This is a genomic window from Metabacillus fastidiosus NBRC 101226 (genome assembly GCF_001591625.1).
In the GTDB taxonomy this organism is placed as follows: domain Bacteria; phylum Bacillota; class Bacilli; order Bacillales; family Bacillaceae; genus Metabacillus; species Metabacillus fastidiosus.
The window spans coordinates 57,672-115,342 of record NZ_BCVG01000001.1; the positions used below are offsets into that span (position 1 = coordinate 57,672).

Annotated in this window: 43 protein-coding genes and 2 pseudogenes (2 of these 45 cut by a window edge); 28 read left to right on the plus strand and 17 right to left on the minus strand. The window is 32.5% G+C overall.

The features are described 5' to 3' along the window. The 13 genes from ltrA (BFA01S_RS00285) to BFA01S_RS00345 form a co-directional block, all read right to left on the minus strand. A protein-coding gene (gene ltrA / locus BFA01S_RS00285) for a group II intron reverse transcriptase/maturase (protein WP_066224350.1) crosses the window boundary here: on the minus strand, nt 1-17 show its 5' portion. The gene continues 1,792 nt to the left of window position 1, outside the view; the window shows 17 of its 1,809 coding nt (coding positions 1-17); the start codon lies at nt 15-17; the stop codon falls past the left edge of the window. Nucleotides 18-955: 938 nt separating this feature from the next. Further along, nucleotides 956-2,902, minus strand: coding sequence for a group II intron reverse transcriptase/maturase (ltrA, locus tag BFA01S_RS00290; protein ID WP_369690784.1), 1,947 nt, complete (start codon nt 2,900-2,902; stop codon nt 956-958). Between the two features lie 584 nt (nt 2,903-3,486). Then, nucleotides 3,487-4,551 carry a CHC2 zinc finger domain-containing protein gene (locus tag BFA01S_RS00300; RefSeq protein WP_066224355.1) on the minus strand — a complete coding sequence of 355 codons (1,065 nt, stop codon included), beginning with the start codon at nt 4,549-4,551 and terminating at the stop codon, nt 3,487-3,489. Nucleotides 4,552-5,262: 711 nt separating this feature from the next. After that, on the minus strand, nt 5,263-6,468 hold the full coding sequence (locus BFA01S_RS00305) for a hypothetical protein (protein WP_066224359.1): 1,206 nt from the start codon (nt 6,466-6,468) through the stop codon (nt 5,263-5,265). A 1,052-nt stretch (nt 6,469-7,520) separates the two neighbouring features. Next, entirely contained in the window at nt 7,521-8,159 is a 639-nt protein-coding gene (locus BFA01S_RS00310) for a hypothetical protein (RefSeq protein WP_169800408.1), read from the minus strand. Next, complete coding sequence (locus BFA01S_RS00315; RefSeq protein ID WP_066224364.1) at nt 8,134-8,619, minus strand: hypothetical protein; 486 nt, start codon at nt 8,617-8,619, stop codon at nt 8,134-8,136. The genes BFA01S_RS00310 and BFA01S_RS00315 overlap by 26 nt, the downstream gene beginning before the upstream one ends. A 488-nt stretch (nt 8,620-9,107) precedes the next feature. Further along, nucleotides 9,108-9,260 (minus strand): hypothetical protein, encoded by a 153-nt coding sequence (locus BFA01S_RS22185; RefSeq protein WP_156483485.1) that lies wholly within the window; start codon nt 9,258-9,260, stop codon nt 9,108-9,110. Between the two features lie 228 nt (nt 9,261-9,488). Further along, on the minus strand, nt 9,489-9,734 hold the full coding sequence (locus BFA01S_RS00320; protein WP_066224369.1) for a hypothetical protein: 246 nt from the start codon (nt 9,732-9,734) through the stop codon (nt 9,489-9,491). A gap of 1 nt (nt 9,735) precedes the next feature. After that, nucleotides 9,736-10,203 (minus strand): hypothetical protein, encoded by a 468-nt coding sequence (locus BFA01S_RS00325; RefSeq protein WP_156483486.1) that lies wholly within the window; start codon nt 10,201-10,203, stop codon nt 9,736-9,738. A gap of 4 nt (nt 10,204-10,207) precedes the next feature. Further along, the gene (locus BFA01S_RS00330) at nt 10,208-11,338 is read right to left on the minus strand and encodes a replication-relaxation family protein (RefSeq protein ID WP_066224374.1); all 1,131 of its coding nucleotides are present in this window, start codon (nt 11,336-11,338) and stop codon (nt 10,208-10,210) included. Continuing rightward, nucleotides 11,328-12,239 (minus strand): hypothetical protein, encoded by a 912-nt coding sequence (locus BFA01S_RS00335; protein WP_066224377.1) that lies wholly within the window; start codon nt 12,237-12,239, stop codon nt 11,328-11,330. Before BFA01S_RS00335 ends, BFA01S_RS00330 begins: the two co-directional genes overlap by 11 nt. Nucleotides 12,240-12,400: 161 nt before the next feature. Next, nucleotides 12,401-15,229: a type IV secretory system conjugative DNA transfer family protein gene (locus BFA01S_RS00340; protein ID WP_066224380.1), complete on the minus strand. Its 2,829-nt coding sequence runs from the start codon at nt 15,227-15,229 to the stop codon at nt 12,401-12,403. A gap of 301 nt (nt 15,230-15,530) precedes the next feature. Further along, entirely contained in the window at nt 15,531-16,925 is a 1,395-nt protein-coding gene (locus BFA01S_RS00345) for a replication-relaxation family protein (RefSeq protein ID WP_066224383.1), read from the minus strand. A 700-nt stretch (nt 16,926-17,625) separates the two neighbouring features. On the opposite strand from BFA01S_RS00345, the gene BFA01S_RS00350 reads away from it, so the two are divergent. Then, entirely contained in the window at nt 17,626-18,816 is a 1,191-nt protein-coding gene (locus BFA01S_RS00350) for a ParM/StbA family protein (RefSeq protein ID WP_066224387.1), read from the plus strand. Between the two features lie 80 nt (nt 18,817-18,896). Further along, nucleotides 18,897-19,442, plus strand: a complete 546-nt coding sequence (locus BFA01S_RS00355; protein ID WP_066224389.1) for a hypothetical protein — start codon at nt 18,897-18,899, stop codon at nt 19,440-19,442. A 518-nt stretch (nt 19,443-19,960) separates the two neighbouring features. Here the strand turns inward: BFA01S_RS00355 and BFA01S_RS00360 are convergent. The 3 genes from BFA01S_RS00360 to BFA01S_RS00370 all read right to left on the minus strand — a co-directional run bounded on the left by BFA01S_RS00360 (nt 19,961) and on the right by BFA01S_RS00370 (nt 22,672). Further along, nucleotides 19,961-20,410, minus strand: coding sequence for a S1 domain-containing RNA-binding protein (locus tag BFA01S_RS00360; protein WP_066224391.1), 450 nt, complete (start codon nt 20,408-20,410; stop codon nt 19,961-19,963). Nucleotides 20,411-21,007: 597 nt separating this feature from the next. Then, nucleotides 21,008-21,211 (minus strand): DUF8096 family protein, encoded by a 204-nt coding sequence (locus BFA01S_RS22690; RefSeq protein ID WP_066224392.1) that lies wholly within the window; start codon nt 21,209-21,211, stop codon nt 21,008-21,010. 573 nt (nt 21,212-21,784) lie between these two features. Continuing rightward, a complete protein-coding gene (locus tag BFA01S_RS00370; RefSeq protein WP_066224393.1) occupies nt 21,785-22,672 on the minus strand; it encodes a hypothetical protein in 888 nt (295 codons plus the stop codon). A gap of 783 nt (nt 22,673-23,455) precedes the next feature. Between BFA01S_RS00370 and BFA01S_RS00375 the strand changes: the two genes are divergently transcribed. From BFA01S_RS00375 to BFA01S_RS23610, 23 genes and pseudogenes are all read left to right on the plus strand, one after another. Beyond that, entirely contained in the window at nt 23,456-24,178 is a 723-nt protein-coding gene (locus BFA01S_RS00375; protein ID WP_066224397.1) for a hypothetical protein, read from the plus strand. 174 nt (nt 24,179-24,352) lie between these two features. Beyond that, nucleotides 24,353-25,438 (plus strand): hypothetical protein, encoded by a 1,086-nt coding sequence (locus BFA01S_RS00380; RefSeq protein WP_066224400.1) that lies wholly within the window; start codon nt 24,353-24,355, stop codon nt 25,436-25,438. 109 nt (nt 25,439-25,547) lie between these two features. Then, the gene (locus BFA01S_RS00385) at nt 25,548-26,951 is read left to right on the plus strand and encodes a hypothetical protein (RefSeq protein WP_156483487.1); all 1,404 of its coding nucleotides are present in this window, start codon (nt 25,548-25,550) and stop codon (nt 26,949-26,951) included. Nucleotides 26,952-26,963: 12 nt separating this feature from the next. Then, entirely contained in the window at nt 26,964-27,917 is a 954-nt protein-coding gene (locus tag BFA01S_RS00390) for a hypothetical protein (RefSeq protein ID WP_066224408.1), read from the plus strand. Between the two features lies 1 nt (nt 27,918). After that, nucleotides 27,919-28,608 (plus strand): hypothetical protein, encoded by a 690-nt coding sequence (locus BFA01S_RS00395; protein ID WP_066224410.1) that lies wholly within the window; start codon nt 27,919-27,921, stop codon nt 28,606-28,608. A 2-nt stretch (nt 28,609-28,610) separates the two neighbouring features. Next, nucleotides 28,611-29,489, plus strand: a complete 879-nt coding sequence (locus BFA01S_RS00400) for a CpaE/TadZ family protein (RefSeq protein ID WP_066224413.1) — start codon at nt 28,611-28,613, stop codon at nt 29,487-29,489. Between the two features lies 1 nt (nt 29,490). Next, nucleotides 29,491-31,383: an ATPase, T2SS/T4P/T4SS family gene (locus BFA01S_RS00405; protein WP_066224416.1), complete on the plus strand. Its 1,893-nt coding sequence runs from the start codon at nt 29,491-29,493 to the stop codon at nt 31,381-31,383. Next, the gene (locus BFA01S_RS00410; protein WP_066224419.1) at nt 31,373-33,415 is read left to right on the plus strand and encodes a hypothetical protein; all 2,043 of its coding nucleotides are present in this window, start codon (nt 31,373-31,375) and stop codon (nt 33,413-33,415) included. The genes BFA01S_RS00405 and BFA01S_RS00410 overlap by 11 nt, the downstream gene beginning before the upstream one ends. Nucleotides 33,416-33,445: 30 nt before the next feature. Next, the gene (locus BFA01S_RS00415) at nt 33,446-33,892 is read left to right on the plus strand and encodes a hypothetical protein (protein ID WP_066224423.1); all 447 of its coding nucleotides are present in this window, start codon (nt 33,446-33,448) and stop codon (nt 33,890-33,892) included. A gap of 54 nt (nt 33,893-33,946) precedes the next feature. Further along, nucleotides 33,947-34,282 carry a hypothetical protein gene (locus tag BFA01S_RS00420; protein WP_169800409.1) on the plus strand — a complete coding sequence of 112 codons (336 nt, stop codon included), beginning with the start codon at nt 33,947-33,949 and terminating at the stop codon, nt 34,280-34,282. 2 nt (nt 34,283-34,284) lie between these two features. Beyond that, nucleotides 34,285-34,836: a hypothetical protein gene (locus BFA01S_RS00425; RefSeq protein ID WP_066224429.1), complete on the plus strand. Its 552-nt coding sequence runs from the start codon at nt 34,285-34,287 to the stop codon at nt 34,834-34,836. Beyond that, nucleotides 34,823-35,791 (plus strand): hypothetical protein, encoded by a 969-nt coding sequence (locus BFA01S_RS00430; RefSeq protein WP_066224430.1) that lies wholly within the window; start codon nt 34,823-34,825, stop codon nt 35,789-35,791. The genes BFA01S_RS00425 and BFA01S_RS00430 overlap by 14 nt, the downstream gene beginning before the upstream one ends. Nucleotides 35,792-35,814: 23 nt before the next feature. Then, nucleotides 35,815-36,504, plus strand: a complete 690-nt coding sequence (locus BFA01S_RS00435) for a helicase HerA domain-containing protein (RefSeq protein ID WP_066224432.1) — start codon at nt 35,815-35,817, stop codon at nt 36,502-36,504. A 123-nt stretch (nt 36,505-36,627) separates the two neighbouring features. Next, nucleotides 36,628-37,617: a hypothetical protein gene (locus BFA01S_RS00440; protein ID WP_066224436.1), complete on the plus strand. Its 990-nt coding sequence runs from the start codon at nt 36,628-36,630 to the stop codon at nt 37,615-37,617. A gap of 15 nt (nt 37,618-37,632) precedes the next feature. Further along, nucleotides 37,633-41,070, plus strand: a complete 3,438-nt coding sequence (locus tag BFA01S_RS00445; RefSeq protein ID WP_066224438.1) for a DUF5704 domain-containing protein — start codon at nt 37,633-37,635, stop codon at nt 41,068-41,070. Nucleotides 41,071-41,209: 139 nt separating this feature from the next. Beyond that, complete coding sequence (locus tag BFA01S_RS00450) at nt 41,210-42,259, plus strand: GGDEF domain-containing protein (RefSeq protein WP_066224441.1); 1,050 nt, start codon at nt 41,210-41,212, stop codon at nt 42,257-42,259. A 468-nt stretch (nt 42,260-42,727) separates the two neighbouring features. Continuing rightward, nucleotides 42,728-42,909: pseudogene (locus tag BFA01S_RS21615) on the plus strand (IS200/IS605 family transposase); the annotation flags it as partial. Between the two features lie 348 nt (nt 42,910-43,257). Beyond that, nucleotides 43,258-44,178 (plus strand): AlbA family DNA-binding domain-containing protein, encoded by a 921-nt coding sequence (locus tag BFA01S_RS21620; RefSeq protein ID WP_235842928.1) that lies wholly within the window; start codon nt 43,258-43,260, stop codon nt 44,176-44,178. 189 nt (nt 44,179-44,367) lie between these two features. Continuing rightward, the gene (locus tag BFA01S_RS00460) at nt 44,368-46,389 is read left to right on the plus strand and encodes a hypothetical protein (protein ID WP_169800410.1); all 2,022 of its coding nucleotides are present in this window, start codon (nt 44,368-44,370) and stop codon (nt 46,387-46,389) included. Nucleotides 46,390-46,562: 173 nt separating this feature from the next. Beyond that, on the plus strand, nt 46,563-46,757 hold the full coding sequence (locus BFA01S_RS22695; RefSeq protein WP_066224447.1) for a hypothetical protein: 195 nt from the start codon (nt 46,563-46,565) through the stop codon (nt 46,755-46,757). Nucleotides 46,758-46,774: 17 nt separating this feature from the next. Beyond that, nucleotides 46,775-46,993: a GIN domain-containing protein gene (locus BFA01S_RS22700; protein ID WP_235842929.1), complete on the plus strand. Its 219-nt coding sequence runs from the start codon at nt 46,775-46,777 to the stop codon at nt 46,991-46,993. Nucleotides 46,994-47,100: 107 nt separating this feature from the next. Further along, on the plus strand, nt 47,101-47,241 hold the full coding sequence (locus BFA01S_RS23605) for a diguanylate cyclase domain-containing protein (protein WP_369690785.1): 141 nt from the start codon (nt 47,101-47,103) through the stop codon (nt 47,239-47,241). Continuing rightward, nucleotides 47,216-47,428, plus strand: a pseudogene (locus tag BFA01S_RS23610) (diguanylate cyclase domain-containing protein); the annotation flags it as partial. The gene BFA01S_RS23605 and the pseudogene BFA01S_RS23610, both read left to right, overlap by 26 nt. Before the next feature lie 439 nt (nt 47,429-47,867). On the opposite strand, the gene BFA01S_RS00470 reads toward BFA01S_RS23610, so the two are convergent. Beyond that, nucleotides 47,868-49,502 carry a hypothetical protein gene (locus BFA01S_RS00470; protein WP_066224450.1) on the minus strand — a complete coding sequence of 545 codons (1,635 nt, stop codon included), beginning with the start codon at nt 49,500-49,502 and terminating at the stop codon, nt 47,868-47,870. Between the two features lie 587 nt (nt 49,503-50,089). Between BFA01S_RS00470 and BFA01S_RS00475 the strand changes: the two genes are divergently transcribed. The 3 genes from BFA01S_RS00475 to BFA01S_RS00485 all read left to right on the plus strand — a co-directional run. Then, nucleotides 50,090-55,978 (plus strand): DNRLRE domain-containing protein, encoded by a 5,889-nt coding sequence (locus BFA01S_RS00475; RefSeq protein ID WP_066224453.1) that lies wholly within the window; start codon nt 50,090-50,092, stop codon nt 55,976-55,978. Nucleotides 55,979-56,125: 147 nt separating this feature from the next. Continuing rightward, on the plus strand, nt 56,126-56,623 hold the full coding sequence (locus tag BFA01S_RS00480; protein WP_066224458.1) for a hypothetical protein: 498 nt from the start codon (nt 56,126-56,128) through the stop codon (nt 56,621-56,623). A 255-nt stretch (nt 56,624-56,878) separates the two neighbouring features. After that, nucleotides 56,879-57,671, plus strand: the 5' portion of a protein-coding gene (locus BFA01S_RS00485; protein ID WP_066224461.1) for a hypothetical protein. 230 nt of this gene lie beyond the right edge of the window; 793 of the gene's 1,023 nt are visible here — the first part of the coding sequence; its start codon is at nt 56,879-56,881; its stop codon lies beyond the right edge, outside the window.

The following is a 57,671-nucleotide window of genomic DNA, read 5'->3' on the forward strand; positions in this document are numbered from 1 at the left end:
CGTAAGTTATGTTGCATATGGCTCACCTACCTTTAAAAAGGTGAGTTCCCATTATCTTACTCGACCATGCAAATTGATTGAAAAGTAACTTTTATAACAGTAACTAGACTTGGGGCTGTTCCTTGCACTCCATTACAGAGTGTTTCGTCAGTCGTGCCCCTACTATCACCAGCCTAAATGAATTTCGGTGCTTGAAAGAACCTTATATCAACCTACCCCGTAACAGCGGTTATATAGTAGTGGTTGGCTTCCCCTGTTCCCTTTACTCTAGCTGTACATGTAACTTTAGGTGTCCCCTTTGAGCCTGTAAGTTTATAGGAACGTGGACTCCTATCCCGAATTTCATAACACGCAATCTTACTTTTCGGTAACTTACCTACATAATGTAGCCCTTTACGTTTCTATAAAGGTCATGGTCTAGACCCGTACATTCAGGGATTCGTCAGTACCTTATGGCACATTCTCACCATGGTTATTTTATAGCCCCCCGAGCTATCTCTCAGCATATCTAAGTGTTCATTAGACTTAGCTTCGATTCGCCCGACTTCACCTAGCTCTCATACAAGTTATACCTGTTAATACTTACTTGCATGTAGGAGTTCTTAGGGGTTAGTTTCAGGGAGTCATGTTCCCTTCATTCCTAACATTGAGTAAAGAGTTTCACCTACCAATTAGGTAAGCTATCTCATTTCGTCAAATGCGACTTATAGAGAAACAGGTCGCACGAGTATCCATATCATAAGCTAAGATGAATTTTTTGGTTTCCCATTCTCTTATTAGGGGAATAACTTCTCTAAAATTTCCAACTCCGGGTACGCCAATAACCGTTGTTTTTAACTTATTAGCAGCAATTTGGCTTTGTGACGATAGGTAAGGCCTTGATTGGGATCTTAACCTTTTCCCCCGTCTCACACCGTACGTGCGAGTTTCCCCGCATACGGCGTTCCATCTTTGATTAGATGCTGATAGCCTCCAATTTACAACGCTTGCGATATCTGTTTAATTTATCAAGTTGTTTGTAATCCAACTTGAATTCCGCAAGGAGTTCTTTAATCGTTTCAGATTTTGTGGCATGAACCAGTTTATGAATCCCTTTATGAACAATACGGAGATTCTTAAATTCATCAGTTCCGCCAAGACTACGAGGTTTATAGTGATGGCAATGAACATCATTTGCAAATAAGAATATTCCACTTATTTCGCATTTTCCTAATTTCATAGAATAACGAGAGATTCTGTTATCAAGATATTCCATAGATCGCCCTGAATATTTATCCATTGATAATCTAAGGACTTCTCTGTAAACATCACCGTAAAGTTTCTTATGAAGTCGCTCTCTACCTTTCATAGTGAAAGGAGTTGTCTCCTGTGAAAAGTTCATAGGAGGAACGTGATTCTGAGCAACTAAGGGAAAAAGATGAATTGTTCCGATAACCCAAGTTTTCCTATTCAAATTACCAAAACGCTTTTGATAAGTGATAGTAGGATTTTTAGGTCGTTCGAAATTGCCGATTTTCTTGAAACGATTATGCATGAGTACTCGCAAGTCATAGGATAATCTGTTCAAATCTTTGTAAATATGTGTGGCGATTCTAAAGTAATCATGGATACCTAAGATAAAAGAGTTAAATCGTTGACAATTTGCCTTAGTCGGGTTTTTCGTAACAGTCTTGATGTGGACTACAGCTTGTTCTTTGGTTTGTTTCAATTTCTTAGGTCGTATGTTACTTTTCGTTACAAACTTTTTACCTTTCTTTATAAGGGAAAGAGTGAATCCGAGAAATTCCGTTTTTCGCTTACGAAGGTTGACTACACCCGATTTTTCAGGAGATATATCAAGCCCTAGTCTATTTTTGAGATATCCAACTACAGCGTGATACCATTTCCAAGCTGATTTATGGTCTTTAGCAAAGATTTTAAAATCATCTGCATATCGGACAATAAATCCTGCTTTTAATTTGATTTTTGTCGCCATAATTTTATATTTCATTTGTCTAGGCTGTTTATATTTACCTGCTTCTTTTATTTTAAATTTCTCAAATTGTCCAGCTACCCATTGATCAAGTTCGTTAAGAACGATATTGGATAGCAGCGGTGATAAAATCCCGCCTTGAGGAGTACCTTTTGTCGGAACACCCTCGCCTTTTATTGGAGTCTTGAGCATTTTCATAATAATCGCAAGCACTTTTCTATCTCTGATGCCGATATTCCATAATTGCTTCATTAATTTCGTATGATTGACGTTATCGAAGAATCCTTTAATGTCGATGTCCACGCAGTAATGATAGTGAGATATGTTCATTAAACTCATAGCTCGTGATACTGCATGGTGGGTAGTTCTAGCAGGTCTGAAACCGTAACTGTGATTATAAAATCTAGCTTCACAAATAGGTTCAAGAATTTGCTTAAACATTTGTTGGATAAGTCGATCAATCATATTTGGAATACCGAGAGATCGAAGTTCCCCGTTAGCTTTTGGAATAAATACTCGTTTAACTGATTTAGGTTTATAATTGGAAAGTTTATTACGAATTAATTCTATGAAATCTATGCGATTTATAGTTTTATAATGTCCAATCGTAAACGAATCTGTGCCAGGTGTATTTGAGCCACTATTACTCTTTATAGTTCTATAAGCAAGAAGAATATTTTCTTCACTTATAATAAGGTCATAAAGTTTGTTAAAGTTTTTGCCTTCCATACTTTCTTTATAGAGATTTGAGAACAGTTCAGTTGTTCCGTAATATTCCCAATGTCGCAAGGTTGTCTGTATCATGGATACCAACTCCTTTCGGATAGATATTTCCCATGCTCTTACCAGACCCATACAGTTCAATTGGTTGTTATCTAACTTTCTAAAACAAAGACTAGTGGCTATCCCTCCGCAAGCATTACCTTGCATCAACGGTACTATGCCACCACCTTCATCGAAGTAAAGAGATTTAATACTGCTTATGCAGATTTATTTTCACACCATGCCCTTTGATAGAGGTTGAATACATGTCCTCGATTTACAACGTTCCATTTTCTCTAGCCATCAGTGTAAACGGTAGGTGCTTGCTATGAGCCCGATAATCAACGATAGCGTCATTGCTCGCTATACCGACTTTCATAAACACAATTCTTACTCATCGGCGGATTATCTCTCTGCAATCAGCGGCAACAGCATTTCTACTGTTTAGGCGTCAGGACCCGTACATTCGCAAGTTCGTCAGATCCTTGATTGAATCATTCTCACCATGGTTTACTTTTCGGCACCCAGGTCTATAGGATTCACCAACTACCGCTAGTCAGCTTTCCTCGGCTTGAGCCGTTAGGGAATCTCTCAACCATTCTTCACCTAGCTTCGAACATTGACTACCTATCAAATATTCAATGCACGTAGGAGTATTAGGCAGGCGTTTCGGGTAAGCATGACTACCCTCATTCCACCAGTCAAGAAAATAGTTGTAATTATACAAATTGTATAATCCACTCATTTCGCGCTTAAGCACTTATAGAGTAACGTTTCGCACTGTGTTCTCCTTCAGTTGCTACAACGACATCAACTTTATATATTGCTGATAAGTCAGTACCGACTTCCCAAGTTTTAATTTGAGACACTGGAGGAACAACATTTATAGGAGCTCCGCTTGAAACCCCATTGCGTCGTAAGCGGTATTTTTCCTTTTCAATGGCTGTATTATCTTGTGAAGAAAACCAAATATATTTTGGATTTCCTTCATCCCGTCTTACTCGTAATCGGACGATGTAGCCATTATGGTCTCTTACAGGAATAAAATATCCTTTACTTGCAGATATGGTCCAAAGCCAATATCCTCTTCCTTCATTGTCCTTTTCGATTAATTCTGCTGGATATTGCGCAGCAATATTGTCTGGAATTAAACGTTGAGAAAAGCCAGGTACCCGATCTAAGGGATAACTTCTAGCGATAAGTTCTTTTAAAATGCTATATAACGTTTCTTCTGCAGGTACAGATCTTAATCCGATAGTCGTAATATCTTCTTTCGAATATTTACGTTCTTGTAGCCATTCCAAACCATGTTCTTTATAGACAGGACACAATGATAAAAAAGCGCGATAAACCGCATCACAAATTTTTATTGACTGAGGTTCTAATTCTTTAGGTTGTGGGTTTCTTGGTACATATGATGTGGTACCAGATGGTTGAACATAAGAACCGTCATCATACTGAATTTGAATTCCCATAAGATCTGCAATTTTGGTGACTACAAGAGGAAAGTTCTTTCGGTCCTCTTTGTTGGTCTTATCATATGCTCTTCCATATTCATGCCAATAATAATAAGAAAAGGCATTAGATCCTCCAGCTCCACAACCGCCGCCGCCAAAACATTTAAAAAGATTTTTATTGGGCTCAATATAGGAATCTGGTGTGTTTTCATGATGATCTGGATTAGGACAGTATATTTGATATTGCTTTCCTACCCTCTTTGGATGATCACCAAGTACATTTGCTAAGTCAAGAATTGGAATGGAGTTAATAATATCCAATGTTTCTTGACTAATTCTTTTACGTTGAGTTTTCTCCATAAAAAAATTCCTCCTAAAAAAGTTTTAAAGATTTGAGTAAAAAAAAACACTCCTTGAATAATCGAATAGTTTGTATCTAATAAAGATACTTCGATCACTCAAGGAGTGTTTTAAACAAAAATAATATTCTCCCTCATGGGTGAATACAAATAAATAAGTAAATTTAAAAAAAGTATAGCATATTTTACTAAGTTTGAACAATTTTTCTTTGAAGACTTTTAAAGAATTATATATGACTAATCTTTTTCTTCTTCATTCTTTTTATTTTGTAAAAAAACAAATAAAAATAAAAATAGCAATAATTAATAATAAAGAAAAACAATTTTAATAATAAAAAACTCAATAATTAATAATAAAGAAACTAATGAAAAGACGCTAGACTGTTGATATATAAGGATTTAAAGGCTCTTTAACAGACTAAAGAATCAAAATATCTACTTTTAAACATTATTACAAATCAGATATTCAGTTATTAAGAGTCCTTTTAATCAATTATTCATTATTTCCACAAAAATTAATAAAAATTATTAACTAATCCACAAAAGGTTTCACGTAATAAAGATCGAAAAAAAAGCCTCTTTCTTTAAAGAGGACAGTTTGTTGAGATTTGAATTATTAAAATAGGAACTCCAAGAGAATCTTTCATTTTAGAAAGGAAACAGCAGCGGCCCTGTTAAATGTTGAATTTTTAACAAGGCTGAGAACAATTATTTATTTTTTCTTTCTTCTAATCTTATCTTTCCTTATTTCTAGTTTAATGAATTTAGGCGGCTCCTTCTTTTCATTAGAATAGGCAACAATTGCCTCACTTATTGGTTCCAGATAAGGGTTAGCTGTTGTTGCAGTTTCAAATAAAGTCATTCGCAACATATGACGCATAAATGCACCTAAAGATTTAATTTGATTACTTGGATCATGTTTTTCATTTTCCCTGTATTGATAAATCATCTCGTTTAACGAATGATTAAATACATTAAGCATCATTTTGTTGCGTGTATATATATCTTTTGCTGTCGAATATACATCCGTATAGTATTTTAATGAATTAATAACTTCTTCTTTGAAAGCACGAGTGATGTCTTTTATATCATTTGCAGAGTGTTTTACTCTTTCTGTAGACAATTTAAAAGTAGTTTCTTTTCGAACAGCTGCTTCAATTTCATATGTATCATACTCATCTTCTAGCTCATAAATTATATCCGGATTAATTTTCACGTTAAACATTTCAATAACAATCTGAATAGGATTATTTTTCTTACGTGTAGCAACTCGGTCGATTTTTGGTTGTCTCTCTCTATAATCTAGTGCTTCAAATGAAAAGAATTCTTTTATTAATTCCATCCATTGGCGTACTTTTAAAGCACTTTTCTTCATTTTCTCTTTCATTTTCTTCATAGAACGAGATATACCATCGTATACTTGTTCACCGCGAGTATTGACTACCCTTGTAAATGTATTGAATAAATCAAGCAGCATAAGAAGACCGTTAGAGTCCCTTGCTGATACAAGCATTTTTAAAACATGGCTAGTTAGCAGTTTAAAAGGGATTTTAAAATAATTTAAGCTTGTCATGTTGTTTTTTTGTTTGTTTATTTCAGGAGAATTCCATTTTTCATATCCGATAATTTCATAAAAAGGAATATTGTCGATAATAACTTCACGCATGAAGCCGCGATTAAACAATACTTCCCTTCCAGTATGTATAGTGGAGTAAGGGATTCCTGTTTTAGTGGAAAATGTTGTTAAGGAGAAATCATTTGCACGGATTCTACCAAAATCATCACATTCTAAATGAAATAACATATACGCTGAGATAGCTGATGCTGGGAGAGGATAACAACTATGTTCAACTTTTAATTTAATAAGAGCATCTTGAAAAAACTTTTTACCGTTGACTCTAGAATTAGATTTACTCATATTTGTTCCTCTCCTTTCATGTGAATTTTATGTATGATTTTGTTGCTTGAAATATAAGGTTTTTTACACTTAAATCATTGCACCTACTATAAGAAATGGGTATAATGAGATTAACAACTTAAAAAAAGGCAATAAGAAAGACGCCTTCGAAATTTATTTTTTTTCGAAGAATTTAGTAGACCTTAAAAGACCTTAAAGGACTTCATTAGGAAAATTTATTAAATTGTGTAATTAAACTGCGTTATTAAACTGCGGTATTAAATTGTGTCATTAAATTTGCCTTTACCTCAATTTATCCTCGCTATCATCACTAATGTTGCTGCAAGCATGTTTCTCAAATGATCCCTCTAGTTACCCCAATGATCTTTAGTTACACTATTCAATTTGTTGGCGCAAATTGAATAAAATCAAACGGCTTATAACGTCTATCAAAATTGGCGTTTTGATGGACACTGACTTTTAAATTACTAGTCGATCGTTGGCGCGATCGGCTTTTTTATTGTGTAGATATGTATTTTAAAAAAACAAAAAACGCATCTATCATAATACCGAGATAAGGATGCGTCAAAAAAGACTTCTAGAAAAGTGTAGACTTATCCCTATATGGATAAAAGTCACCTATCCTAGTGTCTCGGAATTAACTACATTCTACCATAATCCATCAAAATAGTAAAAAAGAAAATAAGTTGAATATAGTAGTTGACGAATCCAATAAAACAGATTATAATTAAAATTAATTAAATATTAGTTTCTCGGAATTGGAACCCCTTTGCTTTTAGCAGAGGGGTTTTTCCATTTTCCGGATTTGTTTTTTGTACTCATTGATAATAGAATTTTCGTTATTTAAAATGAAATTTTTCATCTTTTACTCCCAAAATAAATATTTAAATATCGTAAAAACTCTTCAGGCAATAAAAAAGGACACACGGGTATCCCCATGCGTCCGGTGCTTCCAGATCTACATATGCACGTGCATTTAATTTCCTCTATTATCTTATAGAATATCTATCAGTGTCAAGAATCCATTTTTATTTTATAGGTATAATTATCTATTATTTCTCTCTAACCCTTGATAATATAGACCGCATGACCTTTAAATTATTTCCGTTCTCCTTGATTTTTTGGATGAAATCGAGATATAAGATGGTAAATAAATCTTCTATAGTAAAATCTTCTTCTTTCATATATGGTGATAAATCATGTAAAAACACTTCACCTCTTAGTATAACGGAAGATTTAATCCGGAGAGTTATGTAGGCGTATTTTTCACTATTATCTGAATCTCCTTCCTCTTCTTCCACTGATTCCAGGGTGAATAGATTTGGCTTTATTTCGGTCATTACTTGTGTTTCTATTACTGGTGAAGATAAATAAATATACTTTCGATTAAGTAAAAAGCTAGCAATGGCGCTATAGTTTACCCCTTTTTTAACCTGATTTAAAAAGTCAAAATAAAGAAGATCAAATAGATTATTAATGTCAAATAGTAATGGAACATCTTTATCAAAAACATCTCTAAGATCTTGAAGAAATATTTTACCGCGGAGAAAATCGTAATAAGGGAGAGAAATCTCCAAGTAACAATATTTTGATGAGAAAAAGTAATCGAGCCAGGATTTCTTTTCATCACTTCCTTTTAGTACTTTGGAAAGTAAATTATATCGACTATAAGAGTTCTTCAAATGATCCACCTCTTTCAAACCACCTTACACCCGCTTGAATCATGATATAAACGGTTTTACGCTCTGAATACCCCTTTTCTATAGCCAGTCCATTTGAACCTCCTATTAGGCTATACTCGCTTTCTAGCAAGTTAGTATGCATATACTGCTTGCTATTCTTATATTCTATATCCCAGTCAATGATCTGTTCATTATTCAGTACGTAACGAAGTAGCAATGTATTAAATTTTGTTTGAGTTAATGGCTTATTATAAATACGCTTGTATAAGGGAGCTACTTGTTTGCATAAAGATCTTAATTGTTGTTGAAGTACTTCTTCTACTGGAAATTTCGCGTTATGCTGCTTATCGGATCGAACCGCTCTTACCTTGTTTATACCTGGATTAGAAATAGGCTTTTTAGATTTGGAAGCTTTCACTTGAGGATGATTTTCTTTTATTTGTTGAAAGATAGGGTTAAGATTGTCCATCATCATATACCCCTTTCGTATGGTCATTTTTCCACTTTTCTATAAATATAGAACAATAGATTACATTTAGAACTAAATTTGTATAACAAATTCTTTTTTTGTCCATACTGATAACACTTAAAATGCGGACAGAAAGGATAGAAAATATGGCTAATAAAAGGAAGGAAGAACACTCAATAAAAAAGAAATTTGCTGAGGCAATGATTAAAGTGGGTAAAAAAACTGGCTCAAAGATTGTTAAAGTAAAGGTTAAATAATTTAAGGTATGTTAATAGAGATAGATAAAAAAGAAGATGCTCAGCAGCACCTTCTTTTTTATTATAAATTGCAAAATATAATTAAAAATATAATTCAATATATATTATTTACATCTTAAGCGAATGATCCTTTTAACTTGTTTCTACGGCTCTCTAGTAATATTTTAATTAGCAAAGATTGCACGACTAGGATACATTTGTTTTACTGACTTCATGACATGCTGATGTAAATTACCAACGAACAGATAATAATACATCTATCCCCTGCTTCTCTGCTTTCTGAATCATGTTCCGAATTGTCTCTGGTCCTTCCCCAACTTCAAAGTTTGATAGACCATCAGAAAGTATAATAACTAATTGAGTTTCTTCCTGTTTTCTTGGCATTTCATCAATTGACCAATTGTAAAGCTAATGTATCTCTATTAATATTATGGACCCAAGATAACCTTTGTCAGTATCACTATATTTTAGAAGGATTAGGCTTCTTAATTGAATAAATGAATGTTTTCTCTTCTCATACCTTTGTAAAAGCAGGGGTTGTTGATGGTACTGCCGCTTTTTCACAAGACTCTATTAGTAATTGCATAGACTATTTAATCTCATCAATTAAACTTAAATTCGAGCGTTATAAATAGATTGTACCTTTTTAAATTCATCATCATTTTTTATATCGTGAATGTGTGTAATACCGTCCTTATCAATAACCATTTGGGCAAATGTCATTTCTTCCGCTACAAAGAGAGCAGCATACCGTAAACCATCTACTTCTAATATTGAATCTAGTGCAACATCTTCTAACTCTTTACCATCACTATTTACTAAGATCATTTCAATGGGTATTTTAGCGGATTGGGGCATATTATGCTTCTTCCCCTCTCTTTAAAGAAACGTAATGAAGATATAACTTAAAGCAAGTTTCTTTATCGACATAATCATATTCTTGAAAGAAATTTAAGATGTTGGTAAATGCATTTTCTGATAGTAAGTAAAGATGATGAAAACGTTGAGGGGAAGCAACTTTATTGTGATATTTAAAATGAATGAGTTCATTAGCATATGCATGTAATTTCTCTTCTTCTCCGCTCATTTTAACATTCTTTAACTGCTCATATTCGTTATATGTATGGCGATTTAACAAGCTTTTTCTTATAGTAGACCGGATGTCTGAAGGAATGTTTTCAGGAAAGACTACCCAGTTTATGAAGGTTTTCATAGAAATACTTAATTTCTCTAATTGCAGAAAGGAAAATAACCCTTTTAGATTAGCCTCAAAGGATAAAATTCCCCAAAATTCCATACCTAACTCTTCAATTTGATCTTTACTCATTACATTAGTCCTCAAAATCATCTTCATCCTCAATATTTAAACTTTGTGATTCAAAATATTCTGTTGCAGTCATACCCTCATGTTCATCAGTTAAAAAGCTAATTGGTGATCTTTTTAACTGGTTTTGCTGACTTTCGAATAACAAGAAAGTTTCCCTGCTTAATCCCATTAATAAGCGTTCATCGGTGGTAAAGCGAGTTGGTACGGAAGGCATATACTCTTCCGCTAACTTTCCTATATAAGGAATCCGAGAGTCACTATCCACTATTACAATGACACGTTTCGGTTGAGAGTTAAGCGGCAATTTTTCAAAAGCAAGTTGAGTTTTCTTAAAGACTTTTATTGTATATTCATACCAATCATGTGATAAACGGATGGTATCAATCCAGAATGTAAGAAATTCTCCTCTATCTTTTATTAATTCAACGCTGGCTCCTGGTCGATGTGTAGTACCGTCATTTAAACGAAGAGATGGTTTCCTTTCCCATGAAATGACACGATCAATACGTTTAAGCTCAGAATAAAGCTCATTATTTACAAGATCATAAAAGAAGCCAGCCATTTGAGGTCCTCTTGTTCTTGTAAACTCTACTGGTTGAAACATATATTCTTTTGGTAGTTCACGATGAAGTAATAATTGAGCTGCTTCACAACCTACTCTTGTTAATCCATAAATTAGAGGTTTCTTTTTCCCATCAATACATGGAGTAATCCATGAAAATGCAGTAATAATTCCTCTTTTACGGCATTTTTGTATAAAATCTCGTACTTTATCGGTACGATCATCCTCTTTGAATACTACCCGATGAATTTGATTTCTAGTTGCCACTCGATGGATGGACAAGAAATCGATTAAAGCAATTTCATTTTCAGTAAAAGAGTGTTCCTCCAAACGATTATTTAACCAATACTTCCCTGTATGATTCCCTTGTTTCGGCTGATAATAGACCATTGTCGCATAAGGGTCAGAATATAAGCCAAACATTGATCCATCAGGAGGAAGCAATTCTAAAATATCATTAGGGCTTGTTGTCGGATCATAAGGATTTGATGTTGCCATAGGCAGATCCGCCATCTTTTTAAAAGATGACGGATCGTTGAAATTAGGATCAATTTGTAACAAGTTATCTGACATGATTCATACTCCGTGTTTGTCTATTCTTTTGAAATGCTTGTTTTGGTGTAATGACAATCCCTTTGACACGACGCTGCTGCATGTTGATTTCTTGAATTTTAAAGTTAACCGTTTGGCCTTCCTGTAATAAGGATTGATCTGTACCAGGTGGAAAACCAGTACGAACTTGGATTCCTCTTGGCTCTAAGCGGATAAATAATCCATGATCTAAATGAACTTTTGTAATTGTTCCTAAATATGTAGCTTTTTCTTGATACTCATGAATGTATGCCATAGGATCAGTTTCTAATACTTTGCGACTAACAGAGATAGAACCTTCTCTTGTTTTATCATCAGTTTCAATTTCTTCCTCGCTATCAGATTCAACACTGCTTAGTGGTTTATTCACTTCTAATAGCTCTACTTCTAATGATTCTCCTATAAAGACTTCTTCTCTTAAATCTTCATAGAATGTGTAAGAGTATTCATCACGATGCATCCTTGTTGGTACACCATCTACTAGTAAATAAACATGAAAGCGGTCTACCCCGCGAACAAAAGCAGTATATTTTTCTCCAGACTTTGCTCTTCTCCAAAAGCGTTTTGCTAATTGCTCTAATGCTTTAATACGATTAGCTGCAAAAATTTGTCCATCAAGATCTACCGTAGTAACGCAAAAATCAAACACTTTCCCAATGAAGTTTTGCAGACCCTTAAACTCATAATTATCAATGAAAGTAATTGGAAGAAAACCATATATGCCATTATAATTAAGTTTTAAGCATTCTTCTTTTTTTCCAGCTACCGGAATATATTCAAGCCCTATTGCTTGAGCATATAGTACTTCCCCAGTTCTCGCAGCATTTCTAATATCAGCCCAGGCAGTGGCTTTTTGCATTTCATAATCATGTGTATCTTGCATTATATACAGCTCCTTTTAGTTTTTTAAACGAAAAAAAGCACCATTAATCCCAACTTAATGAGATTAACGGTGCTTCCGTTGTTTTTTTATGCATTTAGGGTAAACTTTATTATTTCTTAAATATTACTATAAAGAATTGAGAATAGAAACTCAACCTTTTTTTATAAATCATCCTCAACTTCCTCCTGGATAACTAAAACACCATTTGGTAGTGAAACAGCTGGCTGCTCTGTCTTATCAGCTGTAGCGGATTGGTTATTTGTAAGATTGATTAATTCATTTATGGATTCAAGAGTGTCTGAATCAGGAATACTATGTTGGTTGTCCTTTTCGTTAGGATCAGCTATCTTGTCTGAACTATTTGAGCTCTCTGTATCAAAAATAAATGATTCTACATTCAGTTGTTCAAATGTTTCCTCCTCTGGCTGCTCTTTTTTCCTTTTTGGTGCAGAGATCGGTTGTTTAGTGGGATTAACATTTTCTACAGGAATATCATCAAACTTAATTTTGATTTGCTTTTCTTGACTATCATCAGAAGAAATATCAAGATCTTCCCACATTAAATGTTCATCCGCTTTAGGTAATGGTGATTTTAAAACATCTAGTATTGTTCCCTCAACTTTTCCCTCATGAGATTGCTGGTTAATATTTTGCTCACCTGCGTCTACTTCCATATCTGTTGATTCTTCTGATGATTCAACCTGATCTGTAATAGATGCCTTTTCGCTAGTAGGTTCTGTTACTGACGTTACCTCTTTATTTTTAAGTTCCATTGCAAATTTTGGATTTTCAATAGCTTTATCGATATCTAAAAGCTCTTCTTCATTCTCCGATGCGAGTTCTAATTCTCCTTCCACTCTTCTAAAATATTTTTTCAAAAACTTTGCCTCGGAGACAAAAGCACCGGTTGCCAGTACAGCATCATCTAACGATTCATTTTCATTTACCATTTGAACGATCATATGTTTGAATGGTAATTCTGCAATGTCGGTTGGACTAAAACGCGGCTTCAGCATTTTTTGTGTGTTATGTCGTAAACCCCAAGATGGGTTTTCCACTGTTACAGGTGTAGAACTTTCATTAAGTGATTCTTCAAATACTTCTTCTTCTAAGAAAGTCTCAGAGAAAACTTTATTGTCTTCCACTGTTCCACGTCCAAAAACGGTTTTTGTTGAAGCATTTGATAAGATCGTTTCTCTATAACCTTTAATAACTGAATCTAATTGTCCAAGAGATTGAATAGCAATTAAGACTCCTACTCTGTAAGAACGACCAAGTGTTAAAAAACGTTGAAAGGCTTCGTTAATATAAAGCGGGAACTCATCAATAGTGAAGTAAATAGGAATCCGCTTATAAACTTGTGTTTTCTCATTCACTATAATCTCTTCTCCGTCTTTTGGTCTGCGGAATACAGCACTTTGAAATTGTCGTATAAAGAATTGTCCAAATAGTAAACTCAATTCTTCAAGTTCCCCAAGTGCAGTATTAACTAATAAAACTCCTCCATCTCTTAGAAAAGCGTCTAGGTCCAAAACCGCTTCCCCATCTTTAGCAACCATTAAGTCGGCTAGTAGTGTATTCATAGCGATATCATTTAAGTATTTTTTTGCACCTGAAACATATTTATCCTTTTTACTTTCAACAACCTGTTGTCCAGCATAACGGTGACCGTCTGGATAAAGAACTGGCTTAATGTCTTCTTTCTCACGAAACGTTTTATAATCAAGAACTTCATCTTCAAAGTAACGAACAACTCGCTCGTATCTCTCTAATACCCGGATGTCGGATTCTGTATTGTCTGGATTTGATTTTCTTGAATCTAAGTTGCTTCTAACTGATTCCGTTACATTAGCAAGATAACGGGGATCTTGATACATTCTTTGTAAAGTTGTGATATTGGCCCTTTCAGGAAAAGCAAGCTTGGCTAACATCGTATAAAGAGAAGCGGTTTCTTCTTGTTGACCTTTGAAGAAGGCATCTTGGTCACCGGTTAAAGAATTCAGAGTTCCCCTAAAAGATTCTGCAGCTGCTTCAAACGGACCTGTAAAAGGATTAAATTTTGTACTTTGTTCTTTTGTTGGATCGATCACCAGAATCTTTTCATCCGGCACCCCTAGTTTTTTTGCTAATTTAAGAACATCATCCACTGCATCCCCTTTTGGTTCAAGTAACACTACTCCACCTGGTACTCCTTTAGCAATTTTTGATAAATCTTGTGCAATTCTTAACAGGATAGTTGTGGATGTTTTACCTGTTCCAGTAGCACCAGTTACTAATTCATGTAAAAATCGTGCACTTTCCTTTAAAACAATGGCTTTCTTAGTGACCTTCTCCCATCCTACTATTACATCAAACTTGTTATACAAAAGATTATGCGCGAAACGAGAGAAAAGATGAAACTCCCATTTGAAAAATTGTTTCTTAAGGACATTCTCATTTATTTTGTAATGACGATAACCCATTGCAAATAGAATCAAGGTTAATATAAGCGGGATTATATATAAGAGTGTAATAAATGAATGGAAATCATGGACAAGTAAATTTGGATAGCCTTCTTTAGATAATGAGATAGATTCTAAAGTTGGAACATAATGTTCGTTAATATAGCGTGCTGCTGCGATCCATAGTATTAAAATAAGAGGCCCAATATTTAAAATAAATGCAAGGACTCTCCCCTTCTCTGTTGCTCTCCAATCAACAACCACCTTATACCCTTTTTTTACTGGTTGGGTAATTGTTGAATAAAACCATGTGATTAATGGCATGTTCAGTAGAATATGAAACGATACCCATGATACCTCTTCTAAAGGAATTAATGAAAATGGAAAACCAAATCCGATTTTTAACCAGGTTAAGAGAGCGGATACCCCTATAACTAGATTCATAAAAGTGAGGGCTGAGACAAAGAAGGTATGGAATTTCATTCTTATCCATTCCTCTATCTGATCTCCATAATTAAACCAAAAATCTTTTAACTTACTTATTTGCACTAATGTCTTCCTCCTTTCACCAAAAATAAAAAGACCGATTCTGTATGATTACAGAATCGGTCCTTCCGCTTCTTGGATAAGTATATAAAGTTAATGTTTAAAATTGGTTCTTAATTACATAAAGACAAGAATGATATTGACTGAAAAGAGATAGAAAGATTTTAAGGCTTGTTTCCTCTTGCTATGTAAGTTCCCAATTTATATGTTTAAATTTAGCATATAAATTTTCAAGTTTCTACAAAATGAATAAATATATTCATTCATTCAGTGTTTTCGGTCTTTCTAATGTTAGTGAAATTCTTTACATCATATCCAGTGAATTATTGTACTTTCGGGCTGGAAAAGTATCTTGATAATAATTTAATGTCCTAATGTTAAAAAAGATTGACCTTTCAAACATCTTCCGATTTTTAGATAAGATCTCGGAACCAACCCATTGAGGTTTGTCATCTACATAAAAGAAAACTGGAACAATATTGTCTATTACTGAACCATGTTCTTTAATATTGTAATGATCAATATCTCTTTTGAATTGTAAAGCATTTATCCAATTAATAGTTTCGTAACCTTGTACTTTCCCAAAGTAATAGAAGTGGTATTGATCTCTTGAAGCGATATATGAGTCACCTGTCACTTCACCGATTAACCTTCTAATAGTATCCCCGAATATAAAATCGTTCTTAGCTGCTAAAGAATCAACAGCACCTTTAAGCTGCTTGAGCCCTTTCCCCGTTTCCCTTAATAAGAACTTCTTGGTTTCATTAATTGTGATCAATCTCAGATTCACTTTTGTTGAATATTCCCCTAAGATTTTGAAAAACATGTTTGTGAGTGTTTCCCATCTTATATTTAATCCATAATCTTTATCCCGGTCTTCTGTAATAAATACAATTTCTAAAGGGAGCGGGTTTCTGTTTTGTTTTAAATAATCAAAGTATCGTCTATATCCAATAAATTTATCTATAAGTCCCCTTCCTCTTTCTGTAGTTCGATCAATTTCTATTGCATATAATTTGTTGTTAATTAATAGTTCTGCATCTGGTCGATAGCGGAGCTTGATAGATTTATTCTTCTCTTGAGTGATAAATTCTTGTGAAGCATACAGATTGTCTCTAAATAGAATTTGATGAACATCTTTATTTTTGAGAGCTTTGGAATGTATGTTCTGACTTGGTTTGTATTTTGAAGGAATTCTCTTAATATTTTTCTCAGGCTTAATTGAACGTATGTTCGTCATTCTCCTTTTTTGAACGAGTGAACGTATGTTCGTAATTTTCTTCAAGCGGGGCAAGCGATTGAATTCCCTAACATGCAAACTTAACTCCACAATCAGACTAAAATGAGATGTCTGTTTTTGTGGATACTTGTATAGATCATATGGAAAGTACCCTAAATCATTGTTAAATCCCATTCCTATTTTCGTAGAAGGTATGTTTTTGTATCTAGTCATTAGTTCATGCCCTTCTTTTGTTAAATAATAGATATGTTTACTGGAATGCTTTATGTCATCTGAATCAACCAGCTTTACATCTTTTAGTTTAACTACTAAGTTATATAAATTTTTATAAGAACTATAGGTTTGTTTATATCCTAATCCTCTAGTTATTTGTTCAATTGTTACAGCTCGATGTGTATAAAGGAAATCGAGAGTTTTAATCATCTTAGGTGATAATTGATAACCTAAAACATTTACCATAAGATCCCTCCTTAATATGTATAACAGCTCTATTTTATTCGTTAAATAAACAAGATACTCCTAACTTGAAAAATCAGTAAATTCATATTTTTATAGTAACGTTTAGAAGTGCAAACGACAACAATAAAATCGCGCTTTCAAAATCGGAAAAAATCTCATGCGAAAAAAGGGATTAAAACCTTGTTATAACAACAAAAACTCTAGAATTTTTTGTACGCTTTGAGTGTACGCTTTTGATGTACGCCGCGGCGTACATCAAAAGCGTACATCAAAAGCGTACATTTTTTCAGACTGGAAAACATGCATCCTTGTTATATAACAATTATTTATTTTATTGTATAACAGATGTTTATTTCTTTGATAGAAATTGAGATTATTAGCCTCCCTCCTCCCCTCTAATAAAGTGGAAAAAGGGAATAGTGACCATGTTTTTATAAAGGAAAATACAGAAGAAGTGAGGAAGAGAAGAGCTGGATAGAAGTATGTTTTTTTTATATTTCTTGCTTGTCCAAACTGTCTTATTTCAGAACTAAATAACAAAATAGCATTGGTCAAATATAGTCAATTATATATTCAATTATATTTTTAATAATATAAATAAATATATAAATGATTATTTATTTATTGACTAATCTATATAGATATATATAATTGAAAATATATAGAAAAATATATTCGTAACATAGGAGGAATCAATTTAATGGGTAAAAATCCGACGTTAAAATTATTAGTTAGTAATGACAATGGGAACTCAGAACATTCTTTATACATAAATAATGAACTAGTAAGGCAACCGAATGTTCTGGCAAGACCAAATGAGGGTGGATTTATTGCAGATGTTCCCGCTGAATCACTAGTTCCTAACTTGCTAAATAATATCGATGTCACAACTCTATCTCCAAGTGTGAGATTTAATCGACGTTATTATATTGGACATCAAGCAATTAATAGCAAATATCGACCATCATCAATGAATGTATCTTTAGATAAAAAATTTAAACATGATTTGCCTATCATTAATACAATAGGTGTATTAGCTGCTAAAGCTGTTATGAATCATTTCAATAAGACTAAGATTATTCCTGCTGAATTAAATGTTTCAGTTGATATGTTGACAGCTTTACCAATTGAACAATGGAATCCGGAGAATGCTAAAATTTTCAAGGATCGCTTTAGTGAAAAGCCTCATACGGTAACAGTTCATATTAATGGAACTGATTCTACTGTGAAACTTAATTTTGACATGGTGAAAGTTGCGCCGGAAGGAACTCCAGCCTTGTTCTCTATCGTTTATGATATGAATGGTGAATATAATAAAGGTAAAATGTTCGAGCAGTTTAAAGAGGACTATGGTAAAGAGATTACAGGTGAATACTTATTAGGAAAGAGAATTTTACATGTAGACATTGGTGATGGCACGTGTGATACTCCAGTAACAGATGGATTTAATTTAGATAGACGTCATGTGTCAGGTTGTAATAACGGTGTAGGTCACGCGATTACAGAAGCAATGAGTGTATTCTTGAAGGATAATCCAACTTTAACTAAACTGAGCCGTCAAAAGTATAGCGAATACTTAAAAGATACAACTCACCAATATCATGAGGACGCAGTTGCATGCTTTAATGATGCTATGTTGACTCAAGCCGAATTCATTTTCGAGCATTTCCGTAATGTTATTTCCTATTTTGATAATGAAGTGGATGTTATTGCGGTTTATGGTGGAGGAAGTATTCTAATGAGAGAGATCCTCTATCCATTATTAAAAGAGGTTGCAGATGACCTTTCAAAAGAATTATTATGGTTACCAGAGGAAGTTGCTCCGTTGATGAACGTTAATGGACTACAAGTTATCTTAAACAAACAAACTAAAAAAGAAGTAAAAGCATAAAAATCAAGGTGTAGCTTAAAGGTTACACCTTCTCCTATTAGATAATAAATGACGATAGGAAAGGAAAAGGAGGTGTTGAAATGGCACGCCCTAAGAAAACGAAAAAGGCTGGCGATATGGTTCCTATAAAACTAAGAAACGATGAAGCTCAGCATATTATTGATTGGTTTAATCAGCAATCGACAATAGTGGAATCAATCAGGTATTTAATTGAAAAGGATATAAGTGAAAATGGATTAAGGGATGTTAAAGATGAAATAAGGAATAAATTTAGTTATTTCCAGCCTAATTCTGTTTACAATTCCAATGTAGTTGAGACTCGAAATTCAATCGTTTCTCCACCTCTTTCTATACACCAAGTAGAAAAAGCTTCAGAAACTGATATGGTAAAAGCTAATACACCTTCTCAAACTGTGCAAACTAAATTTGATCAAGAAGGCCCTTCTGAATCTATAAAGCAAACAGAACAAAGATTAGAAGAACAAGAAAATAGAGAAATTGAGAAAGAGATCCCCTCTAAATCCCCTATTATTGATGAAAAATTAGAGGGAAATGAAGAAAATGATAAAGCAAATGAAGAAGGTAAGAATAATGATATTGGCAATGATCTAAATTTCTTACTTTAATTATTAGAATGTAAAAGAGCCTATTGGAAGTCTTATGAACATCCAATAGGCTCTTTAAAGTTGTTTGATTTCTGTTCATTTAAATATGTTTGTACGCAAAAATCAATAATAAAGTTGTTTAAATCTTATTAAGCTAAAGCACCCGTTAGTGTAAGTACAATATTTCACAAACTTGTTTGTAAAGATTTATTAAAGTCCTCTCAATGTTGCTTTAGAATAAAGTTTGATCAAAAATCCCATATAAACCAGCATCATATGATAAATAAAAAGAATCTATTATAAAAAAATGTTTGATCAAAATAGATTCTTTTCCAGCAGGTTTAAGTTTCGGTTTTATAAAAAAGTTTGATTGTTTTCTACCTTTAATCTTCCACAATGGTGCCCTTTTCTTGAAGACTTGATATCAAGATAATATTAAAGACATAACATTACGATCTTCTGTTTTTGCTCCCGATTTGAGTGGTAAAATTATCGCTTGCCTTTAGTCTATATGATGAAGTATTTAAAGACGCAGCAGGTTATCCGCGTCTTCCGCCTCTACCGCCCTGTTTTGCTCCAATGTTACGTTTAAGGGTAGACAAATTCTCTTCACTATTCTTTAAAAAACGAGACATTTTATCTTCAAAACTTTCCTTTGATTTGAAATTGCCTTTTGAACGAATGTCTTTGGAACGGCTATCAACGCTTCTTTGGCGTGGTGGGCGTTGCGAATAAGAAGAGGTTTGTCCTTCGGGTCTATCTATAGCTTTTTTGATCGACAAGGCAGTTTTTCCGTCTTTCTCACTAATCACTTTTACTTCAATTTGGTCGCCTACTTTAAGATGGTCATTAACATCTTTTACATAGCTATCTGCTACCTCGCTAATATGCACAAGACCTGTTGAGCCTCCAGGTAATTCTACGAATGCTCCAAAATTAGTGATTCCTGTTACTTTACCTTGTACCTTGCTACCTACTTCAATTGACATAAAAATAATGTTCCTCCTCAATTAATGTTAAAAACACTTCATTATAACAAATTGAGTGAAATAATAATATCAATTGGAGTTTTTTTCCTCTTATTTGTTCGGATTTGTTCCTTCTAACCAAAAGCAACAGCACATTTCTTAATAAGCATTAGTAGTACCCTCATTACAGGAAAGCGCCCGATTGTTGAATAAGATTCGTATCGTCTTCCTACTAAGATAAAGCGAGTGTAGCTTTAAAATAAAGTTTGATTAAAAAATGCCTTTCAATCCATGTTTAATAACAAATGTAAAAAATCCATTTTGAAAAAAGATTGTTCAAAATGGATTTTCTCTTTTTAACTAAGTATTAGATTGTTATAAAAAAGTTTGATTATTTTAATACTCCTTATTTTACTAAAGCACCCGATAGTTTAAGTGTAATTCTTCACAATTTCTATGATCATGTTCAACTAACGCACCCATTAGTTGAAAAATGGTGCTTTTTTCTTTGATTTAAAACACTTTAAAAGCAAATGTAATGCAGTTACATTCAAGTTGTTTAAAGCATCAAATTTAAGGCGTTAGATAGGTTAGAAGCGAGTTAGTGAAAAAAAGAAGTTAAATAATCTTTTTCATACCACAATTTCTACATTGTCTTAGAAAAACACCTTTTTTAACTGAGTTTTCAAAATGAGCTTTATCGCAATTATCGCAACGGCCCGAGGATTTATCAGGAAGTTCTGTATAGAGATATACTTTATTGAGATCATATTGTAGACTGTCGGATTGTTCATTTGATTCTAATAGTTCTTCATTTTCCATAAGGATCATCTACTGTTTAGATTTGCTTTAAACATAATAGCATGAATCGTCTTGTCGATGGATGACTTTAAAAGAAGGAAAATCTCCCCTTTCTCCCCCGACCTTAACAACTTGTCCTAATTGCGGAATAAGAAAAAAACCTGCATTTTAATACAGGTTTTATGATCAAACTTTATTATAAAAGATCGAACTTTATTTCAAAGTCATATCACTCCCCATATAGCTCATTCTAAGCTTTGATTTATACTGGTGAAGAAAGACTATCAGTCTATAAATAAACCCTTAGAAGAGAAATACAGAGCTTAGAAGTGGATATAATGAGTTGATCTATTCTGAAATTCGTATTTACCAAGTGCTATAACTAACTCTGCAGCAATGATCATTCCAGGTAACAATTTCTACATGGAATAAGCCCCTTCCCTACTTCTAATAATCATGTTTTGTTTATAATATAGCTTTCTTTGAACGATTAATTAATTTATGTAGGAAAGGCTGCTATTCGTGTATTGCCCACTTGGAAGCGAAATACTCAGCTTATAATCGTTGAAACGGTGTATGAATAAGTAACTCTCATTAGCATATTCTGTTTATGTATTCGTCCTTATGTAAGACGTAAAATTCCAGTAATTTTAATGGTTCAATATCGCTTAATGAAAAGTCAGGATGATGAATCTGGGGTAAATAAGGTACTAAAAAATGAAAGGCCATTTCTGAACTAATCTCATTAATCATAGTGTTTGTTTCCAACTCCATTGACCAATCCTCTTCTGAATCAAATAATTCCTCATTAAAACGCGAGGTAAACCAATTTTCTGTAAGATGATGAAGAGATAGTAGCGTCTCACTATGAATTTGTTTCTCTATATATTCTGCATACCATTCTAAAAAGTGCTGTTGATCAATATACCATATATTCTGCGGTAAGCCTTCCCTTGATCTTTTAGTAGGTTGTTTAGAATCTAAACAGATTAGAATACTTACTTTCCGGAAACTCCAATTATGATGATGTTGATGGCTTTTATAGTCTGTATAAGCCCTTTCCACTTCGATTTCTACTTCTTCCCCATTCCAAACAGCTTTGAAGTCAGGCCCTTGAGGAAATGGTCCTTGAAGGTTCTCTAAACCGAATTTCTCCGGATTATCATTCACATATTGCTGAATATAAGCTTCAGGAACCTTTTTGTTTTTGATTTTGTATATAAGACTAGATATTTTCTCAAGGTCATTTTTTTGAATGATAGTTACTAATTCCGTTGAAGCCTTATCATACTCGGTTTTCAAGGAGGAGTTTTGGAAAAACTCTCTTTCTTCCACATGATTAATATTGAGATGATTACAAAGTGGACAATATGAACCCCAAACCGCTTGCCAAGGTAATCCAATGTTTTTCACATTGTACTTGCTAACAAAATATTCATATGAACATTCAGAACAATCTACTCCAGCTGTTGCTCTACTCATTTTTATCTCCCCTATTTTCTTCAGTTACATTGGCTTTTCTATTGTTAATAACTAAATTATAGTACATTCTGCTTCAAATTTAAGCTGGAATCGTAATTCTGATGAGTCCCCTCCCCTCCCCTCCCCCTCTCCCTTTTACTTATATAATTCATTGTTAAATATATATAAATATATATTTAAATAGATAATAAGTTATATAATAAAGGAATTATAATCAAATATATATTTAATTATAAAAAACATTATATACTATAATATATAATGTTTTGTTATTGATGCATTATTGATTATCGAAGCTCAATTAATTAATTATCAATAAGTTAAGAAATACTAAGGTAGCCAATTATCGATATATTATTGATGTGCTGATAACACCCTGTGAATATTGATCGAAAAGCATTTTATATTAGGAATAATATTACTTGTAATAAATCGGTCATGGTTTGTAAATGGATTAATTAATGATAATATATCGAAGGAAGTTTGATTGGTAATAAATAATTTAATGAAGATATATTCAATAATGATGTATTATTGTAGATAGATTAATGATCGATTATTTATTATTGAAGGATTAGTGTGAATATATTGTTAACCTATTATTGATTGTTAATGGATTATTTTAATAGAGTAACGATAGGTTGTTAGTGGTTTAGTTGTTATTGATTGATTGTTGATGATAAATTAATGAGTGATTATTGATTATTAGTGGATTTTCGTTTTTTGTATATGGTAGATTAATAGGTAGGAGTATAGAACTTTGAGATAATAGGGGAGATGAAGATGATAGAGGATAAGAGCTATGAAATGAACTCAAAGTTTTGGCAAATTGGAGAGTTTCATAAATTAGTAGATAAAAGAGGATTAACAACAGTCGATAATTGGTTCAAGGATTTAGAGAAGAATAAAATTCATTACATTGCTAGAGAAAAAGATAGTGATCAAAAAATCTATGATGAAACAGATGCTCAGATTTTAAAGTATATAGATATGCGAAGAAGGGAACAAATTCCTTTAAAAATTATTATGGATGAATTGCCAAATTATTTTGAGCTAAGACCGTTTCCGATTGAAGAAGATACTACTGATAATGCACAAGTGCTAGATCTAGCAGCTATACAGAAAAAATTTAGTGATTCTATTGAAAAATCTGTTGAAGAACATATCAACAAAGGTATAACTCAACTAAAAAGCGAATTAGGTGAGTTCTTAGATGGAAAAATGAGTTCGTTTTTAAAGCAAGCAGCTGCTATTGAAGAAAATAATAGAGACAAAGGTGAAGGAAGGGAACAAAGGTTGATAGAGACTTTAACAGCAAGAAGAGTTGAAGCTAAACTGAGAAGAAAAGCTTTAACGCTTTGGACAGAAAAACCTTCCAGTGAAAGGTTAATTAAAACAGGTTTGTTTAGTAAAAGTGAAGATGTAAATAAAAGAGATTTATTTGTTGAAGAATATATTGATCAACATTACGAAGAAGAGTTCACAAAAGAAATGACTAAACGTTAATGAATTACAAAAGAAGGTTATGATTGAATAAAATTGGAAAGTCGATTAAAATGAAAAGAAATTTAATAGCTATATAAAGTACGTGGAAGAACCCGGCTTTTTGAATCTTATATTCAAGAAGTCGGGTTTTTCTGTTAATACCATTTATCTTATATAAGAGAGGGAAGGAATAGCATGACGACTCAATCATTACAACCGATATTAATCACTGGAAGTGGAGATCACCAAATACTTTGGAATTGGTTTGACTTATATGAATCTAGGTTAGCGATAATAGGGGACAATAATGAGAGTAATAAACAGCAGCATTTAAAGAAAATTGCAGAAGAATTAACAAAAAAAGATCCGAAAACAGTATTTTGGATCAAATCAGAGGAAGCATCAGTTAATGATGATTATGATAGTTTAGATTATTATAACTTAATGGAGTTTGAACAAGTCCCAACAGAAAATGTAAGAGGCAAAGAAGAATTTGATAGAAAAAGGATGGACTTTGTACAGTTATTTCTGGAAACAATTTCTCTAGTAAAAGGGGAAAGTAGACTATCCTTAATACCTCTAACTTCATATCGTGAAAATGTCGAAGGACCGCTAATGGGATATGTAAGGGCCTTGGAAAAGATCGATGATGAAGAAAAGAGAGAATGGTTATCCTATCAATTCGATAGTTTGGGAAAAATAGAGTGGAAATACTTTCAGGGGGAAGGCTATCAATATTTATACCAAAACGGTACTGTGGAGGAAACTCTTTTATCTTTCTTGAAAGGTATTTGGTCATATTGGGCCTTAACATCAAACTTAGCGGAACCTCAACAAATGTTATTGATTATTGAAGTGCCAAAGCAGTTAACTGATATGGCAGCACCGAAAGAAGTTAAAGCAATTATTCAAAAACTTTTAGCTAGTACAATAGCTTTAACTGAGGAGATAACGTTAGCGACTATTGTAAGTACGGAAACATTCTTTCCGATACCTGAACTAAATATGAGACATCATTTGTATTTTAAGTATAATTCTTCTGACTTTGATTGGAGAGAAGAAGAGAAAAGGTCGTATTTCCCTGATGAACTAATGAAAATGTGGGAAGCTGGATCAAATAATGCAGCATTTCTAGTTGATCTAGCGACAGGAAATGCATTAATCACAGATCATATGAATATAGAGCTTTATAATCCTGATAAAGAAGCTCTTAAGCAAGAAGCAATTGAGCAAGAAGAAGGGGAACAAGAAGAAGAAAAAGAAAATATTGACACTTTATAATTGTTGATGTTATTCTAATGAAGAATTAAATAACAAGTAAATAATTAACATAATCCAATGTGCGAAGCACGCACTCCTATATTAATAATAGGGGTGCGTGCTTTTTTTTGTGCGTAAAATTGGACAATTTTCAATTCTGGAGTTGATTTTATTGAAGGTCCTTATCGGGATGACCAATGTTGATCTTGCACAAGCATTTTCTAAACATATTAATGAAAAAGGTAATCAAGTTTTAGATGTTTGTGTGAGTATAGAAGATTTGCTTCAATTCCTGATGAATGATGAGAACGGAAATTTACCTGACATAATTTTAATGTCTACGGATGTAGCATCTAAGTTAAGTGATAAAAGATTAGAATTTTTAGCAGATTGTATAGTAACAATTCGTGATAGATTTCCTAAGATAAAATTCATTATCCTAGCTAACGAAAAAGCTGGTCATCCCTTTTTAGCTGAGTTAGTTAGTATTGGGATTTACAATATTTTCTTAACATCAAGTAAAAAGATAAGTTTAGATGAATTATTAGAAACGGCTGAAAATCCTCTAACGTTTTCAGAAATTAAATTTCTAAGAGTAGTAAATAAGGAAATTCCATGGCGACGAGGTAGTTTACAAAGTCAACCTAATGAAGTTCAAATCAATATTACTAAAAAGTATGAAAATGGGGATCAGTTAAGAGAAGAACCAAATAGAAAACCTATATTATCTCCAAAAGTAGGAGAATTCAGAGAAGCTTCTTTGTTAAATCACATAGATGAAGAAGATTTTTTACAAGAATACCTTCCAACTAAAGAGAAAGAAAAGGTTGTTATTCAAGATAAGATTATTGGTGCAGTTTTTGTTGGAATTGTTGGAGTTGAAAAGAATACGGGATCTACCCATTTGAGTCTATTATTAGCAAACTTTCTGAATAATAGGGGATTGAGAGTTGCAGTTATAGAAGCGAATAACTCTAATGACTTTTTTTCGGTTGAATATGTGTATGAGGGTGGAAGAGGATACACCAGTAAGAAAGAGATGTTCAATATTGATGGGATTGATCACTACAAAAGTATAGGGAAGTTGAACTTCTCAGAATTAGTACACCAATACGACTTTATCATTTTAGATATAGGTCAAAAAGAAAATACTCAATATTTTGAAGAGTTCTTTCGAGCTCACATAAAAATTGTGACTTCTCATGCTAGTGAGTGGAAGCGGGATAAACTGATGGACTTCCTTTTATCTTATCAAGAATATGATCAACAAAATTGGCATTTAGTTTTACCATTTGCTGACTCTCAGACATTAGAGGATATAGAAAAAGAAACGTTACTATTTCCTTACTCCATTCCTACGCACTCAGATCCATATCAACGTTCTGAAGAGTTAAATATGGTTTTTGAAGATATGCTTCAAGAGAACTTACCAACTCTACAAGGAGCAGCAAAGCAATCAGCTGTTTGGTTATATGGTGGACTCTCAATTCTAGTTTTAGTTTTTATTGTAATTGCAATTACTTTTTTTAAATAAGGAGAGAAATAAATGAAAATTAGACAACGTAATAAAAACCTTTTATATGCAGGGGGGATAGGCGCTTTAACTGTCGCAATTATCTCTTCAGTTGTTGTTTATTCTTTGTATGTGAATTGGAAAGAAGATGAACATAAAAAAATGACAGAATATGAGAACAAAATTTCTAGTTTAGAAGAATGGGCAACTAAGCAAAACAGAGGGTTTAGGCTTAAAGAAGAAGTAAAAGCAGGAACCAAAATTGATGCAAACATGGTGGAACAAGTTTTGTTAGCAGATAAAACTGCTTCAGAGGACATTCTAAGTTTGGGAGAAATCGAAGGTCGCTTTGCTAAGGTGGATATGAAGCCTAGCACTTTAATGACTGATAGTGTCCTTTTTAAAGAAGAAGCTACTCCAAAGGATTTAAGAGACGGAGAATATAGTTTCATCACGTTAGCTCAAAAACTTAAAAAAGATGATTTTATTGATGTACGAATTCAGTTTCCTAACGGTAACGACTACATTTTGTTAAGTAAAAAGAAAGTGAAGAACATTGAAGGTGAAACAATTTGGTTTGATATGAAAGAGAATGAAATTCTTACTATGTCTTCAGGTATTGTTGATGCTTACTTAGAAAATGCGATCATCTATACAATGCCGTATGTTGATCCATATATTCAAGACGAGGCAATTGTTACATATCCAGTGAAAGAAAACGTGAAACAGCTTATTATTGATAGCCCAAATATTCTTCAGGTTGCAAAAGATAGTTTAGCAAGCCGCGGTCGTGAAGCATTAGAATCAAATCTTAAAACAATGGAAGCACAAGATAAGAGCACTTATAAACAACAAAAAGAACAGCAGCAGCAACAGATAAAAGAGAAGCAAAAAGAGGCTTTACAAACACAACAGGAAGTATTTGAGGAATCAACAGAGCCAGTAAGTGATGGTCAAGGTAATCAAAACCAAGAGGGAGGTCAATAATTTGAAGAAAATTTTGTTTTTAGGCTCTAAGAATAAGAGTGATTTAGTCATGTATATAGCTCTTATTCTTAAAAAAAACGGTTATAAAACGGTTATAGCTGATGCTACACAAAAAAAGACATATTTACGTTCCTATACTAGATATGCTGACCAGGACACTCTTTACAATTTCTTTAATGTTGAAATCGCACCGGTAAACAGTTTGCAAAATTTAAAATCACTAATGAAGAGTTCTGGCGAAGATCTTAATAAATATGACTTTATGTTAGTGGATATTGACCATGTACACGATCAATATGACTGGGAAGATTTCGAAGCAAGTTACTATGTTGCTGATTATGAAAAAGTTACGTTGTTAGATGATACAAAGCTCATGAAAGATATTCTAGCCAATAATGATAAGGGAATAATATTTAACCAAGTAGTATATGAAGTTTCAAGTAATATTGATAGCGATTATTTGGATTATTTGTTTAATCACAAAATAAAATGGTCCAGCACTTATAAATTGCCTTTCGATGAAATGGATGTAGCCAATAAGGTGGATATGCAATATAACATGAAACCAACTTTTAAGAGATTATCAAAAGAGTTTAGAAATACATTATCATCCATTATTACTGTTCTTACAGGCCATCATGAAAAAGATACAAAGATTGCTATGAAGCAAATAGAGAAGGGAGATTATTAAAAATGAGTACAGTAGCATTTTGGGGACCAGTTCATGGTCAAGTCGCAAATACTTCAAATTTAGTGGCAGCTTCATCCGTATTAGCAATTGAGAAAGATGTTCGTGTCATGATAACTCAAACTCAGCTTGCTCATTCAACCTTAGAATCAGCATTTTTAAAAGAGCAAGATGAGGGAGATTTATTATCCTTTTCTGATACTGGTTTAGATGCATTAGAACGACTTGCCCGCAGCAAAAGACTAACAGCGGAGAAAGTAGCTGATTATACGATACCGATACTACATAATCGCTTAGAGTTACTACTCGGTAGTGCAAGACCAAAAAATATGTTACAAGATAACACTAATAGTGTTTTAGATACGATATTCACAGTAGCTAAAAAACATTATGATTACTGCTTTATCGATGTTCACTCAGGTACTAAAAACTCCATGACGAAGAGAGTATTAGAAGAAGCAGATATGATTGTTGTTAACCTTAATCAAAACATTCAATTATTAAATCGCTTTTTTAACAAAGAAGATTGGTTAGAGGCATTGGATAACAAACCTTACGTAATCGTACTGTCCCAGTATGATCCGAAATCCCAATATTCAGTTAAAAATATAAAGAGAAGGTACAATTGTAAACAACCTATATTGACAGTTCCATATAATACAGCATTTAGAGACTCCTGCAATGATCGAAATACAATTGAGTATTTCTTACGGGCTACAAATTTTTCTATGAAAAGGGAGAATGCATTTTTTGTGGGTGAGATAAGAAAACTGGTTTATGAAATCTGTAATATAACAAGTAAATTACAACAATCAGAAAACGGAGAAGCTTCTCATATTACTGATTCTCTTCTTATTGAGTCAGCAACTAAAGGAGCATCATAATATGTCTGCAATTGTGAATATTGTTTTGGTTGTTATCTTATTGTTAATTATGATTGGATTTCTTCTCTTCCAATTGTTAAGAAGAAAAGATATTAAAAATAAAATGAATCGATTTAAAAAAGGAGATGGGAAAGAATACGATATTCCTACTCTTGTAAATTTTGTGAAATCTTCATTCAATGAAATCGCAAACTCTAATTTATTTGACTTAGGATTACATCCAGATGAATTTTTAAGACGTGAAAGAAAAAGGGACGAGCTAATTACCGCTTTAAAGACATGTAACACAGGAAATATAAATGACAAGTTATATGTAAAAGTGTTTATAAACGATTTATTATTGAAAACTTATGGCATGGATGAAGATTCTGTCAATATTCCGATTCCTTTTGAAAATAGTCAAAAATTAAGCTATCAAGAAAAGTTTGATATTTTACTGCATCTCTATAAGAAGAAACATGGTGAAAATGCTTTATCATTTTTAATCGAAAAATATAATCTCGCTGAACTAAAAGGTGAAAAGGGACTTGAGTCATATCGAATCACAAAAGAGGAAATAGATGAGATCTTCTTAAAAGAATATAACCGAAAGTTATCTTTTGAAGATAAGTTAGAAATTATCACTCAACGAGTTTATTCCATTTATAAAGGACATGGTGTCATTGACGATATTCGCGATTTAAATATTGATGGTGTATCTGGGGGTGTATCTGGACTACCTCATAAGATTCAATCAATGGATGATGAAATGGATGCTATCGGAACTTTAAAAAATACACCTACCAATGCTGATTCTGTTTGGATTATGTATCGAGGTAAAACAATTCATCTAGCTTTCTTATCTTTTGGAAATGCTGCTGAGTTACGCCGAGTGACTCAAACTGTTTATAAACATAACAACCCTGGACAATTATCAGAATCAAGACCTTACATTGTAAATGAAATGGCCGATGGATCACGTGTTGTTGCAATTAGACCAAATCTTTCAGAATCTTGGGCATTCTTTATAAGGAAATTTGATATACCAAAAGCAAATTTGCCATCGTTAATTCCAAGTGATGATGGTGGCGATATGGTAAGAGAGTTAATTATATATCTTATGAAGGGTTGTCGAGTAACTAGTATAACTGGAGCGCAGGGAACAGGTAAAACAACCTTACTTATGGCTTTAATCAACTATATTAACCCTGCTTATAATTTGCGTATTCAAGAGATGGCGTTCGAATTAAATGTACGAAAAATACATCCTGAACGTAATATTTTGACTTTTCAAGAAACCAGTAATGTATCAGGGCAAGCTGGCTTAGATTTGCAGAAAAAGACAGATGGTGCGGTTAATATTCTTGGAGAAGTTGCAACAGATGAAGTTGCTGCATGGATGATCCAAATGGGACAAGTTGCTTCTGAATTTACTGTATTTTCTCATCATGCGAAAACATTTGAATTTTTAATTCATTCGATTCGAAATTCATTGCTTAAAACGGGTACATTTAGCAACGAAAAAATTGCAGAACAACAAGTAGTAAGTGTTATTAATTTCGATATTCATTTGAAAAAAGATACAAATGGTCATCGATATGTTGAAAGAGTTACAGAATGTATCCCACTTCTTGATGATGAAGATTACCCAATGAATTGGGATAAAGCGGGTTCAAGTGATGATCAAATGAAAGCATTTATGGAGACAATGACAGAATATTTCCGTAGACAAACGGATCGTAAAGTATTCCGCTCTCAAAATATTATTGAGTATAAAGATGGACGCTATGTTGCTGTAAATCCTATCAGTAACCCACAAATGAAAGAAATGATAGAAAGACTTTCAGAAACAGATGCAAATGAATTTAAAGACTTTATGAACCGTTACTGGAGGGAAGAACAGTATGTCTCTTGAGTTGCTGTTTGCCTTATTCGTTTTTGTTCTTTTGTTAATGGGACTCCTTTACTTATACGCTGATAACAAAGAAAAAAATGGACAAGGCAAAAAGAAAGATATTACTTCACTACTTCCTAAAAAAAGAAATTGGAAGCAAGACTATAATATTTTAGCTTTAAAATCCTACACTAGATTTCAAAATATACCCTTTTTAAAGGGGTATGTACGAACAGTTAGAAAACGATTAGAAACAATTAATAAATATGACGAGTATAAGTTACGTAGAGAAACAATGACAATACTATTTACTGCTATTGGTGTTTCTTCATTGATTTTCTTAATATGCGCTCTTGCTTATCAAAACTTAGTGTTTCTTGGACTTATTTTGTTAGCCATTGTTTTCATAAATGGTACTTTAATTGATTTTTTTGTTCATCGATTAGAAGATCGATTATTGAAACAATTTAAAGAGTTTCTACAAGATATTAGACATCATTATCAACAAAATAAAATGGTGGATGAAGCTGTTTATGAAGCTTCACTTTTATCCCCATATGAAATGAAATTACAAGCTGATTCTATATATGAAATGGTTACATCGTCTGATCCAGTACAAAAATTGCGAGATTATGAGAATGTTGCACCAAACCGCTTTTTAAGAGCTTTTGCAAGTATATGTGTACTTGTTTTCGAAAAAGGTGATGTTCAAACCGAAAAAGGATCTGCTTTTCTAAATGGATTAACTATTTTAACTGAAGAAATCAACTATGAGATTATTCATCGTAGTAAATTGGCTTATATTTTAAAAGGTTTAAGTGTCATAACTGTTGTTCCGATATTTCTTTTATTTCCAATAAGAGCATGGGCAACTACTTACTTACCAGCAATGGTTAGCTTTTATACAAGTCAAATTGGACTACTAACTCAAATTTTTCTATATATGACGATTTTATTATCATATATGATCGTAAGAAAAATGCGTGAAATCAACGATTCTAAGTATTTATCAAAATCAAATCGAAAAGTTTGGGCAGAAAAAGTCTACAATATAAAACCAATTAAATACATCGTTGATCTGTTAACACCAAACTATTATGACAAAGAAGGTTATAAACTCACTCAATTGATTAAAGATGCTAACTCTCCAATCAAAATTGAGTGGTTATATACACAAAGGCTGATAACAGCTGTTGTATCATTTTTTCTTTTATTAGGCCTCTTTTTTTATAGTCATCACATCACGATTAAAAATGCATTATACAGCCCAACGTCAAGTGTTCTTATGGGGAAAATGACTGATGAAGAGAAAATAGAAGCTGAAGAAACAACAAATTTTGATCGCAAAGTAATATTGCATTTTAAGGAGGTGAAAGATAAAAAGTATGAAGATGTCGTTCATTACATAAATAACGAAGTAAAAGAAACAGAAGCCAAAAGTACATCCGATCGAATTATTAAGAAAATGAAAAAAATTGATAATTCTTATTTTAAATGGTGGGAGCTATTAATCTCATTCTTAGTAAGTGTGATAGGATACCAGATTCCTATTTTACTACTCATGTTCCAAGCGAAATTAAGGAAAATGGATATGGAGGAAGAAGTGAATCAATTTTATACCATTATCAATGTCATCTCACATTTTGAAAGTATATCTACTGAGAATGTACTTGAATGGATGGAACGATTCGCAGTCATTTTCAAAGAACCTTTGAAAGACTCCTTACTTAATTTTGATAACAATCCGGAATTAGCACTTAAAGAATTAAAAGAGAATGTCTCTTTTCCATCATTTAATCGAATTGTAGATCGCTTATACCTAGCTGCTACAAGGATTTCTGTTCAAGAAGCCTTTGACGATATTAATTTAGAAAAACAATTCTTTGTTGAACAACGTAATCGTCATAATGAACATGTGCTTAAAATGAAAGCAGATTGGGGTTTTCTCATAGGGCTAACACCACTATATACAATAATTTTCTTGTATCTAGTTATTCCTATGATCTATATCAGTGTGTTACAAACTGATAACCTATTTAGACAATTTTTATAAAAAATAAAATTAAATGGAGTGTGACTTTTAATGGAAGTATCAACGAAGGGTATTATCTTAGCAGTAACAATATTTATCACTATTGGATTAGCAACATTTGCGATTTTCTTTTATGGAAAAGCAGCAACTGGAGCAAAAGTAGCGACAAATGAATATTCAGCAATTGAAACTGAATTAACTGAACAGCCTTACCTAGTTTATGAAGATACTAATGTTAGCGGATCTCAAGTTGTTAATGCAATTAAAAAATTTGAAGGCCGTAATATTGGTATTAAAGTAACAACAGGTAAAGGTGCAAATGACTGGTATATTAATGACGCTTCTTCTATTGATAGCTTAACAACAGCTTCTGGTGTTAAAGCAAATATGTATAACGAAAGCAGCACATCTTATATTAACCCTAATGGAAACTTTACAGCAAAAATTCTACGCGATAAGAATAATTCAATCCGCGCAATAGAATTTACACAAAAGTAATAAACTATGGCTATTAAAGAGACAATTCTTCTTATGGTAACTGTGTTCATATTTTTGGGCGCAGTTACTCTTTCAATTGAAAACACTAGAACAGTCCATAAAGCTTATGAAGCGGCGAATAAATTACCAATAGAAAATGGTTTATCCAGAGATATAAAGATATCAAAGAAGCCATTAACAAGCGGGCATGAAATTGTTCAAAAACTCTACTTTTACTATAAGAAAGATGTAGAAATTACTGTTGACGGATATACATTTCAAAACACATATGATGTGACAAAAGAATCCTTTACTTCTCGAATTAACATTAACGCTAATTACAAAGAATCATTGATAAGAGACTCTAGCGGTAATGTAATAAAAGTTAGTTATCAGAAAGAGGTGCTTTAATAATGGACGCAATTTCTAAAGCTTTTGCTTTACTTTTAACTATATTTTTACTGTTCGTTGTACCTCTTTCTTTTAATTTTGAAAGGCAAGACGATTTAGTAAAAATGACAGCTCAAAATGCAGTCACAAAATTTGTTGATTCAGTTCGTAATAAAGGCTATATTACACCAACTATGTATAACGAATTAACTAATGAACTGGGTATAAGTGGGTACAAATATGACATTGAACTAACACATGAACAAAAACTCTATTATCCAGTCTATACAGATCCCGCTAATCCAAATACTTTCACTGGAGATTATAAGGTACATTATCAAAATAATTATTCAAAACAAATACTACCAATTCTTTTCCCGAACAATTCTTTACCAAAAGACAGTAAGAATAGAATGTATAAATTAAATGTGGGTGACTACTTTAAAGTTGAAATTAAGAATACAAATCGTACTAATGCAACAATCTTAAAAGACTTTTTAACCAATGGAAACACTGGTAATCCGACAGTAGTGTTTATTCCATACGGAGGTATGGTTCACAATGAAGATTACTAATTTTGGGATTATTTTTATATTGATCCTCTCAGGACTTTGGTTTTCTCAGTATATGAAAGAAAAACAAATAGAAAAAGCTAATGAATTGTCTAGACGGTATAATACCGCTCTAACCGTATCTGTGGATAATGCTGCTTTGTCTTTATTAACTAATATTCAACAAGAATATGAAGCAGGTTATGGATCTAATAAGTTTACAAGTGCCAATCGCAAGGAAGCTATTGAACAATTTAATAAGACATTTGCAATGAACTTTAACCAAGAAGAAAATTCGATTGCTTTAGGAGTATTGAAAACATATATCCCTCTAATGGCAATCATTGATTATAAAGGATTTTATATTTATGCAATGGATGATTACAAGAATTCTAAAAATGAGTTACTTACAAAACATGTTGAAATGCCGATCAAGCCATACTCATATAAAGATAAACAAGGAAATTTAATCTCCTTTACACTTGATGATTATGTTATTGCTTATGATAAAAGCCAAAACAAATGGAATGAAGGATTTAGAGAAGAAATTAAAGACGAGCTTAATATTCCTTTATTAAAGGATGCAAAGCTCTTTGAAAGTGTAAGAAGAAGTACAATCTTAAATGTTATCCAGAACGACTTAGAATACTATATTAATCGCCATAATACATACGCTAAACGGTTTGGAGTCAGTTATACATTTACTCTTCCTATTTTAAGTAAAGAAGATTGGGATAATACGATAGATGATATAGGCTTTATTTCCTTTATTCAAGGGGTTCCGTTGGGTGGCGGTCATGTTTATAACAACTATGCCTTAGGTGGCAGCCGAATTACGAAAAAACACTATTACTATGGAACAGTTATTAATGGTCGTAAGTATTATTACCGTGATGATTCGGGTCATTCCTACAAAGCAGATGAAGTTTTTCCTAATCAAAAAGAGGCTGTTAAGAAGGGGTATTTCCCTTTGAGATAGATAATTAAAGGAGGAAATCAGATATGCCAAGTTTAACTATTCCAGGTCTTCAGAAACAAGGGAAAATTAATAATTTATTTAATGAATCTTTATTATTAATTGGAGATGATGGAGTTGGAAAAACACATACATTAAAAATGCTTATATCTAGGTTACTCTACGAGAACAAGAGAGTTGCTATTCTTGATTTTAGAAAAGAATATGATGAGAGGGTTTTTAAACATAATGGTCTATCTATTACTCCTAAAGAAATTATCAAAGGAAACTTAACAGAAAACCCGCTGCTGCACGTTGATTTTGGAGATGATCTATTGTTTCCTCAAAGACAATATGATCTAACCTTCTTAACAATAATAATTGAAAAGGTTGATTATTTAATTATTGATGAAGCCTATGTATTGGATAGTGGATATTTTGATAAAAAAGATACTGGTTCATTATCTGTTTCAGCAGTATGTAAGTTTTTATCTTCCAATAACCCCAATCTTAAAATCTATCTTTCAACGCAAAGTTTAGATTCTTGTAAGACAAGGGAAGATTCTCTTTCATTAGATAAGTTATTCAATCGTCAATTAATATTTCACTATTCACAAATGGAAAGCGGGGTGGAAGAGCTTAATTGGTTGCCTCGATTATTAGGGCGTGGTGAAGCCTTGTTAGTAGAAGAGAATGAAATACAAGCAGTCTATGTATTTCCAGATAAGCCAACTTAGAGGATATTTGTTGATTTTTAAGCAATTTTGGCAAAACTTCTTAGTTGCTGTATGATATTTCTATAGATTCTAAATAGGATAAAATACTTATAGAAAAGTAGAAAACGAGGAGAGAAAAAGACTATGAAAATGAAAAAGATGGTATTAGCAACAGCCGTTGGAACTATGATGTTAGGGGGATTTACACCTATTCCTTTAAGTAATCCTACTGTGAGACAAGTAGAAGCGGCAACAATATCTTATGTTAAACCACAAGATGTGGAAGTTAGTTGGATTTCTGGGGATATAGTATATGATGATGGTTCTGTATCTAAAGATGCTACAAAAAGCTCTCAATTCACAACTAAGACATCTGAAAAGGGAACATTGATTATCGAGTTAAAGAAAAAAGAGTATCGATACATGGAAATGTATAGAGATCCCCAAGCATCAGAATGGCTTCCTGCCTTTTTATATGTTCAACCCTATGGATTTGATGGAAGAGATCAGTATGCAAAGAAGGTTACTGGTATTCAAAAATCTGATTTTATTAATCGTGATTCTGTTGAAAATTTTACAATTAGACAAGTTTATTATATTGAGCAACCTAAAGCAGATAAAAAGTATTATTTAGGCGGAGTTGGAACTAGTAGTCCTAATTCGTATTACATTGATGCTAAATTTTACCCTAATGTTGACTTAACAAAAATTTCGAAAGCGGAACGTTCAGCCTATATTAAAACAGCACAGAAGGGTGATGAAATTCCCGCTTCTAATGTTTCACATATTGGTAGGGTGCTAATACAGGCAAATGACATGGTTCTATACAATAAAGACGGGAAAGTTCATAGAAAGCTAAAACAATATGAAGGTTTACGAGTTTACCAAGTACAAGGTGACCGTTATCAAGTTGGTGGCGGTTTCTATGTGAAGAAAACGAAAAATACTTTATTTTACGTTGGTCATATTTATGGAAAAGATCAACACCTTTCAGTCTATAAACCAAATGGTGAATTCTTTAAAAAGTTTAAGCCAATGGAAAACGTACGAGTCTATTCGACAGAAAATGGTCGCTATAATGTAGGAGCTGGATATTATGCACTTCCTGATTTCCATGTTAACTTTGACCGATAAACTCGGGGGGAAAGAATGAAAAAGTTTCTTAATATTTTTCTTGTTATGCTGATAACAGTAGGGGTGATTGTTCCACCTTCTACTGCTTCAGCTTACAGTTTTTCAAGTGCTCCTAAACCGAAGGAAACTTCATATAAAGGAGCACCAGTTTATTACTTAGATATTCAGACACCTGATAATAAAAATGGTATGGTTCCAGCAAGCCAAAAACATTTAAGTGATGATCCCGATAAATGGGAAAGACTTGCGAATCGGGAATTTGCCCTCAGAGATAGAGTTTGGAAATATGTATGGGAGTGGAGGAATCAACCAAGAGATAAAAATAAGACAACTCTAACACCTATGACACCACTAACTTGGACAGGGAATTTACAAGGGAGTATAGCCGCTTCTGCTAGTAAAATTGAAGCAGCTAATCCCAAATATAAGATAAAAGAGATCATGGTTTATCCTGTTCATAAAGAACGATCTTACGCTATTTCGATTGCCGATGCTATTTTAAAACAATCATGGGATAACTATAGGAAAAATATAAGTGAAGTTTCTACTATAGATGCACAGTGGTCGGGAATACCTGATAGAAATAAACCTTATGTTTGGACTGGAGGAGCGCCTTCTCCTTATCCCTGGAAAACATATTTTCCTTCACCAATAGTTTATAATCATGCAGACTATCCTGGTGGAACAAGGTTTGGGAATTACGATTTAGTATATAAGGTAGATTCCACTGGGAGATCAAGATGGTTAAATACACCGGACTTCTGGAGAAATTGGGCAAAAGACACTAATAATGATACTAAAGTATCTTTTACACAAGATATTCAAAAAGGAAACTATTATGGAAGAGCACATCCAATGTATTACACGCCGGGTAATCATCCATATATGAGAAATATGAAATATAGTGACTGGACTTTTACTCGATTGACAGATAGCTTTCCTAATGCAACTTGTCCAGGTGATGAAAGTTGTGGCTTCCCTTATACAAACTGGAATGCAATGGTTCATATGGAGGAAAGTGACTATAAAATTGAAGCAATTTTAGAAAAGAAGGAAGAAGAGAAACCAAATCCACCATTAGCATGTGATTATAAAATTTTACCGCCTGCTGCTGGTACAAAACAGACAGCTGATAAAATGGATGCTAATCCTTCAGGTGAAAATAAAGCGGATGATCGAGATAATCATAAGTTTAATGTACTAGATGGAATACCAACTAGTGAATCTCTTTACACAAATGCCTTTGCTAAAGAATATGTTCATAAAAATATATTCACTGAAATGAGTGGAAGAGTACAATATAATGTTCCAGTTAAGAAAACATATCATTTAGTATGGGAAGATGTTTATTATGATGAGGATGGGGACGCTTATTATGTTCCTAGAAGTGATACCGTTGAAGTAGTTAAAAATTATGACATATTTAGACCTTATCTTTATTGGCTGATTGATAATTTAGAGGTTTATGGCTTAGAAAAAGCTGATATGGCTAACTATGCATTACCTGGTGGAGAAGTGACTATGTACCCGAAAGGATACACACCACCTAATGTAAATGCAGAAAATGATGATGATGTAGAGAAACATGTTTTTCCTGCTAAATGTAAATCAGTGGATAAAGGAACTCAAACTATAAATGGTGGAACTTCACGTCCATCGGTTCCTGATGAGAACTTTAAGCAGGATGCTGAAAGTGCAACAGGAAAAACAGAAGTTGAGAATGACCTAGTAGAATTTAATGGATCAAAAATTATGGATAATAAGCGGGTGGTGGAGAAAGGTCCAACACCGACAACTATCCCTGAAGCTAAGATGATTAACCGTGATGTTCTATATGAGCATGGGATGGTTATTAGTAAATCCTTAGTTAATAAGAAAGATACTCCGACTACAGGAAACATATACTATAATCTTTTGGCTGGAATAAAAGGTGGAGATCCACAAAAAATATACCCAATACTCGGTATAAATACGGTCACCGTACATACACCAGTTGTTATTTTTGCAGATGTTTCAGATGATAAGGAGCATAATCAGCGAACGAAGCCCGATCAATCGAAGCGGGGAGTCATTCTTGATAGACCATTTACGATTTACATGCCAACAGGTGGACCACATCGTAATATTCTTGGATATGGAGATCGTGATTATGCTAAATATGTTCGAACGAAGCAAGTAAGGTTCCCATTTGATGTTTGGCATTATAAAAACAACACGAAAGGTCAATTTGTTCCTGCTAATACATGGATTGACATACCGGTTGCAGAAGTAGCTTCAAACTTTTACTTACCAGTATGGATTGATGAAGGGAATTACGAGGTATTATTTAGAACAATTGCGGAAAATGCACCAGCTGATTTCACAACACAACCAAATGCTAACTTAGACTTACAACATCATGTGGCAACAGATGTCATTCCAGTTAATATTATTGGTCGTGTATACGACTTTAAAGTGTCTGATATAGCGGATTATAATTGGGGAGAAGTGTTCCGTACTAATAAAGGTAGTTATAAGCACACTGGCAACTATTATTGGGTACAAGATCGAGGTATTGACGGAGAATTAAGAGGAAATAAGTTCCCTTACGTTCTGCCAATCATGCCGGGCAGTCACCCAAATTATAAGAATGTAAGTGTAAAAACTGGCTACCATTTTAAATTCGACTTAAAGACAAAGGGAAATATGTTTGGTCCTGGTGATGGAATTAGAATCACTCCATCTTTCTATTTTGTTACTAAAGATGGAAAACAGAGACAAGAAGTTGACCTTTACTATAAAAATGACGCGAAGAATTTCGTTAGAATTGGAAGTCCAGAGGACAAAGAAAAGCGTTACGTTATTATGAATGATCGCTTACGTAATGTACCTCAAGGAGATCTTGTGAATGCAGCAGAATACGCATTTGATCATTATCCTAATAGGACAACTGATATTAGAAATCGCTTCATAGAAGAGTATTTTGAGAAGGCAAAAGAAAAAACATGGGTAGGTGACTTCTCATGGATGATCTTAAACTATCGCTTAAAAACACATATTGGACCAACAACTGTTCCAGCCGGAGCTATGGTTGATGAACAAAGAGCTATTGCATCTATACATCAGTGGTATGGAGAGTATAGTCTTCCAGCTAATGTTTATACGGTTGCTAAAGGGACAAATTTAGCTGAACATGGAAGAATGAATGCTATTAATGATAAATCACTGATTTTCTTAAAGAATGGATACATCATTGTTAATTTCAATATTGAAACAATTAGAAATGAGGATTTAAGTAATCCATACCTACAGTATATTTACGCACCTTTAGCAAACCAGTGGCAAATAGAAGGCTATAAGAACAGTAGAATTGATCCATATGGAAATAACTTTGCATTAAAAGACGGGGATGTTGTCTTCTATCATGGTGATCTTTCGTCATATGATGACTTCCAATCGAACGTCACACATTAATTTTATATTATGTAGAAAACTGTAACTTAAAGCATAAGTTTATCAGAATGATAGACTTATGCTTTTTTATGTATCGGGATAGTGAAAAACAGTCCCAGTTACTTAGCTGGGGCTATAAGTTGAAAAGATAGGTGATATTATGTTTGCAAATCAGTTGTATTTACTTCCTTTATCATTCAGCATGATTGTTGTTTTGTTAATGGCAGTAATGGTAATCAATCTTTACTTAAAAACTAGAAAAAGACCTTATTTGATAGGAGCAGCAGCCTTTGTTCTTGCATTGATTCCAGTTGTTAGTGTTTCATTTAGCAGTATAAAAGGGGATGTGGTTCTTACCTCACCACTTATTAGCCTGTTGTTAGTCTCTCTAACATTAGTACAAGGTGGAGTGTATCATCTTTATAGTTCTAAGAAAAAAAAGGAATTACTTGTTTTTCTGTCAACAATCATTCTCATCTTTATTTTTGGAATGACATCTAATAAATTCATATCTGTTATTCCATACATATTGATCATCGCTTTTTCTATAATGTCTTACTACCGCTTAATGAAAGACATTAATAATCGAATGCATTACTTATTAACGCTAAGCTTTACTTTTCTTTCCGGAATATTTGGAGCATTGGCCGTTGTGTTCAATAGTTCTATATGTGCCTTTATGTTTTCTTCTTTTCTTACAATGGCATTCATTATTCAATTTCTTATGTTTTTTGAAAGGATAGTAGACTTAATGCAGGCAGCTTCTTATACATCGATCACTGACCCTTTAACAGGTCTCTTTAACCGTAGATTTTATACTAAACTAGTCGAACAAAAAGGCGAAAAGGGCTATATTGGAGTCATTTTTTGTGACATTGATAATTTTAAAAAACTTAATGATACTCATGGTCATAAAAAAGGAGATGAAGTATTAAAGCAAGTAGCGTGGATTGTTCAAGAGACGGTTAGTGGCAAAGGAATAGGGGGCCGGTATGGTGGTGAAGAGATAGTTCTATTAATTGATCAGGAACATGTCGATATTGCTGCAGTAGCCGAAAAAATCCGCTCAAGAGTAGAAAAAGAATCGATTGTAACCCTTTCTATTGGTTATGCAACGAACGACGGAATTACTCCAAGTGAGACTATTAATAAAGCTGATAAATTTATGTACCAGGCAAAGAATAGTGGAAAAAACAAAGTGTGTGGATGAGTCAGTTTCCTTTTTTAAAAGAAAAAACGTGAGAGGTAGTGATAATCTCACGTTTTTTGATTGCCTATCATTAAAAGTCTTAGCTTAGTCAGGAACTATAGCCAAATTGTAAAACAGTGTATTCTTGCTAAACTATTTTATAATTCTATTCTTTCCGTAACTTTAGATTGTTCACTAATATATTAAAATTCATCATGAATAGCTTTTTCATTTAACATCATTCATTGTAATAAACTGCTTAGTTAGAGAAGAAAGTATGCCTATACGAAAATTACCTCAGAGAAGAAGCAATAGCAATATTTTTATATAGAAAGAGACTTTATTTTAAAGTAACATCTGACTCTTACTACTCTCTCTAAAGAAATTAGATAAAAGTATTTTTAAACCATGAGAATGATATACATCTAGGAATGTAATAAGATGTTGTTGGTCCTCAGTTAGAAGTATTGTAGGAATTTAAAGTATTGATACGTAGACCGGAAATTTTTGTGTACCGGATATTATATGGATACAGTGGGAGAAACAAGAAAATGATAGAAGAATATATACGCAACCAGATTCAAGATGACATAGTGGCAGAGCAATTAAGTATGATAGAATATCTAGATCCATTTAAAGAAGAAGAAGTGAGGGAAAAGAAATGGAAGTAGGTAGAAGGCCCTTGAGGTATAGCCGGTAAAAGTAGTACATCTAGAAAATTACTCAGAGGCCCTTTAAGGTCTAGTCAGTAACAAAGGCTTCAGCCACAGAGAAAACCACGCGTGAGAACGAGTGGTTTTTATTTTAAATTATTTATGAAATATTCAAAATAATTGGCAACTAGAAAATTTTGATTATTTTCCATAATAATCAATAGTTGTTAAATTTTTTGAATGAATGATAAAATTAGCTTACTATATCTATGGTTCTAGAATAATTAAATAATATTTTATAAGCATTATATTAGCTATTTTAATTTAATTATATTTTTGTATAGATCGTCATTGGGAGGATAATTTGTGGATATTCGAAGAAGGATTTTAGAGTTAGTAGAAAAGGGAGTTGAATGTGAGTATTTAGATTTTAAGGCGAAAATGTACCCGAGAAAAGGAACTCTTGATTTATTAAAGGATATTCTAGCAATGGCTAATTCAAGCTATGAAAACTCAAAATATATTATTTTAGGAGTGAAAGATGATACTTTAAAAGGTCGTTATATTGTCGGTGTTGATCATGAGGAAAAAGTTGATGTTTCGTCATATCAACAATATATATTAAATAATATTGAGCCTGATATTAATTTTGATCTTCACTATATCGAGATCGAGGAAAAAATAATAGCAGTTATTGAGATCAGAAATACTAATAATAAACCTTATATGACGAAAAAGAAGGTAAATAATCTTGAAGAAGGTTATTGCATTGTAAGAAAGGGCAGTATTAATACTCTTGCTAGAAGATCGGATTTTGATATGTTCTACCAAAGTAAAGAAAAATTTGAGATCATCATTTTAGATAGTTATCTGAGAGCAGTAGAAGATAAAATAGGTACTGCATTTTTAGATGTATCTCTCAGGAATTTAACTAAAATGCCAATAACAATTATGGGTGGAAAATTACTTGTAAAAGATAGAAATGTTCTCCTATCCCAACATAGTTTGGTTGGTCTAGGTAGGGAAGAGGGTGCAGACTTCCGTTTAGAAATCCCCCCATTTTCAGAAAAAACAGGTGATTTATATCTAAGTTTTAATTCAAGTGACTGTATTAGGATAGGATTAGACGAATATGGGCTTACGAATAAATCTTTTATTTTTGAATTGGTCCTTTACGATACATTACAAAATCAATATTATGCTCAAATAGAGAATGGTTCAGTTTATGCAAAAGGAGAACTTTTATGGAAGGTCAAGCTAAAAAAAGAAAGGGACAGTCATAAATAGTACTCTGCAAATAGGATTTTTCTAGAAAAGTGAGTAAAGAGCTTGGATTATGAAAAAATCGAATAGTTTGTTAAGACTCTCCCCATTTAAGCGGAGTAGTTTTTCTTTTATTTAATAGAAGTAGTTATGGATTTTAAAGAATGAAATGAAAGGGAAATACATATGTCGAAAAATCATATAACTAGAAATATGGAAAAATTATTAAAGAAATTAAAAAAAAGTCTTAAAAATTTTAATCGAAATGAGATAAATCAATATCTACAACAAGGCTTTGAAATTAGCGGATCAACTTTTTTTGTGATATTAAAAAGTAATATATATGATATGTTTGGAGAAAATTATAAAAAAGTTAAGGAATTTCTAGAATTTCTAGAAAATAATGATTATGTGTGCTCTCACTTCTTTAATGACTGTTTGAATTTTCGTAAAAATATAGAAGATATTTATAGTGAATTTCTCCCGATTTATCAAAATTTGAGAGAAAATAAAAATCAAATGATAGATTATTTACTTAATAAGGATAAGGAATATATAACAGATGTATTGTATTATTTTGAGCAGTTAATTTTCCAAGAATATAAAAGAAATTTAAATGAAAAGTGGTTAGAAATATATAGTCAGTTTTTATGTGATACTAATTTGTTAGTTGCTAGTATAGAATTATCACAAACACAGGAAATAAGATCAAAAAACAAGGAAATTCTAGATTTTGTAAAAGAATTAATAACAGAGTATAGTACAATAATTGAGTTCAAAAATAAGTTTTTTGATTTGTTGAGTGGAAGATATAACTTATCAGTTAATAATCATTGTTACGCGATTGAGCCTGCTCAGAATAATATTGATTTGGTGACGGCTTTATATGAAGCTAACAGGTTAGAGAGAAGGATGATATCTTTAGATAAGAAAGGAAAAATTTATAGCTCTTCATCATTTAGAAAAACAAGTTTAGAATTCATGTATAAGGATTTTGGATATAAAATAGATGATGAAATCGAGGTTGGAGTTACCTTTCAAGATGTTTACAATGTTTGGAATAATATTTGTGAGTTTGTTGATGGTCAAAATAACCTTAAACCAATGTGGTTAAAAATCGATTATGATAAAGTTATTAAAAAAGAGTTAAAAAAAATTTTATCAAAAGAACAATTTCACAAGATTATTGAGAGTTATTTTATGTCAGAAAAAACAGATCTATATCTATATCCTATTCAAAAATATGGGTCTCAGTATAGAATTTTAAATTGGGGTACAGATATAGAATTTACATATTTATTAAATAACATTGTCCGTAATGTTTCGAAGACAGTAGATAAAAAATTTTATGAATTTGAAATTATTAATGATTTAAAGATAGTAAAAGAAATACTATTTAAGAATAATAACAACTTTTTAGTGTTTCCGACCAATGTAGAATTTAAAAATTTAGCAATAGAAATTGATTTGATGTTTTTGTATAACGATACATTATTTATTGCTGATGTCAAACATACGATGAAAAAATTTGAGAGTATAAGTAATCTAAGAAAATTGAATTATACATATGATGGTATTGTACAAGTAGATTACATTTGTAAATTTATAAAAGAGAATAAAGAGTTGTTTATTGATAAGTTAAAAAAGGAGAAGGGAATTGATATACCGGATTTTAAAGAAGTAAAGGGGTTTTTGGTGACAAATGAAGGGAAGTTTTCGGGAGTAAAATTTAATAGAGATATTCCAATTATAACGAGAGAAGATTTATGGAGATTTTTTGCATATCCCGTTGTTTTAGTACAATTACCGAGTAGCGGGGTTGATTTTATAACAAAACATTGGTGGGATTTTTCTAAGGTGCCTAATTTAAAATCATTTTTAAATTATCTAGATGATCCTTTTAAGGATAATTTTCCTTTTAAAGAATATATATTTATTGAAGAAAACAACTTCTCTAAAGGAAATGAAATTTTCACTTTTAGATATTATAAATATTATAAAGAACCATATTCAAATAAGTATTCAAGAGGGATATATTATTCGTCATTAATTGAAGCAAAAAAATTTAACAAAATGAGAAATAAAGCTACAAGGTTTTTGAAAAACAATTTTTATGTAATAGATTTTACTGAAAAAAGTTTTGCAAATTCTACGAAGGATGTTAAGGATGTAAAATATTGGATAGAATTACAGGGAAAGTTTTCTGCATTTGATGATACTTCCAACAGAAGGTGAACGTCTTGGGTAAGGAACAAATAATTGGTTAAGATATTAGTAACATTACTAAATTAGTTTAAATCTACGTTGAGAAATTTATCAACTCTATTCATATCCATGAGCAATCTAACTCTTTATTTATAAGATGTGAAGGAGAAAGAGGGGATAATGTAATCATAGCTAACAGTGTTATGTTTATAAATGGGAGAAGACTTATAGAGAATGCTGGTCCTGTAGAAAGGAAAATATTCATTAAATTAAACCAGACTGTTGTCCCTTCAATGAGGTTTGTTTCAATTAATAAAGCAAATGGACAAATTAACCTGTCTATTGCTAACCTTGAGATTAAAGTATCCGATGCGCAAACTCTTGAATTGATTCAGTAAATAACATTAATGTTCAGATAAATGGCTCAAGTGATGTTCAATTAGCAAATGGTGAAGTTGATAATTTAGTAGTGAATTTAAGCGGTTCGGGAAATATTCATGCTAATGTAACAGCTAATAATGCTAAATCACTATTGAATAGTAGTGGTTTTATGTTTGTTTCACATATACTTGAAAAAACTAAAGAATCACATAGAGGTTCAGGTGAAGTTTTAGTTTTAAAAAGAGTACTCTGATCTTACTAGCTGAGGTTACACTTTAAAAAAACGAATATGTAATAAGTCTATATTTTAAATACAGTCTCGGTTTTCTAACTGGGACTAATTTTTTAATAATATTAATAATTAAAAAACTCAATGACACTCAAGGTCACAAAAAAGGGGATGAAGTATTAAAGCAAGTAGCGCGGATCGTTCAAGAGACTGTTAGTGGGAAAGGAATAGGGGGGGCGTTATGGTGGAGAGGAGATTGTACTGTTAATTGAACAGGAACATGTCGATATTGCAGCAGTAGCGGAGAAGATTCGTTCCAGAGTAGAAAAAGAATCGATTGTAACTCTTTCTATTGGCTATGCAACGAATGATGGAATTACTCCTAGTGAGACTATTAATAAGGCGGATAAGTGTATGTATCAGGAAAAAAATAGCGGTAAAAACAAAGTATGTGGGTAACAAAATATTATTATAAATAGCAAAAAGCATGAGACTGGTTGGTTTCATGCTTTTTTGTCTTTAATCTTAAAAACTCAAACAAGCATAACCTAATCTTAAATTTAGAACGGGGTTAAAAATATAGTTGTTTAATTTTTGATGTAAGATACTTCACTACACTAAAAAATATACCAATAAAGTCGTTTAAAAATCTAAGTTTTACTCAACAATAGCGCTCGATTGTTGAAGACGGATTTAAAAACATTTATTCATAAGTATTTAATACTTTATTTTTACTTTTGCGTTAATAAATGACTTAGGTAAATCTAATTTTAAAGGGAAAGAAACATGTCTCCTTGTCCCTGACTTAGTAACTAGAAACATTGAAAAAGAAAAGCCCCGTAGAGATTTCTCTTACAGGGCTTCACACTTTAACGTAATAGGTATCAGACATCCAATCCTATTTGTAAAAAGCACTTAAACGATATGTTCCAATTATATTATCACTGTTAAGAAGATAGTCACCAGCAGGTATGACTTGAATGAAATAAGTACCTTTCTCTTGAACATTATATACAATCTCTTCTTTACTTTGACCAGTATTAATAGAGAAATTTAGTAATGTTCCATACTTATCGTATACATATAAATTATAATCAGCAGGCATCTTATCGAGAACAACTTTTACTGTTCCTGCATTTGGTGTTATTTTAAACCAATCTTTATCAAGTTTATTTTCAATTTTGAATTCATAACTAATATTTTTTATTAATGGGAAAGCATTATTTTTGACGTTATTTGGTTCGGCCAAACCAGTAAAATAATTATCTTTTTTAGCAAAATCTGCTCTTAATCTATAATGATATCCTTTTGAATTGGCTCCTCCAGATACCAAAACATAATATGTAGAAGCATTTGCGTTTTCTACATAAATGGTTTCCGGCCTATTGCCAGCTGCTGGAGATCTTCTCCCAATTTGTTCCCCGACATTATTATATAGAAATACTTCAAAATCATGTGAGAGATTATCTAAAGTAACATATAAATCCCCTTTAGAATCTGGAACAATTGAATACCAATCATTATCTGGTGCGAGTTCTGTGGTTTGTTGATAATATCTTCCGTTTTCAATTGGAGTTGCATTTTCTTTTGTGTCATTTGAACCATTACTATTGTCAGCTTTAAATGTTGCTTTTAACTTATATTCATGCTGATCATCATAGTTTCCGCCCGCTCGATATACCTTCACAAAGTAATTTCCAGCATATTCTCCTCTTACGGTTATCGCTTCATTAGGATCACCATAAGTTACTGCACTACTAATACGTTTACCTGCACGATCATATAATTCTGTAACATAATCATTCATAAAATAATAATCATTTGGAAGATCAGTTAAGATAATGCGAATCTCTCCAGGTCCATTCGTAACAAATTTATAATAGTCGACATCTTGATAAATACTAGTTCTCCCTTTATAAATAACACCGGAATGAATCAAATTTGCTGAATCTTTTGTGTCGTTCGGCTCAATTTCTGATTCAATAACTTGATTTTCAGTCGAAAGTTTGTGATTTCTAATATCTGATTCCCACTGTGATAATGTCCTTTGTACAGAAAAAGGTAGAGAAGCATACCCGCCCGCTTTTTTAATTTCAATTGCTCTGCTTTTTAATCTATTAAGTTTTCCTAAGTCATCGTTCAATTTTGTCATATTTCCTTCTTCCAAATGACCTTCAAGAATGTTTAATAGTCGAAACTGTGACACTTCATAAATTACGCGTTCCCTTGCAATTTTTGCAGAATTTACATATTTTTCGTTTAAGCTTTTTCGAACTGAATGACCTGGAACTTTCCCAATTGCCTTCTCAGTTCTACTAATCAATGAAGATAAAGAATCATATTGAAAGTTTAAAGTAACCATTTCCCCTTCATTTATACGCTGATTATATTGCTCAGTTGTATTCTTTAATTGCTCTCCTAAATTAACTGCATTTACATACTCTGTGTTAGTTGCTGCACTTATATTTTTAGAAAAAAAGAGATTTGTCCATAGTAGAAGGATCAAAGTTAAAATAGAAACAAGTTTATTCATATAAAGCCTCCAAAAAAATGTTCATAAATTATAGAATATGTATTCCATACTATTTTATAATTCCCCTAAATATTATAACATCAGTTTTTTATAAACATATTTACTTTTTATTTTATTTAAATCTCTCATTTTAAAGAGATTACTATGTTATTTTTCTTAATCTCTAAACCATTTTATACCTTAATTCTCAGAATACTTGATTTTGTTTAATCATAACAACTAATCCAAAATTTAATACTATGATTGAAATATCTAAGGTTTTTCCTCAGCTTCTTTTACCATGATATCAGTTCCTACACGAATTCCTTGTTTAATGTTCATCAATCTGGACCGATTATTGAATAAAATGACTCGTATTTTTTAAACAATTTTATTATTCTTCAAACGACTTTTTTGTAAATTAAACTTTTTTTTGCCATTTAACATTTTAAAAAGATAGGTATAATCTCCTGTTATTATTCAGGTCTATAGTTAGGTTTAATAGGTTGAATATAGCTCTAATATACAAAGTAGGTAAGAGAGGAGGATATTTCCATAATTAGGTGTTTATTTCAAAAATTATTTAATTAAAACAAGGAGATGAGTTAGTGGAAACAAGTAAAAAAAGAAGTTTTTATTCTATTATTTGTCGTATCTTAGTATCTACGATGATTATTACCTCTATTCCAATACACGGAGTAACAAAGGCAAGAGCTATTGATAATAGCGAAGAATCAAAACAAGATGAAGTAGAAACTGCAACAAATAATGAGTCAATTGATTCTTCTTCAGTGGAAGTGGAAAGCCTTCGAAACGAGACAACCAAAGTATTTGTAAACAAGGATGGTTCCTATACCGCAGAAGCCTATACAAAACCCGTCCATTATAAAAAGGACAATAAATGGCATGATATTGATAATACTTTAGTAGAAAATAATACCCAAGAACTCGAAAATAAATCAAATTCTTTTAAAGTGAAATTCCCGAAAAAGCCGAAAAAAGAGGATAAATCAAAACTGTATACATTTAGCACTAAGGGTCATGAGGTGGTAGTGGAATTTATTGATAACACTAATACAAAGCCTAAAGTGCATAATGGTCTTAAAGATACAGTGAGTAAATCTAATAAGAATAAAGTAAAATATGAAAATCTTTATGATGGGGTAACATTTGATTATGCAGTGGATAGTTCTAAAATAAAAGAAAATATTATTTTGGACTCCTATAGAGGGAAAAATACCTTTCAATTCAATCTTCTTACAAAAGGATTAAAAGCAGCAAAAAAAGAAGATGGAACTATCGAATTTACAGATAGTAAAACAGGAGAGTTTTTGTTCTATATTCAGCGTCCTTATATGTATGATTCATCGGAAAGTAAAAGTATCTCAGAAAAAGTAACTCAAGAAATAATACCTACTGAATCTGGATTTACTTTAACGATTACCGCTGATGAAGCATATTTAAAAGATCCTAATCGGGTTTATCCGGTTGTCATTGATCCATGGATTGATAACTTTAAAACTTCCGATGCTTTTGTAGCTAGTAAGCAAGATTACGGTTTTGGCCTATTAGACTATCTAAGTGTTGGATCTAGTGCTAATTTTGGAAAAACGAGAACGTATTTACGCTGGAATCCACTTCCGGATATTCCTGATGCTGAAATAGTTGGGGGAAGTGTTGGGATTTATCAATATGAAACCAATGCGGATGTACCAATCTCTCTTCATAGACTAACCCAAAGTTATTCTACCTCTACAATAAATTGGACAAATCAGCCTTCTTATAATCCAGTACCAGAAGCCACAATTAGTAGAAAAGATATTGGTTATATATACTTTCCAGTCAATGAGTTGTTAAAAGATTGGTACAACAAAAAGGCTTCACCATTCGGAGTTGTATTAAAGTATGCAGATAATCAAGAGGAAACAGCTGCTAATAAACTATTCCATGCTACAGAATGGGTAAACCCAAACGGAACGTTAGTGGGTGAGCCGAAATTAGTAATTTCCTATCGACCTAAAGAGTTACTAGGAATCACAGATTATTGGGCATACACACCAGATTTACTTCAAGGAGAAGGAACAGCAGTAGTCAATTTGATTAATGGAAATATGGTGTATGATGTCCCGTTAACTTCTCTTCCAAGCCGGACAGATGCCTTTAATTTAAAGCTTGTTTATAATAGTCGTTCCTCCCTATCAGATACAAATGGGATTGGATGGACGTTAAGCTCACAAAGAAAATTGATTCCTAGTAGTGATAATAGCATTATTGAATATATTGATGAAAATGGGACACAGTATCACTTTTCTAGAAATCAATATGATTCAAAAACTGGTTATTCTTCGCCTGAAGGAACCGCATTCGAATTAACAAATACTGAGAGTGGATATACCTTAAAGCAGCCCGATGAAACGGTTTTAGAGTTTGATTCATATGGTCGTAATACAAAGATAACAGATGAAAAAGGAGATAATATTCTCTATTCCTTTGATGGAACTTCTTTCCGTGTAGTCAAAATTAGTGAACGATTTGGTTCAGATTCAACTGGAAGAGATCTTTCACTTATTTATAATCCAAATGGGCTATTAGAAAAAGTAACGGATTTTAGGGGAACTGATACGATATTTTCATATAGTCCTGGTAGCGGAGGGAATTTACTAACTGGAATTACTTATGCAGCAAATCGAAGTGAGAAGAAAAGTATTACTTTTTCTTATAACACGAATGGGAAATTAGAGAATGTAGTCAATGCAAATGGTCATAAAGGAACTATTGAATATGATTCTAATAATAGGGCAACTAAAATTATTGATCCGCGTTCTGAAACTTTCTTTTCTCAATTAGCCTATCCTTCACAAACAGAAACGATTTTTACTGATGCGAATGGAAACAAAACCTATTATAAAAATGACTCAGATCAACCAAAAGGTACTGTTAATGTCATTGAAATGACAGAAGATTATCAGGGAACTACTCCATCAACAACAAAATATGAATGGAAAAATAATGAGGTTACAAAGGTTATTGAACCAAATAAAGATTCAGGTGTGGCAAATGGAGCGACCACAACGGCTGATTACGATGAAAAAGGAAATTTAACGAATATAACAACGCCAAATCAAGAAACAGAAACAACGATGTATGACGAGAAATCAAACGTCACAAATGAAAAAACCAATACAGGATTATCAGCACAGTTTGAGTATGATAATAAAAGTAATTTATTATTTTCAAGTAATCAACTTGGTTTAACAAATTACTTTTCCTATGATCGCTTTGGGAATGTAGCAACGAACGTTTCAACAACTTCATTAGGGTTTAATCTTTTAACAAATAGTAACTTTGAGGCACTTGATAGTAATAGCTTACCAACAAATTGGTTGATGAAAACAGGTACAGGTTATGCAACAAGTAATGATCATAAGTATGGAAAGCGTTCTATAAAAATGACCCTTACCGGGACGGATGGAGGACGCTATCTTTATCAAGTAGTACCTATGCAAGCGACATCTGATAAGAATTACACGGTATCTGGGTGGTTAAAAACAGATAATGTAAGTGGAACAGGTGCACAATTACGTGTTTACTTTAAAGATGCGAGCAATCAGTTTATAAAAGATGGAGCAGGCAATACAATCGCATATGTTACAAAAGGATTAAAAGGCACTAGAGATTGGATGTTAGTTTCGAATTCATTTACAGCTCCAAGTAATGCTGCATTTGTTGAAGTTGAGCTTGTGTTTAGCGGGGCCGGCACGGCTTACTTTGATGGAGTTCAATTAAACTCGGGATCAATGGTAGCTGATTATGTATCAAATGAAAATGCAAGTATGGAAGCAGGAACTGGTACAACAATTGATAATTGGACGTTAAATGCCATTAGCGCAGGAGACGGGCGATCAAGTACAGTTACAAAGGCTGGAAAGTATTCTGCACGTTTAACAGGTTCAAGTACGGCAAAACGTTATATTGGACAAACTGTGGAAACTAATGGTCAAATGGGAGATCCAGTTACGATATCAGGCTGGGCAAATGCTCAATCACCTAATTCAACAGGTGAATTTGCTTTACAAGTGTCATTTGTCTACAGTGATGGCACTGAGGGAAAATATACTGTTCCATTTGATAAAACCCTAGTGAACAAATGGCAGTTTGTGAAAAAGACATTCCGTGCAACAAAGAATTTTAATCAAGTTAAAATATATGCTCTTTATAATAATCAGGCTGGAACCGCCTATTTTGATAATATTAAATTGGAAGAGCAAGGCTCTACTGAAACAAGAAATTATGATGCAAATGGGAACCTCATTTTATCCAATACAGATGCACTGAACCAAACAATGGATTATAAATATGATGCGAACGGAAATCAAACTGAGGTCACGACACCAGGTGGACGAAAGGCGTTATACGGATATGATTTTTTAGATCACCTTAAAAATATGACACAAGTTGCACCAAGCGGAATGGCAAATATTACAACCAGTTACGAACATGATGTTCAAGGAAACTTAAAAGCTCGAAAAGATCCGAGGGGTAATGTCACATCATTTGAATATAATGCTGTCAATCAAGTCACAAAAGAAACAGATCCGCTTGGGAAATTTATTAAGTCAGATTATGAGGCAAATGGAAATTTAAAAACCGTTGAGATAGGAAAAGGAACAAAGATTCTTTCTAATAAGGAATTGAAATATGATCGTAAAAACCAACTTACTGAAGAATGGTTGAATGGTCAAAAAAAGAGAGATTACACTTACGATTTTGCAGGAAATGTGAAAACAATTCAGCAAGACGGACAAACTTATTCTTTTACCTATGATCCATTAAATCGTTTATTATCCTCACAGGAACCTGCAGGATATAAATTAACTTATAGTTATGAACAAGATCTTAATAAGTCATACTATGGCTCTCTTAACTCATATGTTGAGTCTTTTGGTTCCAAATCCTATACAACAACAGTTGGTTATGACGATTTACAACGAATCTCATCTATTAAAACTCCAACAGGAGAGAGTAGTGAGTATTATTACAATGAAAAAAGTCTGCTCACCCATATGAAGTTGTTCTCAGACACAAATGTTTCTTCATTGAGTATATACCAAACGTTTGATGATGCAGGTCGGCTACAAGGGAAACATTTAGTTGGAGCCACAAATTTAGATCAATCATACAGTTATGATCTGGATGGAAATATCAAGACCTATAATGACGGAAAAGATACTCATAACTATGTCTATGATTTTGCAAACCGTCTTCAATCATGGACATATAAAGGAAGTAAAATTTCATATGAATATGACGAGTCAGGTAACCTTAAAAATCCAAATGGAAAATCTTTAACATTTAACGAAGCAAACGAGGTTAATGGATTTACTTATGACGAAGCAGGAAATCTTCTTCAAGATGATAAATATCTTTATGAGTGGGACGGAGAAGGGCAACTACTTGCGATCAAAGATTTAAATAAAACAACTATTGCAAGCTTTACGTATGATCCAAATGGATTGAGAAAAACAAAAACAGTCGGATCTACCACTTATTATTATCATTATAATGGTTCAGAATTGATTCGTATAACAGATGATAATAATCAAACTATATGGGCCTTTACTTGGAGTTATGGAAAGCCGATGAGCGTTACGAACAAAAATGGAGAGACATTTTTCTTTGTAACAAATCAACATGGAGATGTTGTCCAAATTGTAGATAAAAATGGAGTTTCTATAGCTACTTATAGTTATGATCCTTGGGGAAATCCAACATCTTCTGAACCAACAGATACACGTATTTCGGGGCAACCAATTCGATATGCAGGATATGTCTATGATGGAGAGACGAAGTTGTATTATCTTCAATCCAGGTATTATGACCCGCAAACAGCAAGATTTATTTCACGTGATACTTACCCAGGGGATGTAGATAATTCAGGCTCTCAAAATGCCTATGTGTATGCAGAAGATAATCCTGTGATGTATACAGACAATGAAGGAACATGGGTTGTAAATGCCGCATTTTTAATTTACGATGGAATAGCATATGTTAAAAACCCTTCTCTTTCAGGTGCCGCTTGGCTTATAGTAGATGTGGCTAGCTTTGCAGATCCAACTGGAACTGCATCAACTATCGCTCATTCAGGCAAACTTCTAAAGGGAGCAAAAGTACTTGGAAAAACCAAAAATGCAGGAAAAGCTATTAAGAAAGCGAAATCTCTTAAGGCGAAAGGTAAGAAACCGTTAAAATTGGATTTACAGTTTTTTGCTAAGGATTTGACTAAAGGTATTAGCAAAAAACTATTAGACGGTAATAGAGTAAAAATAGAAATGTTTAAAAATGGGAAATATGATAAGTTTAAATTAGAAAAAGATAGGGCTATTAATAGTGGTGTTGGTACTCACGGGGGAAGTGCCTGGAAACTGAAAGATACAAGAAAACCAGGATCATATTGGACATTAGATAAAAACGGGAAATTATTAAGGTATAGTAACTAATTATAAATATTAATATCTTATAAAGGGGTGTAACTTCTGTATATTGAAGAGGTAACAAATAGAGAAAAGAATATATTAATTAATAAATTTAAAACATTCGACATACATGAAGAAGAAAATCCTCATGGTAGATTCCATATAGGAATTTTGGATAGATTTAGTAAAGTGTTAACTCCTGAAGAAGCCGATAGTCTTCTTATAACTTACAATCAAAATGTTAAAAGGGAAACCCAAAGTAAATATTTCGAACAAGAAGCTAAATTTCTTAATTTTTTCAACTATGCTTATAAATTGAATGGTGAAACACCTGTTTATGTATATTGCCCAGATATTTTAGACATACTGAGAAAGGTAGAAAACCCAATAATTAAATTTTTAGATGATAAAGATATACAATTATTTGATACACTGTATGAAAATATAAAAATCACGGATAATCTATACAAAGTAGATAAAGAACTATTACAATTTTTTGCAAAGTTGTCATTAAGAGAGCTATGCTTCTCTAATTTCTTTTTCAGTAATTCAGATTCTGTTATAATTGGGAATTATGAATTGAATTTTCCAATTTACTGTTTAAATGAGGATTCAATGCTAATTTATGGAAAAAAAGCCTTTGAAGTTGGATTGTTTATTAGAAAATAAAGTAGAACAAATGATATATTCTCCATGCTTTTTCTTAGAGATATGTGTAGTTTTATAAAAAGATTGATCAACGGTTTAAACTCTACCCATGATATAGAAGAACTATATTTCAATTGTAGAGTTTATATATATTATCTTTTTTATTTTTGATATAATAGCATTAATTTGGAAGCACCAAATGTATAGTTATCCTATACATTTGGTGCTTTTTTGTGTTTATTTTATATATTTCATAGATAAAAAGGGTGTATAAAGATGAAAAGTAAGAAAAAGTATATACCAATTGCAATAACACTGGGATTAGTTACAAGTAATTTTTCACCTGTCTATGCGGTAAAAAATATACCGTCAAAAATTTTAAAAAAGGCCAAAACAGCAGAATATAATAAATATGAAAAGATAGCTATAAAAACAATACCAATTGAACGGTTTAAAAACCTTCTTGATACTATACCTAGAGAGAATAAAAATTGGAAAATTTACGATATGAAAAACAAAAATGATTTCTTTATCTTATTAGATAAAGTTTACACTGAATTGCCGCAGTCGGTTTCCATATATAATAATGTTTCATCTGAAGAATTACAACAATGGAAGGATAAATATTTTCAAAAGAGCCGGATATCAAGTATGAAGAATATAGCTACTTTAGCCAATTATGATATTAGAAAAAAGGCTTCAAATCTTATTCTTTTAGAGGATGTCTCTCATGACAAATATCAGGCTGTTCAAATTGAGAAGAGTTTAGGAGTGTTTGCGAAAGAATTTGCAAGCTCCATTAGATATTTACCACCTGAACAGAAAGTACATGTTATATATGATTATATATATTATCAATTTAAATATAAGGCTACCAAAACTACTGACATGCTTGTAGGGAATACTTACAACCGGCAGCTTGCATGTAATGGGTTTTCTCGCTTATTTTATGAATTAGTAAAGGCATCAAATCTTCCAGTACGGTTAGTTGAATCTGAAGATCATTATTATAATCATGTAAAAATAGAAGATATAACTGTAAATAAAACAAATCAAGGTAAAAATACAG

Bases quoted from the DNA above. Each gene is read 5' to 3' on its own strand.
- ltrA (WP_369690784.1), bottom strand. From the start codon at position 2,902: ATGCAAGGTAATGCTTGCGGAGGGATAGCCACTAGTCTTTGTTTTAGA.
- BFA01S_RS00300 (WP_066224355.1), bottom strand. From the start codon at position 4,551: ATGGAGAAAACTCAACGTAAAAGAATTAGTCAAGAAACATTGGATATT.
- BFA01S_RS00305 (WP_066224359.1), bottom strand. From the start codon at position 6,468: ATGAGTAAATCTAATTCTAGAGTCAACGGTAAAAAGTTTTTTCAAGAT.
- BFA01S_RS00315 (WP_066224364.1), bottom strand. From the start codon at position 8,619: ATGGACAATCTTAACCCTATCTTTCAACAAATAAAAGAAAATCATCCT.
- BFA01S_RS22185 (WP_156483485.1), bottom strand. From the start codon at position 9,260: ATGCCAAGAAAACAGGAAGAAACTCAATTAGTTATTATACTTTCTGAT.
- BFA01S_RS00320 (WP_066224369.1), bottom strand. From the start codon at position 9,734: ATGCCCCAATCCGCTAAAATACCCATTGAAATGATCTTAGTAAATAGT.
- BFA01S_RS00325 (WP_156483486.1), bottom strand. From the start codon at position 10,203: ATGAGTAAAGATCAAATTGAAGAGTTAGGTATGGAATTTTGGGGAATT.
- BFA01S_RS00330 (WP_066224374.1), bottom strand. From the start codon at position 11,338: ATGTCAGATAACTTGTTACAAATTGATCCTAATTTCAACGATCCGTCA.
- BFA01S_RS00335 (WP_066224377.1), bottom strand. From the start codon at position 12,239: ATGCAAGATACACATGATTATGAAATGCAAAAAGCCACTGCCTGGGCT.
- BFA01S_RS00345 (WP_066224383.1), bottom strand. From the start codon at position 16,925: ATGGTAAATGTTTTAGGTTATCAATTATCACCTAAGATGATTAAAACT.
- BFA01S_RS00350 (WP_066224387.1), top strand. From the start codon at position 17,626: ATGGGTAAAAATCCGACGTTAAAATTATTAGTTAGTAATGACAATGGG.
- BFA01S_RS00355 (WP_066224389.1), top strand. From the start codon at position 18,897: ATGGCACGCCCTAAGAAAACGAAAAAGGCTGGCGATATGGTTCCTATA.
- BFA01S_RS00360 (WP_066224391.1), bottom strand. From the start codon at position 20,410: ATGTCAATTGAAGTAGGTAGCAAGGTACAAGGTAAAGTAACAGGAATC.
- BFA01S_RS22690 (WP_066224392.1), bottom strand. From the start codon at position 21,211: ATGGAAAATGAAGAACTATTAGAATCAAATGAACAATCCGACAGTCTA.
- BFA01S_RS00370 (WP_066224393.1), bottom strand. From the start codon at position 22,672: ATGAGTAGAGCAACAGCTGGAGTAGATTGTTCTGAATGTTCATATGAA.
- BFA01S_RS00375 (WP_066224397.1), top strand. From the start codon at position 23,456: ATGATAGAGGATAAGAGCTATGAAATGAACTCAAAGTTTTGGCAAATT.
- BFA01S_RS00380 (WP_066224400.1), top strand. From the start codon at position 24,353: ATGACGACTCAATCATTACAACCGATATTAATCACTGGAAGTGGAGAT.
- BFA01S_RS00390 (WP_066224408.1), top strand. From the start codon at position 26,964: ATGAAAATTAGACAACGTAATAAAAACCTTTTATATGCAGGGGGGATA.
- BFA01S_RS00400 (WP_066224413.1), top strand. From the start codon at position 28,611: ATGAGTACAGTAGCATTTTGGGGACCAGTTCATGGTCAAGTCGCAAAT.
- BFA01S_RS00405 (WP_066224416.1), top strand. From the start codon at position 29,491: ATGTCTGCAATTGTGAATATTGTTTTGGTTGTTATCTTATTGTTAATT.
- BFA01S_RS00410 (WP_066224419.1), top strand. From the start codon at position 31,373: ATGTCTCTTGAGTTGCTGTTTGCCTTATTCGTTTTTGTTCTTTTGTTA.
- BFA01S_RS00415 (WP_066224423.1), top strand. From the start codon at position 33,446: ATGGAAGTATCAACGAAGGGTATTATCTTAGCAGTAACAATATTTATC.
- BFA01S_RS00425 (WP_066224429.1), top strand. From the start codon at position 34,285: ATGGACGCAATTTCTAAAGCTTTTGCTTTACTTTTAACTATATTTTTA.
- BFA01S_RS00430 (WP_066224430.1), top strand. From the start codon at position 34,823: ATGAAGATTACTAATTTTGGGATTATTTTTATATTGATCCTCTCAGGA.
- BFA01S_RS00435 (WP_066224432.1), top strand. From the start codon at position 35,815: ATGCCAAGTTTAACTATTCCAGGTCTTCAGAAACAAGGGAAAATTAAT.
- BFA01S_RS00440 (WP_066224436.1), top strand. From the start codon at position 36,628: ATGAAAATGAAAAAGATGGTATTAGCAACAGCCGTTGGAACTATGATG.
- BFA01S_RS00445 (WP_066224438.1), top strand. From the start codon at position 37,633: ATGAAAAAGTTTCTTAATATTTTTCTTGTTATGCTGATAACAGTAGGG.
- BFA01S_RS00450 (WP_066224441.1), top strand. From the start codon at position 41,210: ATGTTTGCAAATCAGTTGTATTTACTTCCTTTATCATTCAGCATGATT.
- BFA01S_RS00460 (WP_169800410.1), top strand. From the start codon at position 44,368: ATGGAAAAATTATTAAAGAAATTAAAAAAAAGTCTTAAAAATTTTAAT.
- BFA01S_RS22695 (WP_066224447.1), top strand. From the start codon at position 46,563: ATGTTTATAAATGGGAGAAGACTTATAGAGAATGCTGGTCCTGTAGAA.
- BFA01S_RS00470 (WP_066224450.1), bottom strand. From the start codon at position 49,502: ATGAATAAACTTGTTTCTATTTTAACTTTGATCCTTCTACTATGGACA.